The 57,671-nt window shown below is 47.4% G+C and carries 50 protein-coding genes, 1 pseudogene and 1 riboswitch (2 of these 52 running past the window's edge); of the genes and pseudogenes, 13 read left to right on the top strand and 38 right to left on the bottom strand.

Going from position 1 to position 57,671, the window contains the following annotated elements; translation table 11 throughout:
- The 8 genes and pseudogenes from MKY74_RS13305 to MKY74_RS13270 form a co-directional block, all read right to left on the bottom strand.
- On the bottom strand, positions 1 to 948 hold the 5' end (the start) of the coding sequence (locus tag MKY74_RS13305; protein WP_076168975.1) for an alpha-L-rhamnosidase-related protein. It extends 1,452 nt beyond the left edge of the window; 948 of the gene's 2,400 nt are visible here — the first part of the coding sequence; its start codon is at positions 946 to 948; its stop codon lies beyond the left edge, outside the window.
- Positions 949 to 1,004: 56 nt separating this feature from the next.
- Positions 1,005 to 2,711: a hypothetical protein gene (locus MKY74_RS13300; protein ID WP_144025368.1), complete on the bottom strand. Its 1,707-nt coding sequence runs from the start codon at positions 2,709 to 2,711 to the stop codon at positions 1,005 to 1,007.
- A gap of 284 nt (positions 2,712 to 2,995) precedes the next feature.
- Entirely contained in the window at positions 2,996 to 6,472 is a 3,477-nt protein-coding gene (locus MKY74_RS13295; protein ID WP_076168980.1) for a DUF5722 domain-containing protein, read from the bottom strand.
- A 291-nt stretch (positions 6,473 to 6,763) separates the two neighbouring features.
- Positions 6,764 to 7,078: a thioredoxin family protein gene (locus tag MKY74_RS13290; protein WP_076168983.1), complete on the bottom strand. Its 315-nt coding sequence runs from the start codon at positions 7,076 to 7,078 to the stop codon at positions 6,764 to 6,766.
- Between the two features lie 99 nt (positions 7,079 to 7,177).
- Positions 7,178 to 7,939: an SDR family oxidoreductase gene (locus tag MKY74_RS13285; RefSeq protein WP_076168985.1), complete on the bottom strand. Its 762-nt coding sequence runs from the start codon at positions 7,937 to 7,939 to the stop codon at positions 7,178 to 7,180.
- A gap of 67 nt (positions 7,940 to 8,006) precedes the next feature.
- A complete protein-coding gene (locus MKY74_RS13280; RefSeq protein ID WP_076168988.1) occupies positions 8,007 to 8,423 on the bottom strand; it encodes a hypothetical protein in 417 nt (138 codons plus the stop codon).
- 207 nt (positions 8,424 to 8,630) lie between these two features.
- Positions 8,631 to 9,698 carry a glycoside hydrolase family 88/105 protein gene (locus MKY74_RS13275; RefSeq protein ID WP_076168991.1) on the bottom strand — a complete coding sequence of 356 codons (1,068 nt, stop codon included), beginning with the start codon at positions 9,696 to 9,698 and terminating at the stop codon, positions 8,631 to 8,633.
- A gap of 155 nt (positions 9,699 to 9,853) precedes the next feature.
- Positions 9,854 to 9,997 (bottom strand): annotated as a pseudogene (locus MKY74_RS13270) (beta-galactosidase); the annotation flags it as partial.
- Between the two features lie 123 nt (positions 9,998 to 10,120).
- Here MKY74_RS13270 and MKY74_RS13265 point away from each other — a divergent pair.
- Positions 10,121 to 10,975 carry an AraC family transcriptional regulator gene (locus MKY74_RS13265; RefSeq protein WP_076168994.1) on the top strand — a complete coding sequence of 285 codons (855 nt, stop codon included), beginning with the start codon at positions 10,121 to 10,123 and terminating at the stop codon, positions 10,973 to 10,975.
- A gap of 82 nt (positions 10,976 to 11,057) precedes the next feature.
- Here the strand turns inward: MKY74_RS13265 and MKY74_RS13260 are convergent, their stop codons facing one another.
- Complete coding sequence (locus MKY74_RS13260) at positions 11,058 to 12,614, bottom strand: glycoside hydrolase family 31 protein (RefSeq protein ID WP_076168996.1); 1,557 nt, start codon at positions 12,612 to 12,614, stop codon at positions 11,058 to 11,060.
- Between the two features lie 119 nt (positions 12,615 to 12,733).
- Here MKY74_RS13260 and MKY74_RS13255 point away from each other — a divergent pair, with 119 nt between their 5' ends.
- Entirely contained in the window at positions 12,734 to 13,606 is an 873-nt protein-coding gene (locus MKY74_RS13255) for an AraC family transcriptional regulator (protein ID WP_076168999.1), read from the top strand.
- A gap of 56 nt (positions 13,607 to 13,662) precedes the next feature.
- Here the strand turns inward: MKY74_RS13255 and MKY74_RS13250 are convergent, their stop codons facing one another.
- Genes MKY74_RS13250 through MKY74_RS13240 form a run of 3 tightly spaced genes read right to left on the bottom strand, consistent with a single transcriptional unit; the run spans position 13,663 to position 14,858 of the window.
- The gene (locus MKY74_RS13250) at positions 13,663 to 14,160 is read right to left on the bottom strand and encodes an SRPBCC family protein (RefSeq protein WP_076169002.1); all 498 of its coding nucleotides are present in this window, start codon (positions 14,158 to 14,160) and stop codon (positions 13,663 to 13,665) included.
- Between the two features lie 19 nt (positions 14,161 to 14,179).
- Positions 14,180 to 14,503, bottom strand: coding sequence for an ArsR/SmtB family transcription factor (locus tag MKY74_RS13245; protein ID WP_076169004.1), 324 nt, complete (start codon positions 14,501 to 14,503; stop codon positions 14,180 to 14,182).
- Between the two features lie 19 nt (positions 14,504 to 14,522).
- Positions 14,523 to 14,858, bottom strand: a complete 336-nt coding sequence (locus MKY74_RS13240) for a DUF1801 domain-containing protein (RefSeq protein WP_076169007.1) — start codon at positions 14,856 to 14,858, stop codon at positions 14,523 to 14,525.
- Between the two features lie 257 nt (positions 14,859 to 15,115).
- Here MKY74_RS13240 and MKY74_RS13235 point away from each other — a divergent pair, with 257 nt between their 5' ends.
- From MKY74_RS13235 to MKY74_RS13220, 4 genes are all read left to right on the top strand, one after another.
- Positions 15,116 to 16,213 carry an AI-2E family transporter gene (locus MKY74_RS13235; protein ID WP_076169009.1) on the top strand — a complete coding sequence of 366 codons (1,098 nt, stop codon included), beginning with the start codon at positions 15,116 to 15,118 and terminating at the stop codon, positions 16,211 to 16,213.
- A gap of 287 nt (positions 16,214 to 16,500) precedes the next feature.
- Positions 16,501 to 18,642, top strand: coding sequence for an EAL domain-containing protein (locus MKY74_RS13230; protein WP_244169215.1), 2,142 nt, complete (start codon positions 16,501 to 16,503; stop codon positions 18,640 to 18,642).
- Between the two features lie 4 nt (positions 18,643 to 18,646).
- The gene (locus MKY74_RS13225; protein ID WP_076169014.1) at positions 18,647 to 20,293 is read left to right on the top strand and encodes a thiamine pyrophosphate-binding protein; all 1,647 of its coding nucleotides are present in this window, start codon (positions 18,647 to 18,649) and stop codon (positions 20,291 to 20,293) included.
- An 18-nt stretch (positions 20,294 to 20,311) separates the two neighbouring features.
- Positions 20,312 to 20,704 carry a carboxymuconolactone decarboxylase family protein gene (locus MKY74_RS13220; protein WP_076169017.1) on the top strand — a complete coding sequence of 131 codons (393 nt, stop codon included), beginning with the start codon at positions 20,312 to 20,314 and terminating at the stop codon, positions 20,702 to 20,704.
- Positions 20,705 to 20,714: 10 nt separating this feature from the next.
- Here the strand turns inward: MKY74_RS13220 and MKY74_RS13215 are convergent, their stop codons facing one another.
- The 4 genes from MKY74_RS13215 to MKY74_RS13200 form a co-directional block, all read right to left on the bottom strand.
- Positions 20,715 to 21,044: a hypothetical protein gene (locus MKY74_RS13215; protein ID WP_244169216.1), complete on the bottom strand. Its 330-nt coding sequence runs from the start codon at positions 21,042 to 21,044 to the stop codon at positions 20,715 to 20,717.
- A 132-nt stretch (positions 21,045 to 21,176) separates the two neighbouring features.
- Positions 21,177 to 22,694: a multicopper oxidase family protein gene (locus MKY74_RS13210; protein WP_076169019.1), complete on the bottom strand. Its 1,518-nt coding sequence runs from the start codon at positions 22,692 to 22,694 to the stop codon at positions 21,177 to 21,179.
- 37 nt (positions 22,695 to 22,731) lie between these two features.
- Positions 22,732 to 23,268, bottom strand: coding sequence for an SRPBCC family protein (locus MKY74_RS13205; protein ID WP_208629262.1), 537 nt, complete (start codon positions 23,266 to 23,268; stop codon positions 22,732 to 22,734).
- A gap of 845 nt (positions 23,269 to 24,113) precedes the next feature.
- Complete coding sequence (locus MKY74_RS13200) at positions 24,114 to 25,547, bottom strand: MFS transporter (RefSeq protein WP_076169024.1); 1,434 nt, start codon at positions 25,545 to 25,547, stop codon at positions 24,114 to 24,116.
- 1,045 nt (positions 25,548 to 26,592) lie between these two features.
- Here MKY74_RS13200 and ilvB point away from each other — a divergent pair.
- On the top strand, positions 26,593 to 28,299 hold the full coding sequence (ilvB, locus tag MKY74_RS13195) for a biosynthetic-type acetolactate synthase large subunit (protein ID WP_244169217.1): 1,707 nt from the start codon (positions 26,593 to 26,595) through the stop codon (positions 28,297 to 28,299).
- Between the two features lie 273 nt (positions 28,300 to 28,572).
- Here ilvB and MKY74_RS13190 read toward each other — a convergent pair whose 3' ends face one another.
- On the bottom strand, positions 28,573 to 29,250 hold the full coding sequence (locus MKY74_RS13190; protein ID WP_076169028.1) for a DUF1796 family putative cysteine peptidase: 678 nt from the start codon (positions 29,248 to 29,250) through the stop codon (positions 28,573 to 28,575).
- 324 nt (positions 29,251 to 29,574) lie between these two features.
- On the opposite strand from MKY74_RS13190, the gene MKY74_RS13185 reads away from it, so the two are divergent.
- Entirely contained in the window at positions 29,575 to 30,762 is a 1,188-nt protein-coding gene (locus MKY74_RS13185; protein WP_076169030.1) for a GDSL-type esterase/lipase family protein, read from the top strand.
- 166 nt (positions 30,763 to 30,928) lie between these two features.
- On the opposite strand, the gene MKY74_RS13180 is transcribed toward MKY74_RS13185, so the two are convergent.
- From MKY74_RS13180 to MKY74_RS13145, 8 genes are all read right to left on the bottom strand, one after another.
- Entirely contained in the window at positions 30,929 to 31,168 is a 240-nt protein-coding gene (locus tag MKY74_RS13180) for a glutaredoxin family protein (protein ID WP_076169032.1), read from the bottom strand.
- Positions 31,169 to 31,191: 23 nt separating this feature from the next.
- A complete protein-coding gene (locus tag MKY74_RS13175) occupies positions 31,192 to 31,395 on the bottom strand; it encodes a heavy-metal-associated domain-containing protein (protein ID WP_076169034.1) in 204 nt (67 codons plus the stop codon).
- 55 nt (positions 31,396 to 31,450) lie between these two features.
- The gene (locus tag MKY74_RS13170) at positions 31,451 to 33,886 is read right to left on the bottom strand and encodes a heavy metal translocating P-type ATPase (protein WP_076169037.1); all 2,436 of its coding nucleotides are present in this window, start codon (positions 33,884 to 33,886) and stop codon (positions 31,451 to 31,453) included.
- A gap of 240 nt (positions 33,887 to 34,126) precedes the next feature.
- Positions 34,127 to 34,477, bottom strand: a complete 351-nt coding sequence (locus tag MKY74_RS13165) for a metal-sensitive transcriptional regulator (protein WP_076169039.1) — start codon at positions 34,475 to 34,477, stop codon at positions 34,127 to 34,129.
- A gap of 210 nt (positions 34,478 to 34,687) precedes the next feature.
- Positions 34,688 to 36,133 (bottom strand): MFS transporter, encoded by a 1,446-nt coding sequence (locus MKY74_RS13160; protein WP_084203805.1) that lies wholly within the window; start codon positions 36,131 to 36,133, stop codon positions 34,688 to 34,690.
- Between the two features lie 249 nt (positions 36,134 to 36,382).
- Entirely contained in the window at positions 36,383 to 37,462 is a 1,080-nt protein-coding gene (locus MKY74_RS13155) for a sensor histidine kinase (RefSeq protein WP_076169041.1), read from the bottom strand.
- Positions 37,459 to 38,151, bottom strand: coding sequence for a response regulator transcription factor (locus MKY74_RS13150; protein WP_076169043.1), 693 nt, complete (start codon positions 38,149 to 38,151; stop codon positions 37,459 to 37,461). The genes MKY74_RS13155 and MKY74_RS13150 overlap by 4 nt, the downstream gene beginning before the upstream one ends.
- A 170-nt stretch (positions 38,152 to 38,321) precedes the next feature.
- A complete protein-coding gene (locus MKY74_RS13145) occupies positions 38,322 to 38,522 on the bottom strand; it encodes a copper ion binding protein (protein ID WP_076169045.1) in 201 nt (66 codons plus the stop codon).
- Between the two features lie 158 nt (positions 38,523 to 38,680).
- On the opposite strand from MKY74_RS13145, the gene MKY74_RS13140 reads away from it, so the two are divergent.
- Positions 38,681 to 40,204, top strand: coding sequence for a multicopper oxidase family protein (locus tag MKY74_RS13140; protein ID WP_076169047.1), 1,524 nt, complete (start codon positions 38,681 to 38,683; stop codon positions 40,202 to 40,204).
- 70 nt (positions 40,205 to 40,274) lie between these two features.
- On the opposite strand, the gene MKY74_RS13135 is transcribed toward MKY74_RS13140, so the two are convergent.
- Both MKY74_RS13135 and MKY74_RS13130 read right to left on the bottom strand, forming a co-directional pair.
- Positions 40,275 to 40,745 (bottom strand): C40 family peptidase, encoded by a 471-nt coding sequence (locus MKY74_RS13135; RefSeq protein ID WP_076169050.1) that lies wholly within the window; start codon positions 40,743 to 40,745, stop codon positions 40,275 to 40,277.
- Positions 40,746 to 40,749: 4 nt separating this feature from the next.
- Positions 40,750 to 40,881: riboswitch (cyclic di-AMP (ydaO/yuaA leader) on the bottom strand.
- Positions 40,882 to 41,355: 474 nt separating this feature from the next.
- Positions 41,356 to 41,922 (bottom strand): YdhK family protein, encoded by a 567-nt coding sequence (locus MKY74_RS13130; protein ID WP_076169052.1) that lies wholly within the window; start codon positions 41,920 to 41,922, stop codon positions 41,356 to 41,358.
- 177 nt (positions 41,923 to 42,099) lie between these two features.
- Here MKY74_RS13130 and MKY74_RS13125 point away from each other — a divergent pair, with 177 nt between their 5' ends.
- On the top strand, positions 42,100 to 42,429 hold the full coding sequence (locus tag MKY74_RS13125; protein ID WP_076169054.1) for a metal-sensing transcriptional repressor: 330 nt from the start codon (positions 42,100 to 42,102) through the stop codon (positions 42,427 to 42,429).
- Between the two features lie 394 nt (positions 42,430 to 42,823).
- The gene (locus MKY74_RS13120) at positions 42,824 to 44,197 is read left to right on the top strand and encodes an MATE family efflux transporter (protein WP_341012276.1); all 1,374 of its coding nucleotides are present in this window, start codon (positions 42,824 to 42,826) and stop codon (positions 44,195 to 44,197) included.
- Positions 44,198 to 44,251: 54 nt separating this feature from the next.
- Here the strand turns inward: MKY74_RS13120 and MKY74_RS13115 are convergent, their stop codons facing one another.
- The 10 genes from MKY74_RS13115 to MKY74_RS13065 all read right to left on the bottom strand — a co-directional run bounded on the left by MKY74_RS13115 (position 44,252) and on the right by MKY74_RS13065 (position 53,305).
- Positions 44,252 to 45,586 (bottom strand): ISL3 family transposase, encoded by a 1,335-nt coding sequence (locus MKY74_RS13115; protein ID WP_076169608.1) that lies wholly within the window; start codon positions 45,584 to 45,586, stop codon positions 44,252 to 44,254.
- A gap of 15 nt (positions 45,587 to 45,601) precedes the next feature.
- Complete coding sequence (locus MKY74_RS13110; protein ID WP_076169056.1) at positions 45,602 to 46,783, bottom strand: MFS transporter; 1,182 nt, start codon at positions 46,781 to 46,783, stop codon at positions 45,602 to 45,604.
- 74 nt (positions 46,784 to 46,857) lie between these two features.
- Positions 46,858 to 47,148, bottom strand: a complete 291-nt coding sequence (locus MKY74_RS13105) for an ArsR/SmtB family transcription factor (RefSeq protein ID WP_076169058.1) — start codon at positions 47,146 to 47,148, stop codon at positions 46,858 to 46,860.
- Between the two features lie 653 nt (positions 47,149 to 47,801).
- Positions 47,802 to 48,407 carry a nucleotidyltransferase domain-containing protein gene (locus tag MKY74_RS13100; protein WP_076169060.1) on the bottom strand — a complete coding sequence of 202 codons (606 nt, stop codon included), beginning with the start codon at positions 48,405 to 48,407 and terminating at the stop codon, positions 47,802 to 47,804.
- 160 nt (positions 48,408 to 48,567) lie between these two features.
- Positions 48,568 to 49,143 (bottom strand): PadR family transcriptional regulator, encoded by a 576-nt coding sequence (locus tag MKY74_RS13095; protein WP_076169062.1) that lies wholly within the window; start codon positions 49,141 to 49,143, stop codon positions 48,568 to 48,570.
- 151 nt (positions 49,144 to 49,294) lie between these two features.
- Entirely contained in the window at positions 49,295 to 50,689 is a 1,395-nt protein-coding gene (locus tag MKY74_RS13090) for an MDR family MFS transporter (RefSeq protein WP_076169064.1), read from the bottom strand.
- 43 nt (positions 50,690 to 50,732) lie between these two features.
- Complete coding sequence (locus MKY74_RS13085; RefSeq protein ID WP_076169066.1) at positions 50,733 to 51,083, bottom strand: VOC family protein; 351 nt, start codon at positions 51,081 to 51,083, stop codon at positions 50,733 to 50,735.
- Positions 51,084 to 51,426: 343 nt separating this feature from the next.
- Positions 51,427 to 52,062: a LysE family translocator gene (locus tag MKY74_RS13080; protein WP_076169068.1), complete on the bottom strand. Its 636-nt coding sequence runs from the start codon at positions 52,060 to 52,062 to the stop codon at positions 51,427 to 51,429.
- Positions 52,063 to 52,085: 23 nt separating this feature from the next.
- Complete coding sequence (locus MKY74_RS13075; protein WP_244169218.1) at positions 52,086 to 52,433, bottom strand: hypothetical protein; 348 nt, start codon at positions 52,431 to 52,433, stop codon at positions 52,086 to 52,088.
- Between the two features lie 275 nt (positions 52,434 to 52,708).
- Positions 52,709 to 53,305 carry a TetR/AcrR family transcriptional regulator gene (locus MKY74_RS13065; protein WP_076169070.1) on the bottom strand — a complete coding sequence of 199 codons (597 nt, stop codon included), beginning with the start codon at positions 53,303 to 53,305 and terminating at the stop codon, positions 52,709 to 52,711.
- Between the two features lie 322 nt (positions 53,306 to 53,627).
- On the opposite strand from MKY74_RS13065, the gene MKY74_RS13060 reads away from it, so the two are divergent.
- A complete protein-coding gene (locus MKY74_RS13060; protein ID WP_076169072.1) occupies positions 53,628 to 54,509 on the top strand; it encodes an ABC transporter ATP-binding protein in 882 nt (293 codons plus the stop codon).
- Between the two features lie 23 nt (positions 54,510 to 54,532).
- Complete coding sequence (locus tag MKY74_RS13055) at positions 54,533 to 56,146, top strand: ABC transporter permease (RefSeq protein ID WP_076169075.1); 1,614 nt, start codon at positions 54,533 to 54,535, stop codon at positions 56,144 to 56,146.
- A 462-nt stretch (positions 56,147 to 56,608) separates the two neighbouring features.
- Here MKY74_RS13055 and MKY74_RS13050 read toward each other — a convergent pair whose 3' ends face one another.
- A protein-coding gene (locus MKY74_RS13050; protein WP_076169078.1) for a hypothetical protein crosses the window boundary here: on the bottom strand, positions 56,609 to 57,671 show its 3' portion. 1,337 nt of this gene lie beyond the right edge of the window; 1,063 of the gene's 2,400 nt are visible here — the last part of the coding sequence; its start codon lies off the right edge, out of view; the stop codon is at positions 56,609 to 56,611.

The raw sequence follows: 57,671 nt of genomic DNA, 5'->3' as shown, positions 1-57,671 counted from the left end.
GTAGCGAAATGCACGCCTTCCGAATGGAGTGATCTTGTTTACGCCTTTGCGGAGGAGGTACGTATCCCTCAAATCCAATTCCAGCGACTCCCCATAAAACAGCTGCAGCACCCCGCCTTCATCGGCGATAACTTCAAGCTCCGGATAGCCGACGATCTCAGCACCGAAGTCATAGGTAATCTGGGGAAAAGAGCCGGGAATCGAAGCGTCCATGACCACCGGTCCCCTTCCTTCCGCCGTGTCAGCAGCTAATTGCGCTTCGGGGGTTTGGATGGACCCAAGTAACGATTCAGCCGATACCACCGTTACCGGGGATACCAAGTTCTCCTGCAGATAAGGAATATCGCGCGCGACCAAGCGGGGCCAGGGGGAATTCTCCTGCTCTGCTGCTGCGATCACTTCCGCGGGCGGCCAGGAGGAATCGTCATAATCTTCGCATTCCCAGCCGTCTTCCCGGGACACATCCATCAATTCACGGTATCCGCCCCACATATGAAGGCGGCTTACTCCTGTTTTCCACCGGGGGGACCGCCTGCATTTCCATTCGGAGCTGCTGGCAACCGTCAGCAGGTTTGCCCCTTGGTCGTCAGCGCCGTAAACGTCGAGCTGGCATATCAATCCGCCGGGCCCCTGCAGCTGCTCGGTAACGATTTTGTCCTTACCAAAATTGTGTGCGGCCACCGCAATGCAGTTCCGGCCGTTCCGGAGCAGTGTGGCAACGTCGTGCGTATCGAAAGACATCCATAACAAGTCGGATGGCGCGGGGCCTCTGCCCGCTTCGATGCCGTTAATGTACAGCTTGTAGGATTGGTTGGCGGAAATCCGTACGAGCGCTTTTGTAAAGGGTACCGTCAGTTCAAAGGATTGGCGCGCTTCCACATATATGTTATTCTCATTCCCCGTTCCCTCTGCCCAAATCCATTCCGCTTTCCAGCTATCTATATTCATCGCTTTACCTCCAGCTTGTGCTGATCTCGAGTATCCAGAAAATGAGTGCTTATGAATTATGATTCGTCGACCGCTCTGTACACAAAGTTCAATCGTCCTTCCGGCGCTGTGTCGCCGTGCAAATAAAAGTCTGCGATGTCCCCTTCGTTCTGCATATGGTCCACCCACTTGAACTCGATCCATATTCCTTTCGCCCGGTCTTTCGGAGCTTCATCGCCCCTTAGCAGTGCGAGCGGGATTTCAACATACATTTCATTCCCCGAAACGAAATAACGGATCTCTGCCGACGCTTTCCAGTTCCAACCCCCAGTGCTGTGTTCCAACAGCGCCTTGGAACGGTCTATGACTGTCCTGTTCACAATGTAATGGTACCCCTCCCATCCCGGGCTATGTTGTCTCCGGTTACGGATGAGCAGCATCATCCAGTGACGGTCCGTATAGGGGGTGATGGGATCTTTCGTTTTTGCGTAAAAATATAGACAGTGATCCGTATGCGCGGCTTTCAGGGTAACCAAATCATTTCTGCCCGTGTCTTGAAAATAATGAAAACTCCCATATCCGGCATGATCCCGGCGCATCGTATCCCCTTCAAAGTCCCTGTACAGCTCCGGTACAGACGGCCATGCCGTAAAGTCCGGCTCTGCAGCCAGGAAGGTTCCGCTGTCCACCGGTTCGGTCATGCCCTTGTAGCGGCGGATATAACCGACCAGCTGCATATAATAATGATCTTGATACCCGCCCTTCATCGGCTCGATATCCCGGCTGAATGCAAGCGTAGCTTGATCAACGAACAAAACCGGCCGATCCGTTGTTCCCTGCAGGCGCATGGCGATCCACTCGTTCCAGCCGGTAACGAAAATGATCTGCGGGTCCTCTGCAATAGCAAACTCCCATTGTTCGGCGATATTCATGCCCCGATGAATGGATTCGGGCTGATCAGCCTCCGGTTTCTCCATCCCTTCGTGGTAACCTCTCCCCCAATTGTTCCCGTACCCGTAAAAGGGAGTATCGCTCATAGCTACACTCGGATGCTGCGCGACGGAAACGCTGATCACTTCCTTCTCCCCTTCATCATTAAAAAACACCCGCTGCGGCCGCTGAAATTCGATCCATGGAAATCCGTTTACCTTTGCTTCCTCATTTGGCCATTGATTCCGGCGAAAGGTGAAAAAGGCCCGCTGTTCCTCCGTGCATTCCGCCGGATCTCCAATGATCAAAGGTTTGCCTTTCCAGTGAAACCATAGGTGCTTATAGCGCCCCGGTTTGTATATATCTTCGTACAATTCCGCAATAGTTGTTCCTGAATCCGTGTTCGTGTAAAAGGCAAACTGCGGTACGGCAAAGCCTTGTCCCCATACCTCGTCCAGCACGCGAAACAATACGTCGTATACCTTCTTGTACGTTACGGCATTGGTCGTGTCAAACACGATAAAATCCACGCCCGCACTCGTCAGAAGCTGCACGTGTCTGCGAAGTACCCAGGCATCGTCATTCAGATAATAGCCATACAAAGGCTCGCCCCAGAAGTGAAATGCATTTTCCAGCCCCCAGGCCGGGTGGGCTGGATCCCTGACCGCTTCGGGATATCGGGCGAGAATTTCGCTGTTATCAAAAGGGCCTGACGTTCCGTGCTGCCCCAGCCACAGAAAGTAAAATAAGCCTACGTACCTGCCTTCGCGCGTCGGCCCCGTTTCTGCCCGCGTTGGAAGCTCCCTTCCCAACCCGTCAATGCCTCCCCATTGATCGGCGTGCATTCGACTCACGTGATTCCGCATCCTTTCTGCTCCTCCCAACGGATCCGTGTCACACATAGGCGGCTCAACCTCCATTAACGAATATCACAAGCACTTATTTCTAGAATTAAGTATTCTTATTAATTATATAATATACTTTGTTAGAGTCTTTTACAACTGAATATACATTGTTTGATTTGATCGCCAATAGGACAACTAAAAAAGACTGCGGCACTCCCTACCGAGCACCACAGTCATTTCTATATAAGTTGAGAAGCTTGAATGGATGATAGTCGCAAGTACGTAAAATGTCCCTACGATCGCTCCCACTCCAAAGGAAAAGTGAATTTACGGGAATCATAGTCCAACGTCAATGCCAGATCCTGTTCATTCAACGGAGCATAACGGGTGATCTCCAAGGTGATGTTCTTGCTCATCCCTGTTCCAACGTCGCCAAGATCAATACTTCCCGGGGATGCCTGAATTCCTTGGGGGAACTCCACCCTCACCTTCTTGTTCAGCTTCTGGGATCCGAGATTGGTGACCGTGACGCTGAGCTTCGCCCCAGCCTCAAGCTTGGGCGTCAGCTGCTGTACCGAAATCTTCAGGTTGGACGAATGAGGATCATATTTCACTTTTTCGGCAAAACGGGCCTCATCCACACGGAGTTCTCCTGTCAAAGGAGCTCCTCCCTCGGAGCGCACCCAGATTTTCACCCGGTCAACGGACTTTGCTCCCTTCCATTCCCCAAGCGGAAGCGAGACCAGCTGCCATCCCTTCGCTGCATCCAGCATGGCAGTTCCTTCGATCCGGTCAAATCCGCTGTACACAATAATCTTCGCCTCATATGCCTTTTCCGGATTCACATCGGCCAGCCGAAGCGCGGCTGTGAAGTATGGCGTTTTTCTCGCATCGACCGGCTCCGTGAACTGTTTCTGCACGCCGGCCCAATTTTTCGCGTACGGGCTGTTGAATCTGGCTGCCAGATAGCCCGTTCCGTTGAAGGCATCGCCGGAAGCTTTGCTCACTTCCTGCACCTCATCCGATGCGGCATAGCCGTCGGTGCCGGATTCAAAACCGCTTCCTTCCCTTGGCTTCTGCACGTCACGAATGTAATCAAGGCCGCCGATCGAAGGAATCGTCCGGTCCTGAAGCTGGCCGGGATCAAAATTCGGAATCACTTCCCGCCAATCCGAAATCCCGATGATCGGCTTGGCAAACTCGGTTACTTCCAGCGAGCGGGACGTATCGATATATTTAAAGACATCATAAATATATTTCGGTTGATCCGGCGTCACGACGCTGTCCGGGGTATGGGTCCACAAGCCGAGATTAAGCCCGCCCTCCTGTCCATGGTCAACATGCCGGTGAAGGATGAAAGCGTCAATGCCGTCCAAAAACTTCACTTTATAATAAGCATAGGCATAAGCGGCCGCCTGAAGCTTCTGATGCTCTTCCGAATTGGTCAAGCTGTGGAAGCCTTGCTCCGACAGGATGATTCGCCGCATCTGCCCGTTATGGAGAAGCTCCGGCTGCTTCATATAATCCACAAGAACGCCCAGGTTTTTAAACGTAATGCGCTGGGTGTCAAACGAATCCGTTGCCGTGGCATCATTCCAGAAGCGCGGGTTGAACAAATCTTCCGGGTAAGGATGCGCAGCAATGTTCCAGGCGAAATCGCCTTCTTTACGCGATAATTCCGCCATTTTATCGACAATGACCTTGTTATCGTATTTCCAAAGAGAAGCATCGTCCAGCTTTTCATTCCAGAAATGGTCCAAAGATACATACGTTCTGGCGTTGGCGTACTCGCTTTTGACGATGGTGTCGATCAGCCGGAAGGTCTGGACATACTCCCGGACGTAGGCATCCACCTTTTTGGGCCCCATATTGTTCCAAACTTTGTTCTGGCCGACTTCATTGCCGACGATATAATTCACGGCTCTCCCGTATTGTTCGCTTGGCATCGAATAACGCTGCGCCATGAATCTGGTAGCCGCCTTCACGTATTTTACGCCCATTTCATTACTCGTATTGAGCGCATATACGGTCCCTCCGGGCTCGGAGTCCGGATGGATCAGGAACTCATTAGGTGAATCGGGATCCTTGATATCATACATGATCAAGATCAGGGAGACGATAATGCCGTTGTCGGACAAGCTTTTGATAGAGTTATCCATACGTTCGATCCGGTCTTTGCGGAAATAGAAGGTTTCTCCCTCGAGGTCGTAAGCTATCGTGTTCTCCGGATGGTTATCGGATTTGTACATCAGTTCGTTGTAGCTTACATTCAGTGCGGCATGGCTGATTCCAAGCTCCTGGGCGTCACCTGTCATTTGTACCTGAAGCCCCTTGATGCTTTGCGCCTCCGGATAGGGCTCGGTGTTGCGCGCAGTGGCTTCCGGATTGATGATATACTGTGGAGCGTCCATTGGAGTGTATGTGCCGTCTTCCGCACGATATGCAACGGCGAATTTGGAGTAAAGACGGCTCCGCTGCCCGTCGTTCGCAGCCGTTTCGAACCGGAACGACTCGCTCAGACCGGTCTTGGCAAGAGGCATCTTGGCTGAGAGCACATCCTTCGCATCCTCGTAGGTTGCCAATTCAAACAGCTCCAGCTGGCCTTCGGGATGAGAAGACACAAAGTCGGGCCCAACCGTTCCTTCAACGATGATCCTGCCGTCCTGATCGATTCTCGCTTCCGCTTTGCCTGCATAAGGCTGCTCCATTTCCGGCAGCTGCCTGAAGCGAATCTGGTCCACCTTGATCGTACCGGCCGCTGCTTCCGGAATGATGCGGAATGCGGTGACGACGCCCTGCCATCCGGGATGATCCGAGAAGTTAAAATCCTGCGAGAAGGTGCCGCTGGCCGGAACGGTGAACGATTTCACCTGGTCGTCAGACCACTCTCCCCCTTCGGTCCGCCACTGGATTTTCAGTTCCTGAGCGCCCGTGTCGTTCGTCATGTCGATCGTCATGCCGTTCCTCTGCGCAGTATCGATCTTGATTTCCGGTGATTCGATGTACCCGCCTTCGGCCTCCATGCGGTATACCAGTGCCCCGTCTTGTGCCTGTACCGAGCCGTTCATGGCGGTGAAGCCTTCAGTTTCCCCTTCCTGATTAAACCCGAGATCAATCACGTTCGTCGCACAGATGTAATCGATCTGAAAGCGCCCATCCCAGGAATCGTATCCCGGCTGCCCCGGCTGCACATTTTCCAAATCGAAATTTTGCATAAAGGATATTTCCATCTTGGTGACGGCATGTTTGCCTCCCCAATCCCCCAGACGGATAAAGACCCGTTTCCATTGGTCCGGGCGGATATGGGCGATGCTCTCAAACTCGTCGTCTCCACTGAACAATTTCACCTTCAGCACATAGTCTGCAGAGGCCTGCCAACCCCAGCTGTCTGCCGCAAAAGCCAGGAAACGGTAGGCAGACAAGTCCTTCGGCTGCTCGTATTCCGTATAGATCGTGCGCCATTCATACACTTTGACCGGGTTCGGGACCTGTTCCAGAGCACCGCTTCCTTCATACGGCGAGTTCGGGCCGTTTAGCATACTTGTAACATACTTGACCTCTTTGGTGTTGGTTCCCGCTTTCCATGACGCTACATCTTCAGGTGTGTTGAAATCGTGGAGGACGAGGGCAGGAATCAAATCCTGGCCTGTGAGGACATGATCGGACTGCGGAAGATCCGGAATATACGGACCTGCGTGCACCTTGAATACCGGAACAAGCTGAATGAGCATGACCACGGACAAAATACCTGATAACAGTCGCAGACGCACTTTGTGAACCTCCTTTATCATTATATTCGGTATGTATTTTATATTTTAAGTATTCTTAATACAATCATTATTTTTCAATGTATACTTAAATAATTCTCCAGGCCTAATCGTTTCGATCCTTTTGACAGAATTCGCTTTATTCAAGCAATTCTCTGCGTTTTTTGCGAAAGTTTGCGATGTGCAATCAGTCATTAAAAAAATAAAAAAAGCTCACCACTGAAAAATCACAGTGATAAGCAATCCGTAAACCATTCTTCAATCCGGCTTAACATGTCGTCTTCCATATCATGATCACAACGTATTAAGAAAATCTCTGGCTTGCTGCGGAGTCTTTAAATTGGCACTATGAAGATGAGCCACTTTTTGTCCGTTCCTGAAAACCAGCAGGCTTGGAATACCTCGTACGTCCTGCCCTTCGGCAACATCCACAAGTTCCTCCACGTTAACATCATAGAAATTAAAAGTCGGATATTCACTTATGATCTGTCCGAAGTGCTGGTCCAAGCGTTTGCAGTCCGGGCACCAATCCGCATAAAACTTGACAACCGCTGTTTGATCTCCCTGAATCTCACGTTCAAATTCCGAAGCAGAACTTAATTTTTTCATTTCCCTTCATCTCCCGTTATATATTTCAATGATTTTCTATCCCCGTTCCCTGCTACCAGCTAACTATATGGGAATGAACATTCTAAATATTCCGCAAACTTACCAAGGCAGCGAATCGTTCAAGTGAAAGAAGCCCCCAGTCGGCCCGTCTTCTTGGAGCGAAGCCAACAATACACTCGTCTCGCTGCCGCCTGCTTCATCCAGATCTGCATGTTCCCCGCCAAGCTTCGTACGGACCCACCCCGGATGTACAGAGTTCACTTTGATCGAAGTATCCTTGAGCTCATGTGCCAGATGAATGGTAAAAGCGTTCAGCGCCGCTTTCGAGGCATTATAACCAAAGGTTTTGATAGAATAAATCGGCGAGCCTGGATCTGCCTGCAGGGTTAATGAACCTAAGATGCTCGACACGTTGACGATCCGGCCTGCTTCCGATTTGCGGATCAATGGAAGCAAAGTTTGGGTTAACTCAACTTGAGCAAAAAAGTTCACATCGAACGTATCGCGCAGCTCTTTTAATGGTATAGCACTCGTCTGGTTTTGCCTCGCGGCAGAAATGCTGGACTGCTCGAGGAGGACGCCGGCATTGTTCACCAAAATATCCAGCCTGCCATACGTTTCTTCAAGGTACTGATAGACAGCGGCATGATCTTGTTGATCGGTCACGTCAATTTGAATGCTTACAGCCTTTAGCCCTTCTTGATGTAATTGATACGCTGCTTCATTTCCTTTAGGGATATCACGCGAGCCGAGAATGACCGTTGCCCCCAATCGGGCCAAGCCGCGGGCGGTTTCCAGTCCAATTCCTCGTGTTGCACCTGTGATCAATGCGATTTTTCCTTCTAAATTTGGTTTTGTCATACTTGTCGTCTCCTTTTATTTGAGAATGAACATTCTAAAATGATGAAAATAATGTTGTAAATCCCTGTTAGCTGATCGCGCTCAGCAACGGTGACGGATTTGTCAACCAGCGTACCGCCTCATCCCACTCGGTGAAGCTTTCCTGGCGATAAGGCAGCGTTCCGAGCCCCTCGACCGTTCTGTTCAGACTCAGCTTAGCAACGACGCTGTGTGGCTGCAGCAGAGCCAGGTATTGAAGTCCGCTTTCAAACGCCCGCCGGATGAAAAACTCCCCAATCCATACCTTGTCTTCAGCCTTAATCGCCGAGCCATTGCGGGTATCCATCAGGACTTTGCTGCCGTTCATTTGTTTCAACAGTTCGGCTCCCTTCATCAGGATCGTTTGAAACTCCTGTCCGTATGCAAATCCTTTCCATTCGATGACCACGCTCTGCAACTCATCATTCCAAGTGACCACGCCGTTTTTAGATTGAAAATGTGTCAAGTCGTCCAACTCCTTTATTCTATTTCCTGTTTGTGGTTTTATCCTAACATATTGAGAACGAATGGTAAAGAATTATTTTTACTGATCGTTCTCAAATTTTATTTTCTATAACTTTTTTAATCGAGCTCGATCAAAAAAAAGCAACAAATCATGTTTGATTCGTTGCTTTCCATCACGTTCTGTTACATGAACCTCATTCTATTCATCTCACAAAGCATCCACCGACTTGTGATCCACTCTCGCTTCATTTTTCTTGAGCTCCTCAATCACCGATGTCAGAAACGCGAGCGCCAGTCCTTGCCCCCAGCCCTGGGCCCATTTCCTGTCGATGCCGAGGTATCCAGAGATGTCATTCATGACAGCAGTGCCGCCCGATACGTTCAGCACGCGGCCGTTGCCGGCAATGTTCGCCAGCAGGCCGTCGAGCGCCTTCTGCACATATTTTGCGTGCAAAGGATTGCCTTGGGTTACCATGGCCGCTCCGATGCCCGCCGTGGCCGATACCTCGCCGTAAGCTTCCGGGTAATCCAGAACCGTTCCCCACAGGCCGTCTTCCTTCTGGAGCTTCTTAATCGCGGCTAGCTGATCGCGCAATGAGCTCCAAATATGCATCATTGGGGGATACAGATACCCTTCCGGCAGAATACGTGCCGCGCGGGCCATCGTATAGGCAGCCCAAGCGTTCGCACGCGCCCAGTAAATGCCTGACATATGATCCTGTTTAATATGGTTGTAGCCGTGATACCACAGGGCGTCGTTGTCGTCCTGCAAGTAGTTGATATGCCAGAAAAATTGATGCAGGGCGTCGTTAATGAGGTGTTTTTTATCGAACAGAATGCCTGCACGCAGCATGAAGTATGCCGACATGAACAGCGTATCCGCCCAACATTGCTCCGGAAAATCGTTCCCCGACGATACCGTATGCTGAAGCACCCGATCGCCGAAACGCAGCGCATCATTCTCCAGGTAATCGAGTTTGCTGTGAATAATCTCCGCGTACTTCTCATCTTTTGTCTGCTCGTATAGCGTGAGCAGCATGTGACCCATGGCGCACGTATTCACCGTCCAGTCCGGCAGGCCGGCTTCGATATATTCATCCACCCATTCCTTCATCCGTTCAAGGTAGGCCTGCTCACCCGTTACTTCAAATGCTCTGCTGACGCCATAGTAAGCGACGCCTCCCGGCCAATCCCACGTCAGGTCCATGTCGAACGTGTAAGACGCCACTCGTCCGGCGATTTGCTCCAAGTCGCTTCGGTTTGCGTTTATTTTCATCTCGGTTCATCCCCTATTCTCGTAATAGAGCCACGCGGTAACCAGGAACCCTTGAGGTGTAACTCTGCCAACCTGATGAGCTAGCTTCCATGAGACGTTATGCTACCGATCGAGCTTGACAATCCATACATCATGTCCCATCAGTTCCGCCCTTCCGCCCAGGCAAACACATTGAGCGTCACGACGTCTATACCAGCCAACTTGAACATACGTAAATCTTCGTCCCAGACCGGCTTCTCCCATTGATCCGGGTTGTAATCTCCGCCATACCAAATTTTCGCCTTTTTCGTATTGATCAACTTGTCACACCTCAATGTATATGATAAAACTGCAATGGATAACCCTATCTTAATGGCTTATGATATCTGTAAAAAATATAAAATTCGGGATTTTATATATAAGAATATGGAGGTTTTTATAAGATGCGCCGAGTCGTTCCCGCATTCCCTTCGGAACTGCTGCCCCTGCAGCTGGAGACCATTGGGATCAAACCCGACCAGGAGACCATAGCAAGGCCCTCGGGCTATCCCTATTTCCATTGGCTTCAGACATTACATGGAGAGGGAGAACTATCAATTAACGGGTACACGTGGAAAATGACGGAACGATCGGGCGTTCTTCTCGCCCCGGGGACGCCTCATCGATATGAGCCCAAAGGCGGCGGCTGGCAGACCGGTTATATCACTTTTCATGGAAGTATCGCCGCCAGTTTCGTCCGTTCCCTCGGCTGGAGTGCCGCCGAATGGTTTCAATGGGAAGCCGGCCATGATCCGATAACCGACCAGCTAAAAAGCATGCTGGCGTTCGCCGAGTCGGGCGGCGATCCGTCGGGATGGCGGTATTCCGCGGATTTATACCGATTTCTTACGCTGCTTCGTACGGACGCCCGCACGGACAAGCGGCCGTCCATCTCGAAGCGGCTGGACCGGGTTCAAGGCCTGCTGAACTGGCTGGAACACGAATTCGCCAACCCGGAAATCGGCTTGACGGAGATGGCTGCGCAGCTCGGCATCGGTGAACGGCAGCTGAATGAAAGATTTCGCGATCTGTTCGGGATGACGGCTTATGCCTATCTCATTCAGCTAAGGCTCCGCAAGGCGAAGGAATGGCTGCCTTACCGGCCCGATTGGACCGTGCGCCGCATCGGAGAAGCGGTCGGGTTTCGCGACGCGAGTCACTTCGTGGCTACGTTTCGGCAGAAGGAAGGGATGACGCCGGAGACCTACCGAAAGCTGTACGGCCCGGGGTCTGATCCGGAACGTCGACTGGACAACTAGCCGTAGGCGGATCAAAGGTAGATACAAACCAAAAGAGCTCAGCGTTCAGCTGAGCTCTTAACCCTTCCCTCTACTGCAGATTCTAGCTGGAAACCCGCTGCTCCCGGCGGTACCACGGAAGCCTGGACAGAGGAGCATCAACTTCAATTTCACACGGGCCAGTTACACGCGACCCGTCATCCCCATACCAAGTCCCTGAAGGGAATGCGATAGTTCTGGTCGTCGCCCCTTTCAGGAGAACCGGGGCGACCAGCATATCATCACCAAGCATAAATTGATCGGTGATTTGCTCGAAGCCCCCTTCCGGGAAAACGTATGCCATATGACGCATGATCGGCTCACCCGTTTCGGCGGCATGACGGGCTAACGCAGCGATTTCGTCTCCCATCCGGCAGTGCAGCGCTGCAGCTTCGATACATAAGTTCAAATGCGCTTCATCCAGCACCCGCCATGGTGCTGTAGAAAATTGCATCATGGGAAACAAAGCGGAGCACTGAGCGTACCGGACAAAAAGCTCCGCATCCACCTTGAAATCCGGGCGAATTAAGTCCTCGTATTGGCCGCCCCCGACCATATCGGGGCAGTTGAAGGCATATCCGATCAGTCCTTGAGCAAGTCCATTCGGAATCAGACTGGCTAATCCATCGTTGCCCCAGCTGTGGTTCTTATCGCTCAACCGCTGAACCAGCGGCTGGCCGGCCAGCTTCCAGCATGCCCGGTATTCGTTAAAGGCATAGCGGAGTCCGAGACGCGCCCAAGCTTCGGTCTGCTCATTCGGCGTCACCCGCCGATAGCTGATGTCCTCCGGCTTGTAATACTGAGGATCTCCCGCGTCCAGCTTAAAGCCATCGATCCCGTACGTTTCAACCAACCGGTCCAGCTCACCCGCAAACCAGCTTACCGCCTCCGGATTTGTGCCGTCGAGAACGGCGCTGAACCCGTTCCACCATTCGCGAACAACCGGTTTCCCATCCGGATTTTTCAGCAAATATCCCCGCCTCTTCAAGTCGCGGTATACCTCGCCGTCCGGACTGAAGAACGGACATACCCACAGGAGCACGCGGAACCCAAGCTCGTGTAGCCGGTTCACCATCCCCTGGGGATCGGGAAACCGTCCCGCATGAAACTTGAGCGTACCGTAGTCTTCATGCCAATTGTCGTCAATCATGAGGATGCCTGGCGGCAGCCCATGGGACAATATGTTTTCAGCGTAAGCGATCACCTTGTCCTGCGTTGGATGGTAGCTCATCTCCATCCACGTATTGTATTGGGGCACGGTAAAAAACTGCAAATCCGGAGCACGGCCGGCAGGAGGAAAATACTTCTGTGAAGCAAGGCGGTACGCATCACGCAGGGTGCTACCGCCTTCTTCGACCTTTATGTTTTCTTCCTTTCCTTCAATAACAAGTACTCGGCCGTCAAAAGAAAACCGGTACGGTTCCTCCGACCAAACCAGTCTCCCCTTATTGGAGAGAAGCAGCGGCGCTGCTTGGTTATAGGCTGCATCGCCATATAGATCGCGTGAATAGGGCTCGCTGCCAAACGGCATGAAGGTTCCATCTTGGACAGCTCCACCCCACCAATATTCATCTTCCCTCAAATCTATCCTCAGCGTTGCGTTATACTTCTTGTCCTCCATAGGTTCACCCACTTTGTTCTTGATACCTCGATCTTATGCGTGATCAATGACGAAGACAATCTAAAAGTATTGCGCTATACTATAACAAAATTGACTTCATGAATCGTGGAGGTCACGACATGGTATCCCCTTCATCCTATGCTTTTCGAAGCGACGATCATTCAATATTGACATTAGATTCGGTCGGTTGGCAGATCATCCAGAGCGCGGAGTACAGCTTTGCAGGCGAGGATCGTCCGGATTGCGGGCACGTCATTTTTCAATATACGCTTAGCGGCCAAGGCATCCTGGAGTATGAGCAGCAGCGCTTCACACTGGACCAGGGAACAGGATTTCTGGTCAAAGTTCCAAGCAGACACCGGTACTATTATACGGACAACGGAACGCCCTGGGAGATTCTATGGCTTAACTTGAGAGGGGAGGAAGCAAACCGGATTTGGGATCTTGTTATTGGGCAAGAAGGGCCCGTCATTCACAGAGATGCTGACTCTCCCTTAATTCTAGATCTGTGGAAGCTTCTAAGCATGATAGCTGAGGAGAACGTTATTGATAAATATCAGCTGTCCAGTACTGTCTATGAGTGGATGCTTACTCTAGTCAAGACGAGCAGAGAAATAAACAAAGACATCAACGAGAACTCCATCTCCATCATTCTGAAGGCTAAACGTTTCATGAAGGAGCATTATGCTTCCCCAATAACGCTGGACATGCTCTCCGAACACTGCGGAGTTAACAAGCACTACTTATGCAGGTTATTCCAGAAGTCGGAGCAGTCCCCACCCCTTTCTTATTTGCGAGACCGGAGGGTTGAAGCCGCAGTCACCTTACTTCGAACCACAGATCTGCCGATCCAGGATGTTGGCAAACAATGCGGCTTTGAGAGCCCCAGCTACTTCGGCAAGGTGTTTCGTGAATATATGTCCATGACACCCAAGGAATATCGAATGAAGAAGTTCGAGTTTCCTTATGATGCAATCTATTACCATGAATAGCAAAAGCCGCGGAGCAAATGCTCTCCGAGGCTTTCAGATTCCCCTTGGTATGGGCTTTATTGTTGGCCAGCCAGGTAGTTTGCGAGTTGCTCGAAGGTACCTTCGAACCCTTGTGCAACCATTGGCGACATCGAGTCGAATGCTTCCTGCTCCTCCTTAGAGGCATTGAGCGGTCCACCTTGCAGCGTCAGCACCGTCTTCCCCTCATTTTCCTCAAGCGTCAGAATATTCAGAATTTCCAGCGGCCAGTTCGGATTGAACGGAGCGCGAACGGTGTTACCTTCTTCATCGGAAAAGGACTGAACCCATACCAGCTTCTCCGGCGCCTGCACTTCCTGGTAAACGAATTTGCCCCACATCGCCTGCTGTCCATCCGGCGACTTCTGGCAGCCGAGAAACATTCCGCCTGGCCGAACGTCCATCTTAGCCACTTCAAGCGAAAACCCCTTTGGTCCCCACCAGTTGCCAAAGTGCGCCGGATTCGTCCAGACCTCAAATACCAGCTCCCGGGGGGCGTCAAACTCACGTTTCAATAAAAGTCCTTGACTATTCATTAGATCTCCTCCTTGGAATTTAGGGATAATCTGATTTTTTTAATTGATTAAGATAATCGGATAAACGGTCAAAACGGTCTTCCCACATACTGCGAAACGTATGGAGCCATGCATCCATTTCCATGAATGGCTCGGGGCAAAGCCGGTAGATTCGCCGGTTGGCGTCCGCCCGCACTTCGACAAGGTCGGCTTCACTCAAAACTTTTAGATGTTTGGACGCTTGGGGTTGCCTAAGGTGCAGCCGATCCGCAATTTCCCCGACCGTAAGCGGACCTTCGCGCAACAGTTCAATGATCTGCAATCGGTTGGGTTCCGCGAGCGCGTTCAAAGTTGTCGTTTTCATTGTCCCCCCCGATTTCCTGTTACAACGTGCTGGAAGCTTGCTTCAGCAGACCTGACAGCAGAGCCAGATCCGGCGTGTCGCCTTCCCGCAATTTGATCCATTTCCGTTCAGCAGGCCCGTCGAATCCCTTTGGAAAGTCGATGCTGTCTGCGTTCATGATCATGAACGCAATGGCGTCCTTTGCTGGCGAGATCACCGCTGCATAATGGCCGTTTTTCAAAAAATGCGGTTTCTTGTACTGAATGTGTTCTTCAACTTCCGAAATCGTCTCATGAACCATATTCCGCAGGGTTGAACTTATCTCTCCCTGCCATTTCGGCAAATTTTCGATGTAGTCTGTAACTTCCTGATTCATCCCGTTTTTCCCTCCCATTTGAATAGTTCTAAGCTTATGGGAAAAATATACCACCTTAGGAATATTCCCGTCAAGGAATATTTAAATTATTTTGTTTATTATCAAAAACATTAAAGCGTTATACCTAGACAGATGTTCATTACATTATGAAACGTCATTCTTGAGCCAGCGTAAAAGTAAGTATCTTTAATTCTATTGTAGAGATAAGACCGAACGCAGGATGCCCAAGTTGCATCAAGCCGGGGAGTTTATACAAAATGGAGGGAAATCATTTGTTCACCACAAACAAAGCATTGCGCTTTGGCATGCTTATCGTATTGCTGTTTTTGATTATTTTCTTAGGATCCAAAGTGAGTTTTGTATTTCGTCCGATCATTGCCTTAATCGAGGTGGTCGCCATTCCGCTGCTTCTCTCCGTATTTTTTTACTATTTGCTCAGGCCGCTGGTAAAGTTAATGGAAAAATATAAAGTTAACCGGACCTTGGCCATTTTGATTATTTACGTCATTTTCGCGCTTGCCATCGTTTGGTTCATTACTAGCAAATGGCCTGTGCTCTACGGGCAGTTGATAAGCTTTCTAGATAATATCCCAAGTCTCTTGAGTTCCGTAGGGGAACAGATCAATGAGCTTGAGAAGAACGGATTCCTCGCTTCCTTATTTCCGGCCAATGAAAGCAATGGACTCTCATCCATCACCAATTACTTAAACAAAGGCTTTTCTTTCATGTCGAATTATTTAGGCGGTTTGTTTTCGTTTGTGTCTAATTTTACGATTATCCTGTTCACCTTCCCTATCCTCCTGTTTTTCATGCTAAAAGAAGGAGAGAAGTTCGGAAATATACTTGTGCGCGCAACGCCAAATCGTTATCAAAACGATTCCCGTGAGATTGTCACAGGAATCGACCATATGTTAAGCGGATTTATCGTTGGAAGAGTGATCGTCAATCTTTCGCTGGGTGTCTTAATGTATATCGGCTTCCTGATTATTGGCTTACCCTATGCTTTCTTGCTTACGGTCATATCCGTCATTGCAAACTTTATTCCGTTTGTCGGTGCCATCCTGTCTGCGATTCCGATTGTCATTGTAGGGCTGACGCAATCGCCGGCGACGGCTATATGGTCGCTTGTCATCATACTGGTCGCTCAGCAAGTTCAAGATAACTTGATCGCTCCCTATGTATTCGGTAAAAAGCTGGATATTCACCCCCTTACAACCGTAATCCTTGTCCTGGCTGCCGGCAATATCGGGGGAATCATCGCGATGATTGTTATCATTCCTGTTTATATGATGCTGAAAATCATTGCGGTTCGCGTGTTCTCTCTATTTTTCAAAGAGAAATGGATGAAACTGTAACATCAACCCAGTGATCTCAGCGGGCTTCTTTTTTGTTTGCTTCTCATCACCCAGAATCTAACAGAAAATAAATTGAAAAAAACTTTGAGCGCCGTCATAATGAAAAAAGAACCGGTAAATTTCAGCTACATATCATTCAAGTAAATTTATTGCATTTTTCTTGGTAAAGTAGGGGGATTGATTTGACGAAGTTATCCTTGATCTCGGAGTCTAAAAAGAGATGTGAAAAGCTAGGTATTGATCCACAGGGGATTCCCTCCTTTACTAACTTTTTCTCAGAAGGCGATTTGAATCTAAAACGGGCAGAATACGAGGAAATACTGTCCGTCATTGATTTCTTTGTTCATAAGTTGTTGGAGCTCATGAAAGGGCTCCCGCTGCTCATCCTGATTACCGATGAGAACGGCTGCATACTGGAAATGGCCGGGGATGAAGCGATCAAGACTGTGATTCAGCAATCGGGCATTAAAGTTGGCCTCGTGTTCAATGAACACGAAGCGGGAACCAACAGCATTAATTTGGTTTTGGATCATCGTGAGCCGATTCAACTTGTCGGGGACGAGCATTATTATGAATTTTTATGGTCCTCGGCCTGTTATACCGTACCCTTTCAATATAATGATATCTCCAATTTGCTCGGAACCATTACGATCATGACGACGATCGACCAGCACAACCCCTTTTTACTGGCAATGCTATGCACGGTTGTCGATTCGATCGAAAGAGAACTGCTATTGAAGAAGCAAAACAGACGATTGCACATACTGAATCAGGTGGTCATCGAAACGACAAGAAACGGCATTATTATTACGGATCGGGATGGAAGCATTACGGAGTTCAACAAGTTTGCTGAAATTTTAACCGGTGCCAAAAAGCAGGATGTCATCAATAAACCTATTCCGAATGCCAAAACAAACGACTTCATTAAAGAGGTCCTTCAAACGGGGAAAGAGTATGAAGATATGGAATTCATGCTGCGTCCTAAGATGGGACAAGACGAGCGGGTCTGCCTGTTTGACGCCTTCCCTATTCGCGATGAGAATATGCAGATCATGGGCGCATTCGCACAGTTTCGGGACATCACGGAGCGTTATCATACGCAAAAGCAAATCAATTATTTAGCCTACCATGACGATTTAACAGGCTTGCCGAATCGAAGGTTTTTCACCGGCCATATTGGTGAATTGCTGAGACAAGGGGTGAACGAAAACCGCATCTTTGCCGTCATGTTCCTCGATCTGGACAGTTTCAAGAAGATTAACGATACGCTGGGCCATAACAACGGCGACGTGCTGTTGAAGATGGTGGCCGAGCGTCTGAAAGCTTGCTGTCATGCTTCGGACCAACTGGTATCCAGAATGGGCGGGGATGAATTCACGATCCTCTTGGAAGAGATTAAGGATCAGACGGAAGCGATTCAGGTTGCGGAAGAGATTATTAGAGCGTTCGAGAAACCATTTGCAGTGGACGGCTATGAATTATATATCACAGCCAGTATCGGTATTGCCTTCTATCCTCAAGATGGCAGGGATGTCGAGATGCTGATGAAGAACGCCGACATTGCCCTCTACCAGATGAAAGACGATGGAAAGAACAACTATAACATTTTCAAATCTATCCCGAGCGGCGGCGGTATTGAACGGCTTACGCTGGAGAATTCGATCCGTAAAGCGCTGCAGCTAGAGGAATTCGTGTTATATTACCAGCCCCAGATCGATTCAAAGACAGGGGAAATCATCGGTACCGAGGCGCTTGTTCGCTGGAATCACCCGACTCTTGGCTTGATCCCCCCGGCTAAGTTCATCCCGATCGCCGAAGAAACAGGACTTATTGTCCCCCTCGGAAAATGGGTGCTCAAAACCGCCTGCCTTCAGCATCAAAAGTGGAAGGAAAAAGGGTTTACCCCGATGCGCGTGTCTGTGAATCTCTCTTCTCGCCAATTTTCAAAGCATGATTTGGTTGAGACCATCAAAGAGATTTTACTCGAAACCCACATCGATCCCTCCTATCTGGAGCTCGAAATCACAGAGTCGATGACGATGAATGTTGAAGTTGCCATCGAGATACTCGGAAAGCTGAAGGAACTAGGTATACTGATCTGCATCGACGACTTTGGGACAGGCTACAGCAATCTCTCCTATCTGAAACAGTTCGCGATTGACCGGCTGAAGATTGATCAATCCTTTGTCAGGGATATCATGACGGATTCGAATGACGCAGACATTGTAGCTACGGTAATCGCGATGGCCCATAAGCTTGGAATCGATGTGATCGCAGAAGGCGTAGAAACGAAGGATCAGTTGAATTTCCTGCGCAGTCAGAACTGCCATGAAGTACAAGGCTTTTATTATTACCCACCTATACCAGCAGAACAAATCGAACAGTTGTTGATGCAAACGACGACCATAAAAACCAATTTGCAGGGGTGATAAGATGAAACAAAGAGTGTATACAATATTAGTCGAGCATTTTAAAAAATGGGGAATTACCCACGTGTTCGGCATTCCCGGAAAGTCCATTTCTCCGCTGATGCTGGAACTCGAAAACTATGATATTCAATATGTGCTGGGTCGTCACGAAGCCGGCTGTGGGTTTGAAGCATCCGGTTATGCCCTGGCAGCAAAAACGATGGGGATCGCGATTGGCACTTCCGGGCCGGGAGGAACAAACCTGATTACAGCCGCAGCGCAGGCCAAAGAATTCCAGCTACCTGTATTGTTCATTACCGGACAACCTTCGATGCAAGAGACTGGACGCGCTTTAAGCCAGGATTCAAGCCAGTTCGGGGCAGATTTGGTTAAAATGTTCGAACCTGTCACCTTGTTCAGTGCTCGCATCGAACGGGGGGACACGCTCTATCTCTACCTTAAACATGCCTTGGAAAAAGCCTACACCGGCGAAAAGGGACCCGTTCATCTGTGCATCCCATTTGATGTGCTGATGGAGGAAGTGGAGACCTTCTACCTGCCATTGCCGGATCATATTTCACCCGTTGTATCTCCTGACATTGATAAGGCCATCACGTTGCTGGACGAGGCCAAGAAACCTGTCCTCTTCGTGGGCAAAGGGGCCGTCATGTCGGATACCTATGACCAATTGCAGACGATTGCAGAACATTGGGGAATTCCTGTAATGACCACCCCTGGCGGGAAAGGAGCCTTTCCTACCAATCATCCCTTATACTTGGGCGGGTATGGCCTCGGCGGTTCCAAGTATGCAACCGATTATTTGAAATCCGGCGTTGACCTGATGATCGTCGTCGGCAGCAAATTGTGCGACATGTCTTTGTCCGGATTTACGGCCGATATGGAGCCGGACAAGGTCTTGCAATTTGAGTATGACCTTACGTTTGCAGGCAAAACCATTCAGGCGCCGACGCAATTGATCCTTGGCGATATCCGCTCCAACTTGACTCAGCTCATTTTGCGGAGCGGGGCAACGTCCAAAGAGCATGAGATGCTGACAACCCGGGCACAAGCGGCAGCTGCGTCCTCCCAGTTGGAATCCACCACGTTGTCGGCGGGAGCGGCGTTCAGGAGCTTGCGGGCCGTGCTTCCAAAAGATGCGGTACTCTTCGGAGACGCAGGAAGTCACTCCTTTCATGCCGTACAGCATTTCGAAATCATCGAGCCCGGGACGTTCTTTTTCGATGAGGTGTTCATCGCGATGGGGGCGGCGATCGGCTATTCGATCGGAGCGAAAATAGCTATGCAAGATCGCCCTGTCGTCTGCGTGACCGGCGACGGCTGCATCATGATGCACGGCACCGAAATATCGACAGCAGTGAACCACGGGATCCCGGTTATCTTCTTTGTACTGAATAACGGTCGCTTAGATATGGTGGAAAAGGGAATGTCCTATAACACGGGACGCTCCGTTGGTGCTGTCTATGAGCGGCCGCTGGATATTAGCTTGTTTGCCCAATCCATGGGCGCAATGGCATTTCGCTGTGAGAATGAAACCGACATTAAGCAGGCGGTTCAGACAGCTTTGCAGTCGAATACAGTAGCGGTCATCGAGGTCATGGTGGACCCTCAAGAAATCCCGCCAATCCTCACAAGACTGCTTAGCTTAGATTAAAACTTACGGAGGACGTATATGGAATCGAATCGGTATGATAAAGGAATAGAAGTGTTACAACGGATGGTCAGTGAAGAAACGCTGAACGCGACGGTTAAAAAAATGGAGAAATTCAGTCCTGACATGGCCAAGCTGATTGTCGAGTTCCCTTATGGCTCGCTGTATTCCCGTCCAGGTCTGGATTTAAAGCAGCGGAGCCTGCTTACCATAGGGGCTATGATTGCTTCAGGAGCGGCCGCTCAACTCGATTTCCATATTCAAGGGGCTCTGAATGCCGGGCTTACGCCCAATGAGATTGTAGAGGCGGTCATGCACTGTGTATCTTATGCGGGCTTTCCCAAGACGCTGGATGCGATGTTTGTCGTTATGAAGGTGTTTGATGAACAGGGAATTACATACGAAGAAGCATGACACTTAGCTGTCATGCTTTTTTTCTGCGCGCTTGATCGAACGAGGGAAAGAACGGCCCGTTATCCAATGAGAACGTGACCGGACTGAGGATCACTGTGTTTTGTTTCACGTTCGGAAGGACGAACGGTACCCGGATGGTAATGTCGCTTTGAGTCGTTACCGCGGGTTCCTCTACGGTTTCCCCAAGTTTAAGCCTCTCTAGGCTTTGACATAGTCGGGCTCCTCCTGCAGTGACCATTTTGTCGGTATGGGAAAATAAAAACTCGTTGAGGATTGACATGGGCGTATGAAGCGACGATGCAAACGACAGCCTTATGTCGGCATATCCGATAAATCTCATCCATAACGGCCTCCAGATCATCGACGTATTGCAGACTGTGGGAAGCCATTACAAAATCAACGGAGTTATCGGAGGGCAGACAAGATATGTTCGATCAACTCGGCTCCTTTGCGGATTAACGGAATGCTTTCGTTATAGGTCGGGAAGATTGCCTGATTTGGTTCCTACCCGGTATGACGTCGTAATGCCTTCGTAATTCAACATCATGCTCATACCCATCGAGGCGTGCTTGAGGTTGTGGCAATGTATCATCCAGAGCCCGGGATTGTCAGCTTCCAGGTACAGCTCATAGGTCTCGCCCTTCTTCGTCAGAAGTGTATCGAGATACACCGGGCTGCCTTGCAAGGCTTCGCCGTTCTTTCTCAAGACTCGGAACACGTGCCCATGAAGGTGGAAAGGATGATCGCCTCCGCCTTCGCTAGAGACAGTAATGATAACATGGTCGCCCTCTTTCACAGTCATCGGAGGAATATCATGAAAGGATTTTCCGTTAATTGACTTGGTAAAAAGGGTTTGGCCGAGCTTAAGCTCAAAATGCCGATCGGGCTTGGCTTGTAAGACGGGGTCGTCAGGCAATGGGGTACCGTAATCGAGAAACGAGAACAGCTGCCCGTCTTCATTATGCTGCGGCTGGTTTCCGCTGCCTATCGTAATCGGTAACCCCTTAGCCGAGGGGCTGCTGACGACGACTTTACCCGCCCCCGGAACTTGGATAAGCAGATCATAACGCTGGCCCGCCCCTATCGGCACTATCGTCCTTTCCAGCAGGCCGGGCTCATGCAAATCGTGGCCATCCATTGCCAGAACCCGGAAGGGAGCCCCGTCGACGCCAAATTCCATCGTTTCATTGCCTGAATTGATCAGCCTTAGTCTGACCTGTTCGCCTGGCTTGGCAGGGATCGTCCATCCTCTCTCGCTTCCGTTCACCAGCATGGAAGAACCTAGCTGTTGATAAAGAGCCGTTGCCTCTGATGTTGAAGTACCGGATTCAGAACCGTTTTTCGGCTCGATAATGAGCGCACCTAGAAGTCCTTTGCTTACCTGTATCGAGCTCATCTGATGAGAGTGATACCAATACGTGCCCGGAGTCGTCGCGATGAACGTGTATGTGAACTGTTCCCCAGGCGGAACGGCGTCCTGCGTTACTCCCGCAATCCCGTCCTGCGAGCACGGAACCGTAATTCCATGCCAATGAATCGTAACACCGTCCTCAATATCTTTGTTATGCAGAGTAACAACAATCTGGTCGCCCTCCGTGACGCGAAGTTCCGGTCCCGGAGATATGCCGTTGAAGGTCCAAGCATCGACGGTCTTACCGTTGTCCAACTTTAATGTCGTCCGGGCGGCCGTCAGATCGAACTTGCGAATCGGAGCCGATGACTCCGGTGTCGTGATTGAGGAACAAGACACCGCGCCTTCCTCGGAGGAGGGATTTCCCATGCCCCCCATATGCTCCTTGCCATCCATATCGGTCATGTTTATCATACTAGACATGCCAGCTGTCATCTGATGGTAAGCCATGTTGATCTCTTCCGGCTTCTGAAGCCGCATTTGCCAAAAATATGTGACGATCACCGCTCCGGCCAAAACCACCAAAGTCAAAGGAAGGCCAAAGTAAATCAGACGTTTAACGATTTTTCTTTTATTCAAGATTATTTTCACCCCATCATATGATTGATTAAATCAATTACTCCTTCGCAGATGTCCGCTGCAAGCTCTCGGCCGTTGATTTGAGGGCGGCGAGCCAAGCATTCAGCGAAGCCGTGAGTGCAGCACGCATGCCATCGGGGTCAGCTGCTACGGGCGGACCGTCCCAGGACTCTGTGGTATGCACTAGGACTCCTTTAGGTGTGGGGGTGATGCTCCATACATGAACGCCGTCGATACCATGTGCTGGACCTCCCCATACAATACGTTTCATGGGGTCAATTTCAAGGATGGTAGAGACAATTTCTAACCCATGGGTCTCCCACCAAAACGTACTTCCTTTCGCGATTGGACCGGATAATTGTACTTGCGTGATATCCTTCTGCCAATTCGGCCACTGTTCGACACCAGTCTGTATCCGCCATACGATCTCCTGCGAAGCTTCAATCTCGATGGACAGGTCGACGATAACCTGTGCATTTCGGTCAATATCGGCCATTCCTTCCCGTGTAAACCATTCTTTCGTGTTCTCCACTCCCGTCATGTTGGCTACCCCATTTACCATCGGCTTTTTCATTTTATTGACCTCATTTCATTGGATTTGAATTGATTGATTACTCAATTACATTTCATGTCACGCTTAATAAGAATTATTCAATAGCCACTATTGTGCTTTGCCATCAAGCTTTTTATCGTAGAGGCTATACCCTCTTTATAAGATGTTGGCGATACGCCGCTATACTCGGTGCCATATGTTCCAATATCCTCGCCGAGCCACTCATAACGATCCAACATATTCTTTGCCGTTGGCTCATACCACTGAAGTAGGCGCTGCTGCCACCCTCCGATCGGCTCAAACCGCGGCGCAGCTTGAACGACTGAACCCGCTAGGTCAAGAAGTTCCGCTAGCGAAATTAGGCCACTGCCGCGAAGGCGCCAATCGCTTCTGAACGCGGTCCCCATCGAAACCAGCTCGAGAACATAACGGGTAGCGTCGTCCACATATAGATAGTCTCTTCTAACGGATGGATCGATGAGCTGCTTAACGGGTTTCGCTTGAACGATTTTGCGAAGTGCGTAATGAATGTTTGTGTTGGAAGCGCCCTCTCCGTACAACTCCGGACTAAAGATTCGCATGGAAGTTGCGCCAGGAAACGTTCAAGTTAACCTGCTCCCTCCTATCGACGGGGAGATAAAAACCCCTTCGAGGGTAACCATCTTGGCTCCACTCACCACCGCGATGCTTCGAACGGCTTCTAGCATCCGCCGCACCTTCTCAGGGTTGTCATCGTAGGTTAAGTAAATCCCGCAGAAAATCACGTCAACGCCTTCTGCTGCTGCCAGCAGATCAGTCCGATTCCCGGCATCTCCTCTGACCGTTCGAAGAAGCGATGAGCATTCATTTTGTGATTGATTAGTCACTTACTTTGAAAGTCGGGGATGCCTTACAACCGCGAGGACCACAAATGCTCCGATAACCGCGAACGCGGCAGCTCCAAGGAACACCCAGGAAAATCCTCCGGTCAATGCTTGTGCTTCGGATACGCCGCGGTCCAACAAGCGATCGCTTCGGGCCGATGCCGCCGTTGTCAGCACTGCAAGTCCAATGGCTCCGCCGATCTGTTGGCTCGTATTGACCAAACCGCTGGCAAGCCCCGCTTCTTCGTCCGTTACACCGTGAACCGCAAGCTCTGTTCCTGAGACAAAGGCGCCCCCCAGACCGATTCCGATCAAAATGGACGGTCCTAACAAATTGGCAGCGAACGTAGCATCACTAGGCGATAGAGATAACCAGATTAGCCCTGAGGCAAGAAGGATCAGCGATGTCGCCAGCGTCCTGCTTTGACCGATGGCCTTAACCACCGCGGGAACAACTCCGGCAATGGCGACCAGCGCGCCGGCTAGCGGGAGCTGGGTGAGCCCTGCTTTTAACGCATCGTAATGTAGCACTTGCTGCATGTAAACCGAGAGTGCGAAGAACAGTCCCGTTGTCGCCCCTCCGATGAGGAACATCGCCAGATTGCCACCCGTAACCGATTTGTTACGGAAGATACCCAGCGGCATAAGCGGATTCGCAGTACGCTTCTCGAGGAAGATGAACGATGCGAGCAGCGCAACCGCCAAACCTGCCAGAATCAGCGTCTGTGGAGACGTCCAGCCGACCCGCTCTGTTCCGGAAAGCGCGGCCACAAGCGCTACAATGCCACCCGTTACCGCAACCGAGCCTGTCATATCCAGAGTTATGCGTTCGCCTAGCGAATCTTTGGCGATGAGGAAGGGAACCGCCGCCAGGACCAATGCCGCTACGGGAACATTTACATAGAACACTGCCGACCAGCCAAGCGAAGCCGTCAGCACGCCTCCCAGCAAGACGCCCGCCGCGCTGCCGATACCTGCAACTGCACCCCAAATGCCGAGCGCCTTGGCCCTATCCTGAGGATCTGCGAACAGCTTGGTGACAAGAGCCAGCGCGGCCGGGGCGAGCAGAGCGGCAGATGCGCCCTGAATCGCTCTGGCCGTGAGCAGCCAGGCTCCTGAGGCTGCCAGTCCGGCTGCGGCCGAAGCAAGCGCAAATCCCGCAACGCCGGTCATGAACAATCTTCGATGTCCGAATCGATCCGACAATCTTCCACCGAGAAGCAGCAAGCCCCCAAAGGGCAATACATAAGCCGTAATGACCCAACTCAGTGTATTTGTGCCTAAGTGAAGTTCTGAGCCGAGAGAGGGAAGCGCGATATTGACGATGGATGCATCGAGAACGACCAGGAATTGAGCTAAAGCCAGCGCGATTAGCGCCCACCACCGAAGTGGCATATGCCGAGAATTTGCTATTGCCGGTTGAACCATTGAACTCATACAATTTCCTCCTGTTATTGATTAATCAATTACATTTCATCAAAAAAATATTCGGCTTGCCAAGCCGCTTCAAAGTATTCGTTACAGCCCCTTTAACCCACTGTCGCCCAAGTCAGTGCCAATAGGTGGAGCATTCTTCGCCACCTCGCTTTTGTGAGTGATTGATCAATTACTAATTTGGTGATTTCACTATATCAAATCGTGATTCGTTGGTCAATAACAATTTTGGAACAAATTTCAGCGCCTCATTTACTCGAACCCACCTACGATATGTAAACCGGGAATGCATGCAGCTTTCCGGTTTTACTAATTTTAAAACCAGTATGATAAGAACCAGTTGAAAAAATCATGGCGTCTGTGATAATATCCTCATAATATCATTTGAAAAGCGATGAAGAGGAAAAAGTACCAAGGGCTCTTATGTCCAGAGAGCGAAGGGAATGCTGAAACCTTTGCCTTAACCCCTTGTATGATAGTCACCTCGGAGCTGTTGATCGAAAACCGGATCTGATTGTTGATTTGGCGAGTAGTTCCAAACGGATGGGCACACGTTATCGTGCTGAAGTAAGGGATTCCTTACTTCATGAGGCTGGAATCGTGAGATTTCAGGCAAACCAGGGTGGTACCGCGAAAATAACCCCTTTTCGTCCCTATCGTTCGGCAGATCGCTGCCGAGCTTGGGAGGAGAGGGGTTTTTATGTATATAACAAACAAGCGATGAAGAGAAAAAAGTGTCAAGGGCTCTTATGTCCAGAGAGCGAAGGAAATGCTGAAACCTTTGCCTTAACCCCTAGCATGATGTCATCTCCGAGCTGTTGATCGAAAACCGGATCAAGCGCTTGATTCAGTGAGTAGTCTCAACCGGATGGGCACACGTTACCGTGTCGGAAGTAAGGAAACACTTTACTTCGTGAGGTCCAAAATCGTGAGATTTTAGGCAAACCAGGGTGGTACCGCGAAAATCAACCCCTTTCGCCCCTTTAGTACGGCAGTATGCTGCCGGCTTTTGGGATGAGAGGGGATTTTTTTAATGGAGGGATATCACATGGAAACGAAGAGAGACGAAGCTGAACTCATCACAGGATCCGAATGCCTTTTGCGCTGTTTATTGCTCGAGGGGGTTGAACATGTTTTTGGTTATCCCGGAGGCAACGCGTTGTACATTTATGACGCTATGGTCGACAATCCGGAGTTCAAACACATTCTGGCCCGGCACGAGCAGGGAGCGATACACGCAGCAGACGGTTATGCCCGGTCGACAGGGAAAGTCGGCGTCTGCATCGCCACATCTGGTCCGGGAGCGACAAATTTGATTACCGGGATTGCGACGGCTTATATGGATTCCACACCTCTCGTCATCATTACGGGCAACGTGTCGACTACGGTTATGGGCACGGATGCTTTTCAGGAAGCGGATATCGTCAGCATGACCCTGTCCATAACGAAACACAGTTACTCCGTTCGTCATGTGCAAGACCTGCCGCGCATCGTGCACGAAGCCTTCCATATTGCGAATACGGGCAGGAAAGGCCCTGTACTGATCGACATTCCTAAGGATGTATCCAATCACAAGCTGTACTACCAGCCAGCGGATCCGATTCATCTTCGAGGGTACGATTCCGATCCGAAATTGGATACAGACCCGATCGATACCTTGATTCAAGCGATTACCGAATCCGAAAGACCGGTCATGATCGCCGGAGGAGGAGTGGTTTATTCAGGTGCATCCAATGAGCTGCTGGAGTTCGTGAATAAAACCAACATTCCGGTGGCGACCTCATTGCTTGGTTTGGGAGGTTTTCCAAGTGCGCACGACCTGTGGCTGGGCATGGCGGGCCATCATGGCGCATATGCAGCGAATATGGCCATCCAGCATGCCGATCTGATTATTTCGATGGGTTCGCGGTTTGATGACCGGGTGACCATGAGGGTGGATGGTTTCGCCCCCCATGCCAAACGGATTGCCCATATCGATATTGATCCGGCTGAAATTGGCAAAAACATCAAGGCGGATATTGCGTGCATCGGTGATATCAAAGCTGTACTGGACTATGCGAATACGAAAGCTGCCGCCTCCCCATCCGCTCGTTGGATCCAAGAAATTCAGGAATACAAACGGAACTTTCCTTTTCGGTACAAAGATTCGGATACGGAGCTTAAGCCCCAATTTGTCATTGAAATGATCCATGAAACCACACAAGGCGAGGCGATCATAACCACGGACGTTGGCCAGCACCAGATGTGGGCAGCTCAATTTTACAAGTTTAACCATCCCCGCTCGCTGATCACCTCAGGAGGTCTTGGAACGATGGGGTTCGGGTTACCGGCCGCCATTGGCGCACAGATCGGGAATCCAAATCGTCTTGTGGTTTCCGTAAACGGTGACGGTGGCATGCAAATGTGCGCGCAGGAGATGGCTATTTGTTCCATTCATCGGATTCCTGTCAAAATTGTCGTGATTAACAACCAAGTGTTGGGGATGGTTAAGCAGCAGCAGGAACTCAGTTATGCCAAGCGTTACAGCCAGATCGACCTTGCCGGCAGCCCCGATTTCGTAAAGCTGGCTGAAGCCTACGGCATCAAAGGGTTGAGAGCGAGTAATAAAGCAGAGGCTATCCGTGTTTGGCAAGAGGCTCTAAATACACCTGGTCCCGTACTTGTGGAGTTTGTCGTACCGAAAGAAGAGAATGTATATCCTATGGTCCTTGCAGGAACGGCGTTACATGAAATGATTCTGGGGGATATCGAATGATTTGTACGTTCCAACCCCGTGAGTAGGCTACTGCGTCGGACCGGTAGTCTGCAGCCGGCCGTTGGAAGGCAACACTGCATTTTACCGGATATCCGCCGCGATTTCGCATTTCATGTCCAGTCATCCCTAAATCTCGTCATATTCTATATAGTGAATATGACGAGTACCCATTTCACATATCCAAGCGGCTGATTACAGAAAAAGAACCTTGGTATCAAAGTCCAAAGAGTTTGGATCAAGGAGCGTGTGCAACTTTATTCCCCGCTACCAATACTACCAACGCCCCGTTAAAGACAGACCGTTCATGGTACAGTCCCAAGCGGATTCATGATAGAGCTCATCGAGGGGAACCTGCAGCGTAGCGATGCCGTCTTGTCCCCAATCAATCTCTTGAATCGACTGCAACCCGGATACGGTCTGCATGAATAGTATTCTGCAGTTGCCCGGAGTCAACGAGGATACGACAGCATGAAGCTTGACGGCTTCCGCTTCCCCGATTTCTCCCCACCTGATGAACAGAACAGAACGACTGTGATCGAGCACATGTAAAAACCTTTGAATTCGACGAATAAGTCTCTCACTGTATGCGCCGTAGGTGGCCGTCCAATCCTGGTAGGGGATAACGGGGAAATCATGGACGGAAATAACATTATAGCGTGTATCTAGAATAAAATGAGCGTTATGATATGTCCCGTCTCCTTTCGGTACTGCGATTCCGTCTTCTAAATAGTCAGAAGTGCCTTCTATCTTCCGGAGCTGCCCGAGATCCATAAAACCTTCGAACCGATTCTCTAACAACCGGGTCACGTCCGTGACCGATTTCGAGATCATCCAGTCTAACGGCAAGGAGAAACGCCGCAGCTGACGTCGCCACAAAAAGATGGATGGCCCGCACCAGCTTCCCAAGCCGATTATAATGTCATAAGCACCTTTCACATTCTCTATCTTCATACTTGTCACCACTTTCAAGATGCTAGATTTGATATATTCTATGCACTCTAATGACAAGCCGTATAGACGTATGGAAGCGTAGATACATCAAGGCGTGTTTTCATATTTAATGAGAGGAGTTCCTTTAGTAAGCGCCGGATATAGCATACCTGGATTGAATATATTAATTCACCTATATACATCAATTTCGACTAGAACCAATAAATAGAAATGTTCCATCCACTTGCTCACTTACGGGCTAGTTACGTTGCATGTATGGAATTAAAATGATATAAGAATAGATAAGGGGGGTATACTATCCTAAAAGAAAGGTGAGTATTTAGTATGTCTCAATGGAAAAGATCATGGTATGCGAGTCAAACCCAATTTGATGATCGGTTTTTTGGTCATGCTTTCTCCCATGCTTCATTCGAGAACCAGACTGTACGCATGGTGATACATCCTCATGATTACGGATCGATATGGCGTATTAAATTTTCTAATCGTTACGGAGTTTACCCCTTAACACTTGACAGTGTCACGCTATCAAGCCACCGCAAGAATGTAAATTTTGATGATCAAGATGTTGGCAATGTTACATTTAAAGGGTCATCCAAGGTTGTCATACCGGTTGGGAAAGAATTGTATAGTGATCCTATCTCGTATCATGCTGATCCAAGCGCTGACTTAACCATTAGTCTCTATTTGCCCGTTTATACAAAGGTTTCAACTTGGCACTTTTCCCCTGCTCGTTCCACGTACATCGCGCAAGGAAACCAAACTAAGGTGAACGATGCCAATATATTTGATACTACGACACATTCGTATTATTGGTTAACCGCATTAGATGTAGAAGTGATGTCTTCAGGGGTTGATCCTGGGGTTTTTGTTGTGATGGGAGACTCCATTACAGAAGGCTATGCTTCCAGTCTAAATGCTAACCAACGTTGGCCAGACTTATTGCTGAATCGAATCCGTCAAGTGAGTGATCAGCCGTTGCCCTCGATTCTAAATGCGGGACTAACCGGCAACATGATTTTAAGAGATGCAAGAGATGTTGAAGAAGGGGCAGCTCTTGGTTTAGCAAATGCCGGTGAACGAATGCTTGATCGTTTAGAGCGGGAAGGTTTCACCCAGCCAGGTCTAAAGGGAATCATTTTTAATTGCGGCATCAATGATATTTTCGGTGATGCTACCTCGGAACAACTGATAAGAGGGTTGAATGAAATGATCGACCGAACCAAGAAACAGCATCTCAAGGTAGCAATATGTACCGTGACCCCCTTTGGGAAATCACATTTTTTTACTGATGAGCGGGAAAAAGTACGTCAAGAAGTGAATCAATGGATCCGTTCTAACGCTCAAACTGATCTAATCATCGACTTGGATCGGACATTGGCGGATCCACGAGAGCCGACTGAGATGCTCCATATTTACGATTCAGGCGACAAAACCCACCCCAATGACGATGGGAATAAGGCTATAGCGGAAGCAGTACCATTATCATTTTTTTACGAGTCAAGCCAAAATTAGCAACCCATTTGGTCTAATATCCGTTGTACATTTTAGCAGATGCTCATCCCCCTCTTGGCTGACTCGAACTTGTTTCAGAAATACCAACCTCCAGCAAGTTGCAACGTAAAAGGGCTCTAACTTGAAATTCTGCAAGTTAGAGCCCTTTGAACCCTCCAAATCCTATTCATGCCAGTAATGCACTTATTTCTTTGAAATTTTCTGCAAACCCAATGAACACTTTATCGTCAATAAGGATGGTCGGAACAATTTGTTTACCCGTAAGATTTTTAACTTCTACTGCATATTCAGGGTTTTCTTCGCAGTTATATTCTATATAAGGAACGTTTTGCTCTTTAAAGTATCGCTTCGCATGATTGCAATCACTGCAGGTGGGGATCGTGTAGATTTTTACGTTTACGGACATACTCTCACTCCCTTTTCCTGATATTAATTAGCGACCTCATACCCTTTACTCCGGATAACATCCTTAATATCTCCCAGGGTAAATTTTGATTCGTCGTACTTGACCTCAACGGTACCTTGATCAAAATGAACCTTTCCCTCCACACCGATGGAATTCAATGTTCCTTCAATTTTACTAATGCATGAACGGCAGCTCATTCCATGTACTTTGACGTTTGCATCTTGCATCCTATTCACCTCCTTTCGCTTGCTGTTGGCTATTTTATCGTTTCTGCTGCAATCGTTAGCTGCGTACTTTTACACGCTGCAGCCGAAGTGCGTTCAGTACAACGGATACGGAGCTCAGAGCCATCGCTGCTCCTGCTACCCAAGGTGCCAGCAGACCGATGGCTGCGATCGGAATGCCTAGAGTGTTATAACCAAGCGCCCAGAATAAATTCTGGCGAATATTACTCATCGTTTTACGGCTCATATAGATGGCGTCCGGGATACTCGTCAGATCGCCACGCATCAAGGTCACATCGGCCGCCTCCATGGCAACATCCGTTCCTGTCCCAATAGCCATTCCTATATCGGCTGTGGCTAATGCCGGAGCATCGTTAATGCCATCACCCACCATGGCTACGGTTTTTCCTTGGGCCTGCAGGGCTTTAACTTCTTCTGCTTTCCCTTCGGGCAACACTTCTGCACGTACATGATCAATGCCAACCTGGGCAGCGATCGCTTTGGCTGTACGCTCATTATCACCCGTGATCATGATCACCTGAATGCCCATTCCTTTTAAGCGCTGAACAGCTTCTTTAGAAGTCTCTTTAATGGTATCCGCCACCGCAACCATGCCGGCATATTGCTTATCGATCGCTACGAGCATAGCTGTTTTTCCCGTTTCTTCGAGACCAGACATCGTTTCGTAGGCATGCATAGCATCTACATCGTACTTTTCCATCAATCTTCTAGTACCGATCAGCAGTTCTTTTCCTTCGACGACAGCCTGGATTCCGTAGCCTGGAATAGCTTCAAAAGCTTCTGTTCCAGGAAGGGAAATATTGCGCTCCTGAATGCCGGTCACAATCGCTTCGGCCAAAGGGTGTTCCGAATTTTTCTCCGCAGCGCCGACGAATCTAAGGAAGTCTACTTCGTCCATCTCTGTAAGCACATCCGTAAGTTCAGGTTTACCTTTCGTTACCGTTCCTGTTTTATCCAGGATTATGGCGTCAATCTTATGAGTCTGTTCAAGGTGTTCTCCGCCTTTGAACAAGATCCCGAGCTCTGCAGCACGACCCGACCCGGCCATAATCGATGTTGGAGTTGCCAACCCCAGCGCACATGGGCAGGCAATAACCAGGATGGCGATTGCTTTTTCCAAAGCCTCTGCAAACTCGCCAGGTGTGACCAAGAAATACCAGACCAGGAAAGCGACCACCGCAATACCTACCACAATGGGAACAAAAATACCGGAGATCACGTCTGCCACCCGCTGAATCGGGGCTTTGGAACCTTGGGCTTCTTCAACCACTTTAATAATCTGTGCCAGCGCAGTTTCCTTGCCGACTTTGGTTGCTTTAATACGGAGCATGCCATTTTTGTTGATGGTCGCTCCTATGACGGCATCACCGGCATTCTTTTCAACGGGTAAGCTTTCGCCGGTTAGCATGGATTCATCCACGGAGGATGTTCCTTCGAGCACCACACCATCAACCGGAACTTTGTCTCCGGGCCGTACAAGAACCATATCCCCGACAATCACTTCATCGACCGGAATCGTCATTTCCTGACCATCGCGTACAACCAATGCCGTCTTCGCCTGGAGTCCCATCAGGGACTTGATGGCTTCGGAAGTCCGGCCCTTGGCCAGCGATTCGAACAGCTTACCCATGATAACTAAAGTGATCAGGATCGCACTTGTTTCATAGTACAATGATGGACCGTGGTGGGCGTTCGCTCCGGCAGTGAACCAGTCAATCGTCAGGTACAGACTGTAGAAATAAGCAGCTGAAGTCCCTAGCGATACCAACACGTCCATATTGGCGCTGCCGTTTCGGAGTGCCTTATAGGCCCCCACATAGAACTGTTTTCCGACATAAAATTGGACCGGTGTTGCTAAAATGAGCTGAAACCACGGGTTCATCAAAATTTCTGGCATGTAGATCCACGAGGTGAACGAAAAGTGTGCCACCATACTCCACAGCAGCGGAAGGGACAAGATTGCCGATAAAAGCAGCAATCGTTTCTGATGCTTAATTTCTTGTTTCCGGTGGTCGACCGCTTTCTTGTTCTCTTGCTTCGTTACCGCTTTATAACCGAGCTGCTTGACTTTATTCTGCATATCAGAAACGGAAATATCAGCTGGCGAATACTCAACTCTTGCCGTTTCCATCGCAAAGTTGACGGATGCGTTAGTAACCCCGGGAAGTTTGCTCAAGCCTTTTTCAATACGGTTAGCACACGCAGCACAGGTCATTCCTTCGAGGTTAAAATCAACGACTTCTTTCGCCGTATCATACCCCAGTTTTTTTATCGTTTCCTCCAACTTATCGACGCCTACCTTACCTGGATCATACGTTACACTTGCTTTTTCCAAGGCAAAGTTCACGTTGGCTGATGAAACACCTTCCAGTTTATTCAGTCCTTTTTCAATACGGTTGGCGCATGCAGCACAAGTCATTCCTGTAATTTGCAGCGTTGTCTGTTTGCTCTCTTTTCCGGCTACGGCTTCCATGTTCATCACTCCTAAAGGATAATGGCAAATGCATTCTCACAGTTTAAAACTTGCATGATATTACTTTTTCATGGGTTGTTATATTAAGGTGTTTATTTTGCTTTCCAACAACTTCCTTGAAATTAGTATACCCCCCTACCCTATAATTAGTCAACACTTTTCTAAATTTTTTGTGTACCCCAGTACCCTATATGATGATTCAAAATAAAAAGCAGCGTGATCGCTGCCTTTTAAAGGTCTTTATTTCATTAACTTATTCATGGTTTTCAATAGCTCATCTAAAACCTCAGTGTCACCTTCTTGGATCCGATCGATAACACAGCTCTTCATGTGATGCTCAAGTAAAAGCTTACCTACCCCATTTAAGGCCGATTGCACCGAAGCAATCTGGTTTAAAACATCATCGCAGTAAGTGTCTTTTTCGATCAATCCTTTGATCCCCCGGATCTGCCCCTCTATTCGGTTCAACCTGGATATCATATTGTTTTTTTCTTTTTCGGAATGATGGCTCTTCCGACCCGGTTCCTCACTTGAGCAGCACCCTGCATTTTCTGCTAAAGTACTTTCTACCGTTTCCAGTTCAACACTCATTGTCCCTGCCTCCATTCCTGTATAAAAATCCTTACTAACGTATTGGTTTACTTCATATATCACGTCATGATTAATCTCTTGTACTCAATATATACCCCCCACCCCTATAAAGTCAAGTTGGTAACACCCATTAATGTCTCTGCCGCCAAATCACCTAAAATTAGCCGGAGTCAAAAAACTTCAGCCACAAGGTGACTGAAGTTAAAAAGATTACATCGATTTAGAGATGTCGGAGCCAACCTTTTTTGGTGAACGAATGAAGATCAATGCCAATAATGCGCCAATGAATGCAACGATACCCGACCACAAGAATGCAGCTTGAAATCCACTGTTCAGAGCTGCCGTTGGATCACCACCTGCTTGTGCCGAGGTCGTTGTTGCAGCAATGGCAACCATAATCGCCAAGCTGATCGCTGAACCAATCTGGTAGCTGGTATTGGCAAGCCCTGATGCAAGCCCTGCTTCCTCAGGTTTAGCTCCGTTCATGGCAGACATCATGGAAGGAATATAAGCCAGAGACATCCCGAGCGCACCTAAAAGTGAAGCCGGCAGCACATTCGCTAAGAAAGTTCCGTCTACAGGCGTGTTCGTGGAGAACAGGATCATCGAACCTCCTAAGGCAGTCAAACCTATTACGATATTCGCTTTTACGCCAATCTTGGCGATGAGCTTGCCCGTTATCGCAATCATGAAAATGGCGATGACAATGGTCATCGGCAGCAGCGCAACACCGCCGGTAAAAGCTGAAAATTTCAAAACCTGCTGCATGTATAGATTGAGGAAGTACCAAAGCGGGATCCATCCCCCTGATAACATTAACAGAGCGATATTACCTGCTGCTAGATTCGGTGCCTTAAAAATTCGAAGAGGTACAAGGGGTTCCTTTTTGACCGCCTGAACAATGAGGAAGAGGATAAATAGAGCTAAACCTAAGATCAGTGTCCATATCGTTGTAGGTGCTCCCCATCCGTTATGTTCTGCGGTGACAATCCCATACACAATTAAAACTAATGCCGCCGTAACCAATACGGATCCTACGATATCAATGCTACCTTTTCTGCGTGTTCCTTTTGCTAAAAGTCCGGGAGACAATATGAGGGCAAGAATTCCGACAGGGACGTTGATCAGAAATGTCCATTCCCAGCTTAGCCATTCGGTAATGACACCGCCAAGAAACACCCCCGCGGAACCTCCTGCAGCAGCGGATGCCCCCCAGAATCCCAACGCCTTCCCTAATTCCTTGGGATTTCCGCTAAATAACATCATAACGATCGTTAACGCGGACGGTGCAATGAGTGCAGACCCAAAGCCTTGGAGCGCTCGGCCGATGTTGAGTACGGTGTCGTTCCATGCTAGCCCTGCAAGTAACGAAGCTGCAGTTAGAATAAGAAAACCCCACATGAACATGCGTTTTTGTCCAAACAGATCAGACAACCGGCCCCCCAGCAATAAAAAGCCGCCAAAGAAAATAACGTATGCATTAAACACCCACTGTAAGCTTTCCTGGGAATACCCCAGCGCTTCTTTAATGGCGGGCAAAGCTACCCCGATAATTGATGTATCCATAATCACCATAAAATTCGCAAGGCATAACAATGCGAGTGCCATCCAGCGCCTCGGATCAGCCTGGGAAAGACCTTGAGACTGAGTTGTCATTTCTATCATCCTCCTTTAGAGAAATAAAACCGGTCCTTCATCCCTTTCACGCTCGTGACGGCCGTCAGATGAACGAGGTGAAATACCATAAATTACCGGGCTTGATGTGAATATAGTATAGCCCCCTACCCTATATTGTCAAGCGATTTATTTTTTTGAAATAAACAGCGAATGTTGGGTTATTAGTTGGCTCCTATCAAAATAAAAAACGCCCCCGTAGGAGCGTCAGGATTGCAGCCATTATAATCCTCACCTTTGTATCGGTAATTGTACGTAAAATTGTGCACCATGATCACTTTCAGCCCATATCTGCCCACCGTGGCGCTCTACCAACGTTTTGGTAATGGCTAATCCAAGCCCACCGCCACCCATTTTACGGCTGCGTGATTTATCTACCCGATAAAAACGCTCAAAGATATGTGGAAGATCCGCTGATGGAATTCCTATGCCATTATCTGAGACGGTAATTTGGACCACACCTAACCGGACGGTACCCTTGACTTCAACGGTACCGCCTTCAGGTGTATATTTCAATGCATTAGACAACAGGTTTGTCCAGATTTGAATAAGCCGGCTTTCATCGGCAATTACGCAAACATTGGGTATATCTTTTTTCTCCAGGTTAACTCCCTTTTGTTGAAATGAAGGACGCATGAGGTCCATGACTTGATCCATAGACTTCTTTAAGGAGACTTGCTCAAGCATGAATTGAAAATCGATGGAATTAACGATTTGAAGCTCTTCCAAATCATGCACCAGCTGAATCAAACGGTGAATTTCTTCACGGCTGGACTGGATCCGTTCCGGAGTAGGCTCCCATATTCCGTCTTGAATAGCCGCGAGGTAACTATTCAATGTGGTTAAGGGTGTCCGCAACTCATGTGCAATATTTTCGGTCATAGCGATTCTCAATTTTTCTTGCTGCTCCAGCTGTTCAGCTAAGTGATTGATGGAAGCGGCCAGCTCCTCCAGTTCATCTCTGGGCAAACTCTTCAACGGGAGACGGACATCCCGTTTTCCTCGGGCCATGATTAATGTAAGATTTTTCATGCTGATTAATGGCGACGAAATCCGTTTGGCGATATACACACTTAACACAAATGAGACGATTAAAGCTCCCCCAATCGTTAAGCCAATGGATTGTATAATCGCTTGCTCCAAGTGAGAATTCAGTGAATCAGCTGAATGCTGCGCTTCGGACATTTCGCGTCCATACATTTGAAAATGGTAGTGGGTTGCATTGATCATAGCAATCGAAGCGATCACCAAAATAAAGCCGGTATATAAAATCAGAACCGTGCTTAAGCGAAAGGATAATGTACGTTTCATAAACTCCCCCCATTAAAGCGGTATCCTGCACCAAAAACAGTCCGGATGAATAAGGGGTTCTTGGGGTCCTCCTCTATTTTTTGACGCAAATTTTTGACATGCTGATCAATAATGCGCGAGTCTCCATCAAATTCAAAGCCCATAACGAGTTCAATCAATTCTTCCCGGGAAAACGTACGCTCCGAGTTTCTCGCCATAACTAGAAGCAATTTATATTCGGATGGGGTTAAACTGATGGGTTTATGTTGAACGAAAACCTGTTTGGCATGGCTATCAATCATCAGACGTCCTTCGCCATATTCTAATCGATCGGCCAGAAGTTCTTGCTGATTAGTTCGCCGCAGTACAGTGCGAATTCTGGCTATGAGTTCTTGAGGATCGAAAGGCTTCACCATATAATCGTCTGCCCCAACAGACAACCCATGAATACGATGTGAAACGGACGATTTAGCTGTCAGCATAATAATTGGTGTGGGGTAAGCTGTTCGAATCTTCTGGCATAATTCCTCTCCGTTCATATCGGGAAGCATAAGATCCAATAAAACCAAATCAAAAGGTTGATTGGCTAATTCACTCCATGCACTCTCCCCTCCAGACGCTTCGTGCGCTTCAAACCCTTCCTTTCTTAAATAAGCGACGATGACTTCCCTGATTTTCTCCTCGTCTTCAACAACTAAAATTCTACGCATGAATTCCCTCCAAACGTATAGGCGGATTTTTTTTTCCTACACCTCAACTTCCGTTCTCTGCAAGACCATATAATCAAACAGGTCATTTCTCACAACGAAATGACCTGTTATGCTTCTTCCCGATTTTTTTCATTTTGACGACATCAATGTCTTATATTAAGGGTTCACTCTTAAACAACATCATAACCCTGGTCCTCGATAGTCTCTTTAATTTTGCTTTCCGTAAGTTTGGTCTCATCGAATTGAACTTCAACAGAAGCATTGGACAAGTTAACCTTCCCCCCGGCCCCTATTTGCTTAAGAGCTCCTTCAATGGAATTCACGCAGTGTTGACAGCTCATTCCGTTTACGTTTAAAGTAATGGTTTTCAATTTCGACTCCTCCTCTCGATTTGTTATTAGTATACCCCCCTATAGTATAATATTCAAGCCTAAAGTTATACTACCCCAGCCATCTTCATCATTTCTATACATGTTTATTTTATGATGAATGAGGCTTACATCAAAAGAATTAGAAAGGGGTTCTTCAAATGAAAGCAGCGATATTAAGAACAATAATCCTCGCTAGCTCGGTGGCCGTTTTTGCGGCAGGCTGCTCGAAAGTAAGCAATATGAACGGCATGGATCATTCAAAAATGAGTATGGGTTCAACCCCCACTTCCAACTCCAGTGAATCCGCTACATCCGCAAAACTGACAACAGCAACACCTGTTGTGGATGGTAAAGAGTTCACCATAACCGCACAGGAAAGTAATCTCGAAGTGGAGAAGGGAAAAACCATTCCCGTATGGACATTTAATAACTCGGTTCCCGGTCCACAAATCCGGGTTAAGGTTGGAGATACAGTCAAAGTAAACTTGAAAAATCAACTCAAGCAGCCTGTCTCCATCCATTGGCACGGCTATCCGGTTCCAAACAACATGGACGGAATTCCTGGAGTCACACAAGATGCTGTTGAACCCGGAAAAACCTTCACCTATGAATTTAAAGCCACCGTACCGGGTACTTATTGGTACCATTCACATCAAGACAGTGTGAATCAAGTGGACAAAGGCTTGTATGGTTCTCTTGTAGTCGAAGACCCCCAAGATACCGCTGACCGCGATTACACCCTTGTGCTCGATGAATGGATGAGTTCTGGAGATATGGACATGGATAACGATGGGATGAATATGGCAGGACATGATATGAGTATGTATGACCTTTATACGATCAACGGAAAAACAGGTGATGCGATCGATAAGCTTACCGTTAAAGAGGGTGAAAAAGTAAAACTTCGGTTGATTAACGCCGGCTACATCACGCACCGGATGCATTTACACGGTCATTCCTTTAAGGTTGTTGCATCCGACGGGCAGCCCGTGAATGACCCGGCTGTGATCAAGGATCAATTCGTCTCGATTGCTCCCGGAGAACGATATGACATTGAATTTACCGCAGATCATCCCGGAAATTGGTTGCTGGAAGAACACGCAAAGGATAATCGAGCACAAAATATGAGAGCCATGATTCAATACGAAGGTTCTAATGCGAAGCCCGACCCTTCCGATGCCTTCGAAGAACTCCCCGATTTTGATTTGGAGAAGTACGGAACCATGTCTGCAACCGCATTTTCTTTGGATCAAAGCTTTGATGAAGACGTGACGATGAATCTAAATACCGAGATGAGAAATGGAGATATGGTTTACACGATCAATGGAAAGGTTTTTCCGGACACGGATACAATCAAAGTAAAAAAAGGAGATAAGGTAAAGGTGACCTTTGTAAATCAATCCAGAATGGACGATCACCCGATGCACCTGCACGGCCATTTCTTCCAAGTCTTGAGCAAGAATGGCAAGCCAGTTCAAGGATCTCCGATCATGAAAGACACGCTGAACGTCAAACCTGGCGAAACGTATGAAGTTGCTTTTGAAGCTGACAACCCCGGTGAATGGATGTTCCATTGCCACGATTTACACCACGCCTCCGCTGGAATGGTAACTGATGTGATGTATGATGATTATCAAAATAATTATACGCCTGATCCCAATGTGAACAACGTCCCTGAATAAACAACAAAACGCACCGGCTGACTTCAGCCGGTGCTTTCATTTTTGTTTTAGGTAGATTATCCCGACTAGATCAAATTTCACTGATCATTTTCAGGTAACTTTGTTGACTCACGACGCGGCGTGCTGTAACATACCGATTTTTATAATATGAATCCGATAATTTGCTAATGGTAACGCCTTTACTGCTTGAAGAGTGTGCAAACTCATTATTGCCGATATAAATACCCGCGTGGGATATTCCCGTACCGTCCGTATTAAAGAATACCAGGTCTCCTGCTCTAAGGTTTTCACGATCTACTGGAGTTCCGGCTTGAGCCTGTGTTTTAGATGTGCGGGGTAAATCTAAATTGAATTTATCGAATATGTATAAAATAAAGCCGGAACAGTCAAAACCAGCCACTGATGTGCCGCCCCACTGATAAGGAGTGCCTACGACCTTATCCACCTCACTTTCGAGTTTAACGGAGCTGGCAAAGGAACTGGTTGCACTTGCTGAAAAAACAATGGCCGCACCTAACATTGACAGTATTACTTTCTTCACTATGTAGTTCTCCTTCCGATGCCTACGGAGTTAGCTAAGGGTTCGGTAGAAGGTTCCCTCTATTCTTCAATGAGAATATTTCACCCAAAAATGGTTCCCCCGTTTTCAGTATCAAGAAATTCGGCAATAATGATTAAAAAAATGTAACCCTACATAATGTAGTATATAATCAGTTTTTTTGTCAATGGCTAATTAATAGATTCCCGTTAATCGTAACTATTTTACTGATATTTGTTGAATTTTATGGAAGTTTCAGCGAAGCTGAGTAAAGTTTGTCGATTACTATTCCCGAAATCGAGGTACTTATCTTGGTAACGGAACATGTTAAGCAAGAAAAAATAACAATTTTGTAAAGGATTGATTCCGAGCAACAAAAAAACTAAGGCAAATCATCATATAGACGCCAAACAAAAAACCGATCTGGCATTGCCAGATCGGTTAATTTATCCGTCAGTACACAGTCGAACCATGATCTTCATTGAGCTTGTCGATAACACGTCATAACGCTGCCTATATCCAATATTTACAGTATCAGTCATGTAACGTACATAAGGAACAAGGAACTCGCCGTCTTGTGCCACGCAGCATCACTCACCTGCTAAAAAATACTCTATTTAGAAAGCTCACTTTCGACTACCCATTGATGATTCTTAACGGGGTTTCCTCCTGTAGTTGGCGTGTAGTCAACCATGTACACCGTTGTTTTTTCAGCTGAGTCAATGGTGCCCTCTGCGCCTTTCATACCTTCCATGTGATCAGCCTCCATGGTCACCTTAGTTCCTGGCTGCAAGGGCTCACTACCCGCATCCTTTATTTCCTCCTGGATAATCCACTTGTGATTGGGAACGGGTTCACCTCCAGTGGTAGGAGTATAAGTTACAGCATAAGCCACCGTGTCGTAGGCACCGACCACTTTTGCCTTGGCTCCATCCATGCCCTCCATATGCTTGGCATGGATCACAACCTCATCTCCAACTTTGTAGGTGGGATTTTGAGCTTCTTTTAACCCTGCAGGAACCTCACCAGAACCGGAATGATTCATGCTGCCCATATCCCCCATATTTGAATGGTCGCTGCCCATGTCCATGTTCGTATTATTGTTTGCGTTATCCTTGTTTCCACACGCACTTAGCACCAGGATTGCTGCAAGGCTAATAAAAATGAATACTTTTTTCACAGTTTGTCACACACCTTTGCATATTTCTATTTGGATTGAATCCTCATCTCCCAAACATTCTACCCAAAACTTATGAAGAACTTGTGAAGGTTTCCCATCGTAAACGTGAGCTTATACCCCCCGATTATTGCTGTCATCCCCCTATGGGGGTTATAATTTGCAGAAGGGGGTTGGGACATGACTGAACATGATCATGGTAATGGTGGGGAGCATACTCACATTGTTACGCATACACATTCTCATACGCATAAAAATATGAAGGCCGTCGTTAATCGGCTTGCTCGGATCGAGGGACATGTTCGATCAATCAAAGAAATGGCTTCAAATGAACGTGATTGTTCCGAGATTTTACTGCAAATCGCAGCTGTTCGAAAAGCATTGGAAAGCACAGCAAAGGTGGTTTTGAAAGATCACCTAGAAACCTGCGTGATTGAAGCCGCATACCATGGAAATGAAGAGGAAGTTCTGCGCGACCTCAATAAAGCGCTGGATCACTTTATTAGATAATACACGAATAGCAAGAAGGGATTGTCCGGACTATCATTCTATCCCCAAGACAATTTAATGTTTACTCTAATTGTGGCCACCATGGTATACCGCTTCATCAAATCAGGAATAACGCTTAGACTTACTCCCCCCATCGCGAATAAGTAAGACAAATGAACATAAAACAAAAGGCAGACACTAAATGAATTTCATTTTATAAAAGGAAGTTAATACTCCCCTGAGATTGCCAATATCCTCTGAAAAAATTATTCCCGTAAAAATTCCCTGTAGATTATCTACAGGGAATTTACGCTTGATTGCATCCCCCCTAGGGGGATATAATCAAGCGTAGATCATACCACCGGGTGCCTCATGAAAGCATTCATTAGTTTCCATAAAGGGGGGGTAGATAATTGTGTCCAAAGGAATTGAAATTAAAGACGCGAGCAATAGGGAGAAAATTAAGATCATCTTGTCCTTAGGTTTACCTGCAATGATTGAAAATCTATTGCAAACGATCGTTGGTTTTGTTGATACACTATTTGTATCGAAACTGGGATTAAACGAGGTTACTGCGGTTGGCGTAACCAATGCTATTTTAGCTGTCTATCTTGCTGTATTTTTAGCCATGGGTATCGGCACCTCATCACTGATCGCCAAAAGTGTTGGTGCAGGTGATTTAGATAAAGCAAAGGCCATTGCTAGACAATCGAGCTTTATTTCCGCCATACTGGGTATTATTTTTGGGGTCATTACGTTTTTCTTTGCCCAACCTTTACTGCAGATCATGGGTGCCGAGCCGTATGTGTTGGCCAGTGGAGTTGTTTACTTCCGCATCGTCGCTGTTCCTTCCATTTTCATATCCCTTATGACCATTTTTGGAAGTATCTTAAGAGCTGCAGGCGATACGAAAACGCCAATGAAAGTTGGACTATGGATTAACCTGCTCCATGTAATACTCGATTACATTTTAATTTTTGGTTTGGCAGGGTTGCCAGGGATGGGGATTGCTGGGGCTGCATGGGCTACCGTTCTGGTTCGTTTAGTTGGCTCCGTTGTATTGTTTATGTATATCCGTAAATCCAAGCTTTCTTTTCCTCTAAAAATGAGTGCTGGTCATCATACACTTCCTTTGTTACAGCTTTCTGTACCGGCAGTTGCAGAACGATTAATTATGCGCTTTGGACAAGTGCTATATTTCGGACTCATCGTTCGTGTAGGAACTGAAGTGTATGCAGCACATACGATTGCTGGAAATATTGAAATCTTCTCTTACATGCCCGGATATGGCTTGGCTGTTGCGGCCACTACCTTGGTAGGGCAATATTTGGGGGCAAATCGACGAGAGGATGCTTACCAATTCGGGCTTTTAACAACAGGTATTGCCGTTATATTTATGTCCTTCGTGGGTATTCTCCTTTTTGTTTTCTCTCCTGTGGCGGCGACTTGGTTTACCGATGAAACCAATGCAATACGTATGGTAACAACCGCTCTACGCATCGATGCCTTTGCGCAGCCCTTTTTGGCTATAGGTTTGGTACTAGCCGGCGCATTGCAAGGAGCGGGAGATACCAAGAGTCCCATGTACAGCACAGCTATCGGAATGTGGCTAATCAGGGTTGTTGGGGTATATGTCTTGAGTATACATTTCAATTTAGGAATTGCCGGAGTTTGGCTTTCAATCGCTATTGATCTCTTTGTTCGTGCTATTTATCTGTTTATTCAATTTAGAAGTAAGTTAACGAAAGGCTCTATGGAGCAAAAGAATAAGCACATTGCCTCATTGTAAATTTTAACTTGCCCATCGTTTCGTTGTAAGGCTCTATATTAATGGTTCGAGACCTTATAATTCGTCCTTCTCCAATTTATCGATTAAGGTGGGAAAATCAATTCCAAGGAAGATTATTTCTTCTGGCTCACGAACAACTTCAATAGCTGGTTTATTAAACATCGGAAAGTTTCCCTCCCGTAGATGGTAGCTATCAATCCGCCTCTGGTACTTTGGTTTGCATTGCTTTCTAAGTCCCTCTGTAAAGAGTATCTTGGCGCTTAGGGCCTCAAAAGAGTATCCCCTTCTTAAACGATTAATGACTCGAATAAGGCTAATTAGAGATTCCGTATAAGCATCTGGAATGCGATGGTCGAAATAAGCGAATATTTCTTCTTCCCAGTTCTTCATAGCCTTTGTCAGTGGTTCAAAAGCGGTTTGCAGGTCAGTTGGTACTTTAGCTTTCCATTCGTTGTATTTAAGAAATGCCGTTTGTCTGTTATCACATTCCCAAATATCCAAATATAATTCCTTTAAGTTATAAGCAGTGACGAGAGACGGATGATTCTTTCTCCAAAGGTCTAGCGTAATCCGATCCTTCTCTGTAAGCTCTATATCCCGTTTTAAGAGGATAAAACGGCCTGGCATCAGCCCGCGGCGTTCTTTTGGCGATAATCCTTCAAGGATCTGCTTACGAATGGTTTCTAACGCTTGGTTTGCCATACGGACAACGTGAAATTTATCTACGATGATAAGAGCTTTTGGCAATACAGCCCTTACGGCGTCCTTATACGGTTGCCACATATCCATAGTGACGTATCGGATTTGTCCTCTATTTGGAAGGCTTAAGAGGTAATCTGCAACGGTTTCCTTATTACGATTTGGCAAAACATCCAACAAAGTACATTCCTCAATGTTGGTTAAAACGCATCTTGGTTTAATGATGTGAATTTCATCAATCCCAAGCCAATTGGGAGTTTCATATCGATGCGTTTCTCTAAGACGGTTGATGTAATCTCCAAAGATGTTGCGTATTGTTTTTTCATGCAATCCAACATCCTCGGATATGCTAACAAACGTACGTTCAATGCTTTGCGTCTCTATATAAGACAATAATCGTTTGGTGCAGTTTCGCTTTTTGTCTATGGTGTGGTCTAAGTGTTCCCAAAAGGTTCGATTGCAGTCTCTACAGCAATATCTCTGACGCTTTATGAGAAGGCTTACACGCTTGCCGTGAAGAGGCAAGTCCATACAAATCTGTTCCCTGCTATCGTGTTTGTAGAGGTTGGCTATACATCCACAATGAGGGCAAGCCAAAGGTGGAGAGTTCGTCACCATTTGAATTAGAAATTCAAACTCATTCTCACATATACTCAGGATGTTAAATTTCGGAAAATTTAGAATATCCATATGAGTTTCTTGCATTTATGATGCAATCTCCTTCTTTGTTTTCGCTTGGCTGGTCAAAATACCGCTGAGTATGAAAGATAACAAGGAACCGGCAAAGCATATAGCCGCAAACATGCCAACGGCGGAAAAACCGTTAAAAGTCGCGTAAATGAGGCCAGCGATCCAAGACCCGAGCGTTGTCGCAGCATACATGATTGAATTGGCCAAGCTGGAAGTCGTGCCGCGGATGGTTGGATTTAATGAATTCAACATTCCCAATATGAGGGGAAAAGCGATCCCCATGTTAACGAATATGAAAAAGTAAACACTTTCGAAAGCCGCAACCGATGACAAGTGAGGCAAAACAATAAAACATACGATAGAGACAAGAAAGCCCACAACTAGCGTATTGAAACGGTTAAACGTTTTGATCACATAGGCACCGCCGAAGCTTCCGACTATATTCCCGAGACCAAGAAAAAACATCACGTACCCCGCTTGGTCAATTGAAAGATGAAAACGATCTGTCACCCATTTTCCAATGAAAGAAAAGGCGGCAAAGAATCCACACTGAAATAAGAAGTGAGCGAGGAAAGCCCTTCTCGCCATTCGGCTGTTCAATAAGGGGATGTATCTACTGAAAATCGGAGTCTTGGTTTTTGGGCCATGATTTGGTTTCATTTCGGGCAAAGCATAGAAGATGAATACCGCCACCAATAGTGCACATGCACCGATTGTAAAGAAAGGATAATACCAATGGGTTGAGGCAAGCAGACTTCCAATAGGGATGCCGAACGCTTGGGAAGCAGCTAAGCCTGCCATGACGATTCCTGATACTTTGGCTATTTTTGGTGTTGGAAACAGAGCAGGAATCGATGCCCAGACTTGAGGCGCCGTAAATGCTGCGCTGACTCCAGCTAAAAAACGGAATACGAACATCGACCAAAAACTTGTGGCAAAGCCGCATAATATGGTTGAAACCGAGAAGCAGACCATGCCAAAAAGCATTACTTTTTTGCGATCCCATCCATCGGAAAGCGGTCCAGCGATTAATGCGAAAATGGCATAACCTAAAGCATAAGCCCCAACCATCCAACCGGAATATTCCGTTGGGATATGAAATAAGTTCTGAAGCGTGGGGATGAGCGGAGAAATCAAAAACGTATCTGTACCGATAACAAACATGATGAGGAAAAATAAAGTAGTTAATTGGATCATTCTATTCACCCTCTATAGTTAGTTCTATTGTTCAATGATCATTGAACTAATAAATAAAAAAAGAGAATTTCTTTCTACAACGTATCCAGAAATCCGGGTAAGTAAGTTTGAAATGTCTCCAAATCGATGCTCATATACTTCGCTTGAGCTTCTTTTCGTACCTTGATCAATTTCGCCTCCTTTAAAGTACGCAAGTGATACGACGTATTTGATTTCGTAGTATCGCGAATGTGTCCGACCTCTCCACAATTCATCTCATTCTTGCTGATGTATAAAGCTCGAATGATGTCCAATCTTGTTTCATCAGCTAACGCCTTAAATATTTTGACTCTGAGCTCATCATTTATTATTTTTTGAGTAGTCATAAAACCATTGTACTAATTTACCGCTGCAAATCAAGTCTTTAGATAAGTACCACCATATTCTCCGATTTTTAATTTCTCAACACTCATGGCCCTTGTGTGTTGTCATAATTAGTGAGAAAAACCAACCAAATAAAGTTGATACATCCCCATCTCTTCAATAATTTCACACCGACTCGTTTTGCTCGTCACTCCCCGAGTAGATTTGGATACCGCTTTTTTTAGTACTCAATTTCCGCCTTCAAGTACTCCATTTCTTTTTCTACGCTGGCGAACTTTGTTTTCGGTCGTCCTTTACGAAAGGCTTCTTGCTATATTCCCATCAGTACCAGTTTGCGGACTGCATTTTCAACTCTTCAGGATAGCTATTATTATTACGGCCTGTTTTCCCCACAAAAAATCCCCTCCGGTATCCAACGTTTAAGTACATCTTACCAGATGTCTTTTTTTCGTTGTCTACCATGAGGGGATAATACCACATCGGCGGTTCTTACCTTCATCCTGAGTTCCGGAACGGCGTTTACTCCTTCACTCTACTAAAATCACCCATCTTTTTAACCACCTGCGAAATTTTGGACAAGGTAAAATCCATAACCGGATGATGCAAGGAGTACGGCAACTTTCCGCGGGATTTCAATTGCCCTCGTCTGAAGAAACTATTTTAAAGCAGAAATCCAATCGTGTCCTTCCGGATATTGAAGGTTTAGTGAGGATTTCAGCCATGCTTTTTCTTTAGGTGAAAGACTTGGCAGTACGGTTTGAAAATCCAGATAATCTTTTTCTCTTACTTGAGAAGCCCCTCCTTTATAAAGAAGCTGAATCTCGGGTCTCATGTAAGGTATTTCTTCCTTTGTTTTTAGAAACAACTCATCGACCGGTCTTGTTATCAAGTGATTTCGATTGTATTTCCACGTGGTCCCCTCTGTATTCAATAGCATCAATTGAAAAACAAACGGGGCATCTTTACTTCTGCTAACCCATATATCATTTGTTGTATGCAAGTATTCCTGGTCTTGCCAAAGAGTAAGTTTGCCTTCTTCTGCTTTATATAAAACCCAATCCTGATTTAAATATTGATATGCAAGCAGGTGCTGCTCCCTTGTAATCGCAATGTCTACATCGCTATGCTTCCTTGTTTGTTTACCAAGATGTAAATCCAGTGCCCAACCGCCGGCAATGCACCAATGAATCGGTATTTCAGAGAAGATATCATGAATTTCCGGTATGGAGATAGGCACCCAATTATATATGTCCGATCTCAAATAACCCACTCCTTTGCTTTCAGTGCAAGTCATGGATTGCCAAGTAAATCAAAATAGGATATTTTCGCCCTTTCGCGTCATTTGTTTCAACAAAGGGGTCAGCCTTTTTAGCTCGCCCCCCATCCTATTAATGATCTGCTACTCCTTAAGCCTTTCAATTTCACACCCGCTCAAGCCCTTGTCCATCCACGCGATGGCTCTCGATTAACTGCATAACCCACGTTTCATCAAATCGAAGCTTTTCCAACCGATGCCGGAAGAAGATCTGAATATATTTCTGCTCCCCGCCGGGAATCCGTTCGTCTTTGCCAGCGTATTCCAACCGTTCTTCCTCGTGACGGATTTCATAACGCAGGTAATCTTTGTATTGATGCAAAATTAAAAACTGCAATTCTTTGCTGATCAGTTCAAAATTTTTCAGTTTCGTATAAAAATGAAGCTCGTAATCCGGCGAATATGGAATCGGTTCTTCCATCAACCGGAAAAAACGTATTCTGCCTTCGTCCGTAAGTTTATAGGTCTTTATTTTTTTTCCTCTTCCTTGTTTGGCACCCTCCGGTTGCTCATCAGGAACCTGTTCGATCAAACCGTCCGCAAGCATGCCGTGGATCAGCGGATAAATCGCCCCCCAGCTGACTTTTCGCGTAGGACCAACGATCCCGTTCAAAATCTGATGCAGCAAGTAGCCGTGCATCGGGTTATTCATCAATTCGCCTAGTATGAATAATTCGTACAAACGAAAGGCCCCCTTGTAGGTTTTACTGCTTTTATGCAAACAACAGTATAACATACGGATGCCTGTAAAAACAGAAAAGCCGCAGGTCGCGGCTTTTCCAGGCTGCATCCATTTGCGGCCGGTTCCGGTATTTCGCTTTGTTATCCTGCCGTTACGCTGAATGCTGCTGCGCCATCACTTGGCGGTGTTTCGGCAGGAACAATACGGCGAGCAGGTTCGCAATCGCGATCCCCAACATGAACAGAAAAACGGCATGCATTCCGGCAGTCAGCTCCGTTTTGGAGCCAATTATGGTTACATACTGGTTGTAAATCGTGCCGAATACCGCGATGCCGACCGTTTGGCCCAGCGCACGGGCCAGCATGCTGGAAGCGTTGGCGACGCCGCGTTTTTCCCAGCCGACGACCGATTGCACGACAACGGTGGAGGGCGTCGCAATGAACCCCATTCCCAGTCCGATTAGCACGAGGATACCGATCCAAAATACATAGGGCGAGTTCATCTGAATCGCAATCAGCCAGAGGGAGCCTGCCATGACCAGCGAAGAGCCGAATACGATCGATGCCTTCACCCCGACCCGGTACATGAGCCGGCCGGCGATGTTGGAGGCGAGCGGCCAGGCCAGCGACATCGGCATAGCGATCAGTCCCGAGCTTGTCGCGGAACTGTCTAGCACGGATTGAATCCAGATCGGCGAGTACACCGTCAACCCCGTCGTAATGCTGAACGTCAGAAAACCGCTGATATTGGTGACGTTCAATACGCGGATACGGAAAATCGATAACGGGATCATCGGTTCCTCCGCCCGTTTTTCAATCCAGAGGAACAACATAAAACATACGGCCGATGCCGCGAACAGCCCCACGATCACCGGGGAATCCCAGGAATGCCGGGACCCGCCGCTCAGCAGCGCATACAACAGTGCGGAGAAAGTAATGGTAAACATAATTGCGCCGAGGTAATCGATTTTTTTCGCCTGACGTTCGATCGGCTGGTGCAAAAATACGACGACCAGCAGCAGGGCGATGATGCCGATCGGCAAGTTGATGTAGAAGATCCATCGCCAGGAAACTTGATCGACGAAGTAACCTCCGATAAGCGGGCCGAGAAGGCCAGCCACGGACCAAACGGACGAAAAGATACCCATCATTTTGCCGCGCTGCTTGCCCGAGAACAAATCGCCGATGACGGTAAAGCACACGGGCGCAAGCGCCCCGGCACCAAATCCTTGCAAAGCCCTGAACCAAATGAGCCCCGTCATCGATTGTGCGGCTCCGCACAAGATGGAACCGAGCATGAATAAACTGATGCCCGCGGCGAACACGGGTTTGCGCCCGAATAAATCGGCGAGCTTGCCGAAAATGGGGGTCGCCACGCAGGTAGTCAACGTATAAACCGCAAACACCCAACTGAACAGCGTCTCGCCGTGCAAATCCCTGATCATATGCGGGGTAGCGGTGGCGACGACGGTCGCATCCAAAGCGCCAATAAACATCGCCGCCAGCAGTCCGGCGACAACCATGTTGACGTTGGTTTTCGAGGCCATGCGGAAAACGCCTCCTTCCATTTTCTTTATGCCGCCCTTTGGTTTAACGATTGCAAACCAAGTAAAGGGTATTGCCTTCAGGATCGTTGAAATGCACGACATTGGCCGCCTTGCCTTCCACGGAATCGTGGAATGGAACGCCGCTGGTTTTCAGCGTTTCGATAGCTGACTCCATGTCCGCCACCTCAAACCCTATAGACATGCTGCCCGATTTTTCCGGAAGGGAACCTTGTTCTCCGGCAAGATGCAGGAGACCGATCGTCAATCCAGGTGCCGCGATTTGCGCAAAATGCCCGTCACCGTGCTGCAGCTCCAATCCCAAGGTTTCGGTGTAAAATTTCACCGCCTTTTTCATATCCGCTACCATTACAGTCACATTGCCGCTTTTGAACATCTTATATTTCCTCCTTAATCGTTTGATCGATTTTCATTATATCAAAATAATATAATAAGTAAATATATTTTATAGATATATTTTTATGGAAAAATGGTGAGAAGCTACGTAAAAAAGAGAACGCCCCCAAAGGGCGCTCTGTCTATCCGGGCAGCCTTGCGTCGCCCTCGATCCTGCCGCACGTGATGTGCCTTTCTCAAAGATGAGAGAAGTATGCTAGACTAAAACAGCCTTAGCCCGACGGGTAGCTCGAGCTAAGGCTGTTTAGACATTTTGTTTTATTCCACCGTCTACTTGACGATATCACTAAAGGGCGGCCTTCAATCTTGACGTTATTGCATCATTACTGTCTTTGGAATGCAACCTTTAGGCCTAGTCCGATATAGATTGTTCCGACGATTTTGCCGCTTAGGCGGCTTAACCGGCTTATCCATGTCCTCTCTTTAACCAGTTTTCCAAGTGCAGAGATACCTAGTACAATTGAGGTTGTATACAATGCACTTAAAATCACAAAGACGACACCAAGGATCAAAAACTGCGTGGCAGCTTGACCTCGTTCGTGATGAACAAATTGAGGCAAAAACGCCAGAAAAAACAACGCTGTCTTAGGATTAAGAACTTCTGCAACAGTTGCCGAAAAGAATGACTTTAAAGCTCCTCCCGATTTAACCTTTGGAAGTTTCGGATTTGATGGCTTTCTCATCATTTCGCGAACTCCTAAATAGAGTAAGTATACCGCTCCTGCATATTTAACCATATTGAAAGCTAGAGCAGAGGTCATCAGTATAGTGGAAAGCCCGACAGTAGCAAATAAGGTGTGAAGAAAATCCCCGATTGCGATGCCAAGCCCTGCCATAATGCCTCCTTTTCGCCCGTTTTGAACAGTACGAGTAATGGTAAGAAGAACGGCTGGTCCTGGAATTAAAAATAGAAGAATGACAACGATAACATATGCCAGTAAAGTTGAAAAATCCGGCATCAGGCTTCCCCCTTCAAAAGCACTCAAGGTGATATATTGTTGTTGCGGTTTTGCAGCCATTGTTCAAATTCAGCGGGTGTGCTCACTTTATGATCTAATACAGCCGTATAGATATCAAAGCTTTTCACCTGTTTACCATACTCGGCTCTCGATGCCCAGACGGTTTTGATCCGCAGGATAGAGAGAACCGCATCTTCATGAAGACGACCGGGCAACGTACGAATATGCCGCAGATCAGGTTGTTTCTCAGGATCGTCAACGAACCAAATATCCAGCGACCATTTGCTTCCGCTTTCAGACAGGTAATCCAACCCAATAAAATACCCATCTGGGTAGGCCGGATCAGTGTTCCAGCTACCGGTATCGTTCATAAATTTCATCTGCCGAATCTTGGGATTCAATATCAATTGCGAAGCAATTCCGGGCAGGCTGGGTCCGCTGACACTCGTATTTGCGTTAATCCAAAGGAAAAAGGAAGCAAAAATCCGTTACCCCGAAGAAAAAGTTCTGATCGGGTAAAAAGGAACTTTTTTCGCAAGACAAAAGAAGCACGCCAAGATGCATCATGCATCAAGGGTGCCTCCTTATTTCCGTATTGATTTCTGAGACATGGCCTGGGAGTTCCGCGCTTGTAAAAGGTTATGTCTTATTGGCTTGGCGCAATCCCCTTTATCAGTAATTCTGCCCATTGGGCGGTATAAGGGAGAATCTTCTGGTAGATATGCGGGCTGGAAATTCCCTCAACCAGGGCCTGGAAATAAATCAGAAGAAATTCATCCGAATATTTCAAGTCAACCTTCCCTTCTTTACGCCCACGGTGGAACAAATCCAACATAAGACTATAGCTTTCCTTGACGTATTGCTGCATCATCAGTGATAATCCGTCATCGTCCCTCTTCGTAAAATAATCCATTAAGTCCAAATAAAACTGTTTGTTGACTTTTTCCAGATATTTGATTTTATTCTGACTCATAGCAATGATGGTTTCTTCGAAAGGTTTATTTTCGGCCATGATTTTTTGGGCCGTTTCCCCCATTTGAGTTAAAAAACTTTTAAAAACCTCATGGATCAGGTTTTCTTTGCTTCCAAAATACTTAAAAATCGTCGTTTTGCCGACATTGGAGTGTTTGGCAATTTCATCTATCGTCACATTTTCTATGCCGGCATCGGTATTTATCAAGCGAAAAGTTGCTTCTAGAACTTGATTTTTCTTCTCTTGTGTCCTCTTCTCAAAACCATTCATACCTTATTCCTGCTTTCTAACTTTTATAACTAAAAAATATTCTTCAGGAGGATATCGTTCGTATTTTTTCTTCCTATTATTATATATCTGAAGTTATGAATTATCAAATACCCTGTAGTTCTAAATTGTTTATTTTTAAATTGACTAACGCGATAAATAGGTATATAACTGGTACTGTAAATGAACTTTGGTTTAAAACAAAGCTTAAAAATATGTTTTATGAACTATTATGTTGTTAACAGTTCATTATTTTTTAGAACAAAGCTTTGCTTTAAACTGGAAAGCACGTTACTAAAACTAGTTAAGAAGGAGTTTTAGTGCTATGACGGAGATTGTAAAAGTGCTGGGCTTGCAAAAAAGGTTCGGGAAATTCAAAGCGCTGCATGACGTATCATTTACGGTAAATGCCGGGGAAGTCGTCGGCTTTATCGGGCCGAACGGCGCGGGGAAATCGACAACGATTCGAACTTTGCTCGGGATCATCAATCGGGATGCCGGAGATGCGAAAATCTTTGGTAAGGATGTATGGAAGGACAGCCTGGAGATTCATAAACGAATTTCTTATGTTCCTGGGGATGTGGCACTTTGGGGCAGCTTAACAGGCGGCGAAATTATTGATTTATTTATGAAATTGCATGGCGGAGGAGACCAGCAGAAACGCGACTATTTGATTCAACGGTTTGAATTGGATCCGAAGAAGAAATCCAAGGGATACTCCAAAGGAAACCGGCAAAAAGTAGGCTTGATCGCGGCTTTGTCCGTTGACTCCGATTTGTATATTTTTGACGAACCGACTTCAGGCCTCGATCCGTTGATGGAAGCTGTCTTCCAGGATGAAGTTGAAACAATCAAGCATGCGGGGAAAGCCATTTTGCTGTCTTCTCATATTTTGAGTGAAGTGGAACGTTTGGCCGATAAGGTCGTCATTATTCGTCAAGGAAAAGTGGTTGAAGTCGGGACATTGGATGAGTTACGTCATTTAACCCGTTCTACTGTCACTTTGGTAACGCAAAGCAATGTGGCTAAAATGGCATCCGTTAACGGTGTCCATGATTTCAAGCAATCCGGTAATCAAGCGACATTCTCCGCGGACAACGAATTTATCAATGATATTTTGTCCGAAGCGGCAAAATTGGGCGTCAAGAAGTTTGAGTCCGTGCCGCCTACGCTGGAAGACTTATTCATGCGTCATTATGAAGTCTAATAGCGGAAACGGAGGAGATTACGGTGCAAGAAAAATTCGCACGTTCGCGTGTACTATTCGTCCAATATCTGAAACGTGATTGGAAAAAAATCATCATCTGGGTTTTAGGTTTAGGCTTGTTTTCGGCCGCTTATGTTCCGGCTTTTGAAGAAATCGGCAAAGGGCAAGGTTTGCAGGGAATGTATGAAACCTTGCAAAACCCTGCCATGATTTCCATGGTCGGCCCTACACCGGTTGATGCCGCATCCGATTATACTTTGGGTGCGATGTATGCGCACGAAATGTTGTTATTCTGTGGTTTGTTTGCGATGATTATCGCTGCTTTGCACGTGGTAAGCCATACTCGTAAAGAAGAAGATCTTGGGCTTACTGAACTCGTCCGTTCCTTTCAAGTAGGCCGGCAAGCCAATTCCCTTGCGGTGATCGCCGAAGTCGTCATGATCAATATACTCATAGCACTCATTATTGGCGGAATGATGACCAGCTATGGCGTAGATACGATTTCGGCCAAAGGATCCTTTTTGTTTGGCGCATCCATCGGGATGGCCGGAATCTTGGGAGCCGTGATTGCGTTAGTCATGGCGCAAATTATGCCGACTTCATCCGGTGCAACCGGTTCATCGCTCGGAATTGTAGGCTTGCTTTATATTTTCCGCGCCGGGACGGATGTGTCAAACGTTGATTTCTCAATGATCAATCCAATGGCCTGGACTTATCTGACTTATCCATTTACGGAAAACAATTGGGTCCCCCTGGTTTTATCTATAGCTTTCAGCGTTATTGTCGTGATTATCGCCTTTGCCCTGGAAGGCGGTCGGGATATGGGGGCCGGTTATTTGCCTGAAAGAGAAGGACCAGCGTCGGCAAAAAAATCACTGCTGTCCGTACCCGGCCTGTTTACCAAGCTAAACAAAGGCGTAATGATCAGCTGGATGATTGCTTTCGTCATCATGGGGGCTGCCTATGGTTCGATTTATGGAGATATGCAGACGTTCCTTGAAAGCAATGAAATCATGAGTCAAATGTTTACGATATCCGGCGTTTCCATTGAAGAAGCCTTCACCGGGACCATTATGATGGTCATGATCGGATTGGTTTCCATTTTACCTATCGCCATCGTGAACAAACTTTTCTCGGAAGAAGCGCGGCTGCATTTAAGCCAAATTTATGCTACAAAAGTGACTCGGGCTCAGCTCTATTGGACGAGTGTAGTTTTAGCCATCGTTGCCGGACTCGTTGGCATTTTGCTTGCTGCAAGCGGACTTGGGGGGACGGCCATAACCGCTATGGGTGACGGCTCGTCCATGAATATGGGGGATTTTTTCGCCGCAAGCTATAACTTCCTGCCTTCCGTGTTGTTCTTTACCGGACTTGCCGCCTTGGCATTAGGTTGGGCGCCAAAACTAGGTAAAGCCGTTTATGCGTATCTTGGCTATTCTTTTGCATTAAACTACTTTGGCGGCATTTTGGATTTGCCGGAATGGTTCTCGAAAACAGCCGTTCAAAGTTGGATTCCGCGGATGCCGGTAGACCCGTTTGATGCTGCAACGTTTATTACGATCACAGTGATCAGTATTGCCTTTATGGTTTTGGGCTATATGGGATATCGCAAACGGGATATGGTCGAAGGAGCTTAACCGCAAGTAAACGTGACGTAATAGAAATAATAATCGAGAAAAAACGGGCTGAAAAGAGTATTTCCGGCCCGTTTTTTTGTGCATTTAGATAGCCACAACACCGCTTGATCAGTATAGGTCGCAGCCAAATCATCATTCCGTGCCCCGCTTTCTGTGCCTCGGTTTTCATGCAATGACACCACAGGCACGCCTTTAACAAACGGGGGTCAGTCCCCAACCCTCTGCTCAATCTTTTGGTTTTAACCTCTAATCGAGATAGCTCCAACACAAGAAGGCGGAGATGACGGTACTTACTGTTTCAAATCAGGCGAGAAAAGCTCCTTTATTTATTCGTACCGAGGATTTGCTCAACCAAGTGGAAATAAAAATATTATTCAAGTAACCCCAAACTCAAGTAATTAATTCCTGAACACGTGCGAGATCAAACCGGACTGGCCTTGTCACTGCGCGGCAACTGCGCTGCTAAATCGCTTCGATCTGCTCCGGTTCACCCCGGGTGAACACTTTAACACTGACAACCGGCTTGGGATCTCCCTTGAATTTGCAACTGAACGACAATGTCTGCCCGCCTGCGGCTACAGTCGGTGCCTCGCCGGATGTCTTGACGGTTCTCAGGAGATTCCAGTTCTGATCATAGATTTTTCCTTCGGAGGTGCCCTCGCAGACCAGATACTCATTGACAGCAACTTCAGTTTCAAACGTCATATACGTACCGTTCGTATAAATCGTCGGACGCTCTACTACTGCATCTTCATTGCCGTAAGAAGGCATCACGCGCAGACAGAAACGGAGGGGCTGAGCCGCATACTTGTTGTAAAAGGTCCAATCAGCACCGCCTGGTTGGCCGGGCTGCAGCTCTTCCGGGCTGCAAACGAACGGTTTGGAAACAGCAATCGGATACAGCTTCCATCTCCCCCTTCCCGCTTCCTCCAGATGCCAGTCGCTTTTCGCATCGCAAAGCCGCTGACGCTGCTCTGCGGTAAAAACTTGCGCATGCCGGGCTTCCTCCCAGACACGCACGCTATCGAGCAATATATTGATATTGCCGTTACGCTCAAGTACAGCCATGTCGGCCACCAGTGAGAAGCCGGCGTTAAATCCTGCGGCTTTCGACAGCACCCATTCAATTTCATCCTGAGCAGTCGCTTCGAAGCGCTCCGAAGCAGAACGGATCAGGAACCAGCCGAGCATGGGCGGTATGAAATTTCGTTCGAAATAGCGCTGGTTGCTAAGCCGCAGTTCAAGTTGGCCATCCCGGGTGAGAGCACCCCACGGTTCACCCCAATTGAAGCGGGTAAATATATGCCATAAATAATTGGGCACAACAATACTCGCATCATTGATGACCTCGCTGCCCCAGCGCTCGTAGCACATATTCACGAATCGGTTTACGCCGTAACCGTCCTGTCCTGTCGCATACAAGCCTTCCAAACCGTCAAATGAGATTTGCTTTAGTCCAGCCTCAGCCATCAATCCGCCAATCCGTTCACTGAACCGGTCCTGCAGCCGGATATTCGGGAACACA

The organism is Paenibacillus sp. FSL R5-0378 (assembly GCF_038009285.1).
Classification (GTDB): domain Bacteria; phylum Bacillota; class Bacilli; order Paenibacillales; family Paenibacillaceae; genus Paenibacillus_AQ; species Paenibacillus_AQ favisporus.
This window is presented reverse-complemented; position numbering and strand designations above follow the sequence as displayed.

Excerpts from the sequence above, each read along its gene's own strand:
- MKY74_RS13290 (WP_076168983.1), bottom strand. The coding sequence starts at position 7,078 with ATGAAAAAATTAAGTTCTGCTTCGGAATTTGAACGTGAGATTCAGGGA.
- MKY74_RS13285 (WP_076168985.1), bottom strand. The coding sequence starts at position 7,939 with ATGACAAAACCAAATTTAGAAGGAAAAATCGCATTGATCACAGGTGCA.
- MKY74_RS13275 (WP_076168991.1), bottom strand. The coding sequence starts at position 9,698 with ATGAAAATAAACGCAAACCGAAGCGACTTGGAGCAAATCGCCGGACGA.
- MKY74_RS13265 (WP_076168994.1), top strand. The coding sequence starts at position 10,121 with ATGCGCCGAGTCGTTCCCGCATTCCCTTCGGAACTGCTGCCCCTGCAG.
- MKY74_RS13260 (WP_076168996.1), bottom strand. The coding sequence starts at position 12,614 with ATGGAGGACAAGAAGTATAACGCAACGCTGAGGATAGATTTGAGGGAA.
- MKY74_RS13255 (WP_076168999.1), top strand. The coding sequence starts at position 12,734 with ATGGTATCCCCTTCATCCTATGCTTTTCGAAGCGACGATCATTCAATA.
- MKY74_RS13250 (WP_076169002.1), bottom strand. The coding sequence starts at position 14,160 with ATGAATAGTCAAGGACTTTTATTGAAACGTGAGTTTGACGCCCCCCGG.
- MKY74_RS13245 (WP_076169004.1), bottom strand. The coding sequence starts at position 14,503 with ATGAAAACGACAACTTTGAACGCGCTCGCGGAACCCAACCGATTGCAG.
- MKY74_RS13240 (WP_076169007.1), bottom strand. The coding sequence starts at position 14,858 with ATGAATCAGGAAGTTACAGACTACATCGAAAATTTGCCGAAATGGCAG.
- MKY74_RS13235 (WP_076169009.1), top strand. The coding sequence starts at position 15,116 with ATGGAGGGAAATCATTTGTTCACCACAAACAAAGCATTGCGCTTTGGC.
- MKY74_RS13225 (WP_076169014.1), top strand. The coding sequence starts at position 18,647 with ATGAAACAAAGAGTGTATACAATATTAGTCGAGCATTTTAAAAAATGG.
- MKY74_RS13220 (WP_076169017.1), top strand. The coding sequence starts at position 20,312 with ATGGAATCGAATCGGTATGATAAAGGAATAGAAGTGTTACAACGGATG.
- MKY74_RS13215 (WP_244169216.1), bottom strand. The coding sequence starts at position 21,044 with ATGAGATTTATCGGATATGCCGACATAAGGCTGTCGTTTGCATCGTCG.
- MKY74_RS13205 (WP_208629262.1), bottom strand. The coding sequence starts at position 23,268 with ATGAAAAAGCCGATGGTAAATGGGGTAGCCAACATGACGGGAGTGGAG.
- MKY74_RS13200 (WP_076169024.1), bottom strand. The coding sequence starts at position 25,547 with ATGAGTTCAATGGTTCAACCGGCAATAGCAAATTCTCGGCATATGCCA.
- ilvB (WP_244169217.1), top strand. The coding sequence starts at position 26,593 with ATGGAAACGAAGAGAGACGAAGCTGAACTCATCACAGGATCCGAATGC.
- MKY74_RS13190 (WP_076169028.1), bottom strand. The coding sequence starts at position 29,250 with ATGAAGATAGAGAATGTGAAAGGTGCTTATGACATTATAATCGGCTTG.
- MKY74_RS13185 (WP_076169030.1), top strand. The coding sequence starts at position 29,575 with ATGTCTCAATGGAAAAGATCATGGTATGCGAGTCAAACCCAATTTGAT.
- MKY74_RS13180 (WP_076169032.1), bottom strand. The coding sequence starts at position 31,168 with ATGTCCGTAAACGTAAAAATCTACACGATCCCCACCTGCAGTGATTGC.
- MKY74_RS13175 (WP_076169034.1), bottom strand. The coding sequence starts at position 31,395 with ATGCAAGATGCAAACGTCAAAGTACATGGAATGAGCTGCCGTTCATGC.
- MKY74_RS13170 (WP_076169037.1), bottom strand. The coding sequence starts at position 33,886 with ATGGAAGCCGTAGCCGGAAAAGAGAGCAAACAGACAACGCTGCAAATT.
- MKY74_RS13165 (WP_076169039.1), bottom strand. The coding sequence starts at position 34,477 with ATGAGTGTTGAACTGGAAACGGTAGAAAGTACTTTAGCAGAAAATGCA.
- MKY74_RS13160 (WP_084203805.1), bottom strand. The coding sequence starts at position 36,133 with ATGACAACTCAGTCTCAAGGTCTTTCCCAGGCTGATCCGAGGCGCTGG.
- MKY74_RS13155 (WP_076169041.1), bottom strand. The coding sequence starts at position 37,462 with ATGAAACGTACATTATCCTTTCGCTTAAGCACGGTTCTGATTTTATAT.
- MKY74_RS13150 (WP_076169043.1), bottom strand. The coding sequence starts at position 38,151 with ATGCGTAGAATTTTAGTTGTTGAAGACGAGGAGAAAATCAGGGAAGTC.
- MKY74_RS13140 (WP_076169047.1), top strand. The coding sequence starts at position 38,681 with ATGAAAGCAGCGATATTAAGAACAATAATCCTCGCTAGCTCGGTGGCC.
- MKY74_RS13125 (WP_076169054.1), top strand. The coding sequence starts at position 42,100 with ATGACTGAACATGATCATGGTAATGGTGGGGAGCATACTCACATTGTT.
- MKY74_RS13115 (WP_076169608.1), bottom strand. The coding sequence starts at position 45,586 with ATGGATATTCTAAATTTTCCGAAATTTAACATCCTGAGTATATGTGAG.
- MKY74_RS13110 (WP_076169056.1), bottom strand. The coding sequence starts at position 46,783 with ATGATCCAATTAACTACTTTATTTTTCCTCATCATGTTTGTTATCGGT.
- MKY74_RS13105 (WP_076169058.1), bottom strand. The coding sequence starts at position 47,148 with ATGACTACTCAAAAAATAATAAATGATGAGCTCAGAGTCAAAATATTT.
- MKY74_RS13090 (WP_076169064.1), bottom strand. The coding sequence starts at position 50,689 with ATGGCCTCGAAAACCAACGTCAACATGGTTGTCGCCGGACTGCTGGCG.
- MKY74_RS13085 (WP_076169066.1), bottom strand. The coding sequence starts at position 51,083 with ATGTTCAAAAGCGGCAATGTGACTGTAATGGTAGCGGATATGAAAAAG.
- MKY74_RS13080 (WP_076169068.1), bottom strand. The coding sequence starts at position 52,062 with ATGCCGGATTTTTCAACTTTACTGGCATATGTTATCGTTGTCATTCTT.
- MKY74_RS13075 (WP_244169218.1), bottom strand. The coding sequence starts at position 52,433 with ATGAACGATACCGGTAGCTGGAACACTGATCCGGCCTACCCAGATGGG.
- MKY74_RS13065 (WP_076169070.1), bottom strand. The coding sequence starts at position 53,305 with ATGAATGGTTTTGAGAAGAGGACACAAGAGAAGAAAAATCAAGTTCTA.
- MKY74_RS13060 (WP_076169072.1), top strand. The coding sequence starts at position 53,628 with ATGACGGAGATTGTAAAAGTGCTGGGCTTGCAAAAAAGGTTCGGGAAA.